At 34.5% G+C, this 57,671-nt stretch carries 50 protein-coding genes, 2 pseudogenes and 3 riboswitches (1 of these 55 running past the window's edge); of the genes and pseudogenes, 16 read left to right on the top strand and 36 right to left on the bottom strand.

Going from position 1 to position 57,671, the window contains the following annotated elements; all coding sequences use genetic code 11:
• Nucleotides 1-1,034 carry the 5' portion of a poly-gamma-glutamate synthase PgsB gene (gene pgsB / locus CD147_RS03545; protein ID WP_103166069.1) on the bottom strand. 124 nt of this gene lie to the left of the window's left edge, so 1,034 of the gene's 1,158 nt are visible here — the first part of the coding sequence; its start codon is at nucleotides 1,032-1,034; its stop codon lies beyond the left edge, outside the window.
• A 457-nt stretch (nucleotides 1,035-1,491) separates the two neighbouring features.
• On the opposite strand from pgsB, the gene CD147_RS03540 reads away from it, so the two are divergent.
• A complete protein-coding gene (locus CD147_RS03540; protein ID WP_103166068.1) occupies nucleotides 1,492-1,821 on the top strand; it encodes a hypothetical protein in 330 nt (109 codons plus the stop codon).
• A 44-nt stretch (nucleotides 1,822-1,865) separates the two neighbouring features.
• Here CD147_RS03540 and CD147_RS03535 read toward each other — a convergent pair whose 3' ends face one another.
• The gene (locus tag CD147_RS03535) at nucleotides 1,866-2,837 is read right to left on the bottom strand and encodes an alpha/beta hydrolase fold domain-containing protein (RefSeq protein WP_103166067.1); all 972 of its coding nucleotides are present in this window, start codon (nucleotides 2,835-2,837) and stop codon (nucleotides 1,866-1,868) included.
• A gap of 163 nt (nucleotides 2,838-3,000) precedes the next feature.
• Between CD147_RS03535 and CD147_RS03530 the strand changes: the two genes are divergently transcribed.
• Nucleotides 3,001-3,960, top strand: a complete 960-nt coding sequence (locus CD147_RS03530; protein ID WP_103166066.1) for an L-lactate dehydrogenase — start codon at nucleotides 3,001-3,003, stop codon at nucleotides 3,958-3,960.
• Nucleotides 3,961-4,065: 105 nt separating this feature from the next.
• Here CD147_RS03530 and CD147_RS03525 read toward each other — a convergent pair whose 3' ends face one another.
• Entirely contained in the window at nucleotides 4,066-4,395 is a 330-nt protein-coding gene (locus CD147_RS03525; RefSeq protein ID WP_103166065.1) for a thioredoxin family protein, read from the bottom strand.
• Between the two features lie 254 nt (nucleotides 4,396-4,649).
• Between CD147_RS03525 and CD147_RS03520 the strand changes: the two genes are divergently transcribed.
• The gene (locus tag CD147_RS03520; protein ID WP_103166064.1) at nucleotides 4,650-5,702 is read left to right on the top strand and encodes a zinc-dependent alcohol dehydrogenase family protein; all 1,053 of its coding nucleotides are present in this window, start codon (nucleotides 4,650-4,652) and stop codon (nucleotides 5,700-5,702) included.
• Between the two features lie 235 nt (nucleotides 5,703-5,937).
• Here CD147_RS03520 and ptsG read toward each other — a convergent pair whose 3' ends face one another.
• The 5 genes from ptsG to cidR all read right to left on the bottom strand — a co-directional run bounded on the left by ptsG (nucleotide 5,938) and on the right by cidR (nucleotide 12,793).
• On the bottom strand, nucleotides 5,938-8,004 hold the full coding sequence (ptsG, locus tag CD147_RS03515; protein ID WP_103166063.1) for a glucose-specific PTS transporter subunit IIBC: 2,067 nt from the start codon (nucleotides 8,002-8,004) through the stop codon (nucleotides 5,938-5,940).
• Between the two features lie 845 nt (nucleotides 8,005-8,849).
• The gene (locus CD147_RS03510; protein WP_103166062.1) at nucleotides 8,850-10,589 is read right to left on the bottom strand and encodes a pyruvate oxidase; all 1,740 of its coding nucleotides are present in this window, start codon (nucleotides 10,587-10,589) and stop codon (nucleotides 8,850-8,852) included.
• A gap of 51 nt (nucleotides 10,590-10,640) precedes the next feature.
• The gene (locus CD147_RS03505; protein WP_103166061.1) at nucleotides 10,641-11,327 is read right to left on the bottom strand and encodes an LrgB family protein; all 687 of its coding nucleotides are present in this window, start codon (nucleotides 11,325-11,327) and stop codon (nucleotides 10,641-10,643) included.
• 1 nt (nucleotide 11,328) lies between these two features.
• Nucleotides 11,329-11,715: a CidA/LrgA family protein gene (locus CD147_RS03500; RefSeq protein WP_103166060.1), complete on the bottom strand. Its 387-nt coding sequence runs from the start codon at nucleotides 11,713-11,715 to the stop codon at nucleotides 11,329-11,331.
• Between the two features lie 193 nt (nucleotides 11,716-11,908).
• Entirely contained in the window at nucleotides 11,909-12,793 is an 885-nt protein-coding gene (gene cidR, locus CD147_RS03495; RefSeq protein ID WP_103166059.1) for a cidABC operon transcriptional activator CidR, read from the bottom strand.
• Nucleotides 12,794-13,151: 358 nt separating this feature from the next.
• Between cidR and CD147_RS03490 the strand changes: the two genes are divergently transcribed.
• Both CD147_RS03490 and CD147_RS03485 read left to right on the top strand, forming a co-directional pair.
• Complete coding sequence (locus CD147_RS03490) at nucleotides 13,152-13,367, top strand: sterile alpha motif-like domain-containing protein (RefSeq protein ID WP_103166058.1); 216 nt, start codon at nucleotides 13,152-13,154, stop codon at nucleotides 13,365-13,367.
• A gap of 462 nt (nucleotides 13,368-13,829) precedes the next feature.
• Nucleotides 13,830-14,264 carry a CHAP domain-containing protein gene (locus CD147_RS03485; RefSeq protein WP_103166057.1) on the top strand — a complete coding sequence of 145 codons (435 nt, stop codon included), beginning with the start codon at nucleotides 13,830-13,832 and terminating at the stop codon, nucleotides 14,262-14,264.
• An 83-nt stretch (nucleotides 14,265-14,347) separates the two neighbouring features.
• Here the strand turns inward: CD147_RS03485 and CD147_RS03480 are convergent, their stop codons facing one another.
• Complete coding sequence (locus CD147_RS03480; protein WP_103166056.1) at nucleotides 14,348-15,628, bottom strand: hydroxymethylglutaryl-CoA reductase, degradative; 1,281 nt, start codon at nucleotides 15,626-15,628, stop codon at nucleotides 14,348-14,350.
• Between the two features lie 4 nt (nucleotides 15,629-15,632).
• Nucleotides 15,633-16,784 (bottom strand): thiolase family protein, encoded by a 1,152-nt coding sequence (locus tag CD147_RS03475; protein WP_103166055.1) that lies wholly within the window; start codon nucleotides 16,782-16,784, stop codon nucleotides 15,633-15,635.
• Nucleotides 16,785-17,067: 283 nt separating this feature from the next.
• Between CD147_RS03475 and CD147_RS03470 the strand changes: the two genes are divergently transcribed.
• Complete coding sequence (locus CD147_RS03470) at nucleotides 17,068-18,234, top strand: hydroxymethylglutaryl-CoA synthase (RefSeq protein WP_103166054.1); 1,167 nt, start codon at nucleotides 17,068-17,070, stop codon at nucleotides 18,232-18,234.
• Nucleotides 18,235-18,458: 224 nt separating this feature from the next.
• On the opposite strand, the gene CD147_RS03465 is transcribed toward CD147_RS03470, so the two are convergent.
• Entirely contained in the window at nucleotides 18,459-18,980 is a 522-nt protein-coding gene (locus CD147_RS03465; RefSeq protein WP_103166053.1) for a methylated-DNA--[protein]-cysteine S-methyltransferase, read from the bottom strand.
• Nucleotides 18,981-19,133: 153 nt separating this feature from the next.
• The gene (locus CD147_RS03460; RefSeq protein WP_103166052.1) at nucleotides 19,134-19,598 is read right to left on the bottom strand and encodes a hypothetical protein; all 465 of its coding nucleotides are present in this window, start codon (nucleotides 19,596-19,598) and stop codon (nucleotides 19,134-19,136) included.
• Between the two features lie 336 nt (nucleotides 19,599-19,934).
• Between CD147_RS03460 and CD147_RS03455 the strand changes: the two genes are divergently transcribed.
• Nucleotides 19,935-20,483: a TetR/AcrR family transcriptional regulator gene (locus CD147_RS03455; RefSeq protein ID WP_103166051.1), complete on the top strand. Its 549-nt coding sequence runs from the start codon at nucleotides 19,935-19,937 to the stop codon at nucleotides 20,481-20,483.
• Nucleotides 20,484-20,648: 165 nt separating this feature from the next.
• Here the strand turns inward: CD147_RS03455 and pruA are convergent, their stop codons facing one another.
• From pruA to CD147_RS03435, 4 genes are all read right to left on the bottom strand, one after another.
• Nucleotides 20,649-22,193, bottom strand: a complete 1,545-nt coding sequence (gene pruA, locus CD147_RS03450; protein WP_103166050.1) for an L-glutamate gamma-semialdehyde dehydrogenase — start codon at nucleotides 22,191-22,193, stop codon at nucleotides 20,649-20,651.
• 180 nt (nucleotides 22,194-22,373) lie between these two features.
• Nucleotides 22,374-22,964: a sugar O-acetyltransferase gene (locus CD147_RS03445; RefSeq protein WP_103166049.1), complete on the bottom strand. Its 591-nt coding sequence runs from the start codon at nucleotides 22,962-22,964 to the stop codon at nucleotides 22,374-22,376.
• Between the two features lie 144 nt (nucleotides 22,965-23,108).
• Entirely contained in the window at nucleotides 23,109-23,246 is a 138-nt protein-coding gene (locus CD147_RS03440; RefSeq protein ID WP_103166048.1) for a KGG domain-containing protein, read from the bottom strand.
• A gap of 226 nt (nucleotides 23,247-23,472) precedes the next feature.
• Nucleotides 23,473-24,342, bottom strand: a complete 870-nt coding sequence (locus CD147_RS03435; protein WP_103166047.1) for an SDR family oxidoreductase — start codon at nucleotides 24,340-24,342, stop codon at nucleotides 23,473-23,475.
• A 254-nt stretch (nucleotides 24,343-24,596) separates the two neighbouring features.
• Here CD147_RS03435 and CD147_RS03430 point away from each other — a divergent pair, with 254 nt between their 5' ends.
• The 3 genes from CD147_RS03430 to copZ all read left to right on the top strand — a co-directional run bounded on the left by CD147_RS03430 (nucleotide 24,597) and on the right by copZ (nucleotide 27,708).
• Complete coding sequence (locus CD147_RS03430; protein WP_103166046.1) at nucleotides 24,597-24,803, top strand: hypothetical protein; 207 nt, start codon at nucleotides 24,597-24,599, stop codon at nucleotides 24,801-24,803.
• Between the two features lie 161 nt (nucleotides 24,804-24,964).
• Complete coding sequence (locus CD147_RS03425) at nucleotides 24,965-27,355, top strand: heavy metal translocating P-type ATPase (RefSeq protein WP_478212435.1); 2,391 nt, start codon at nucleotides 24,965-24,967, stop codon at nucleotides 27,353-27,355.
• Nucleotides 27,356-27,501: 146 nt separating this feature from the next.
• On the top strand, nucleotides 27,502-27,708 hold the full coding sequence (gene copZ / locus CD147_RS03420; RefSeq protein WP_167409740.1) for a copper chaperone CopZ: 207 nt from the start codon (nucleotides 27,502-27,504) through the stop codon (nucleotides 27,706-27,708).
• A 146-nt stretch (nucleotides 27,709-27,854) separates the two neighbouring features.
• On the opposite strand, the gene CD147_RS03415 is transcribed toward copZ, so the two are convergent.
• The 12 genes and pseudogenes from CD147_RS03415 to CD147_RS03360 form a co-directional block, all read right to left on the bottom strand.
• On the bottom strand, nucleotides 27,855-28,853 hold the full coding sequence (locus CD147_RS03415; RefSeq protein WP_103166044.1) for a D-lactate dehydrogenase: 999 nt from the start codon (nucleotides 28,851-28,853) through the stop codon (nucleotides 27,855-27,857).
• Nucleotides 28,854-28,877: 24 nt separating this feature from the next.
• Entirely contained in the window at nucleotides 28,878-30,038 is a 1,161-nt protein-coding gene (locus CD147_RS03410; protein ID WP_103166043.1) for an aminotransferase class I/II-fold pyridoxal phosphate-dependent enzyme, read from the bottom strand.
• A 77-nt stretch (nucleotides 30,039-30,115) separates the two neighbouring features.
• Nucleotides 30,116-30,225, bottom strand: a riboswitch (SAM riboswitch).
• An 83-nt stretch (nucleotides 30,226-30,308) separates the two neighbouring features.
• Nucleotides 30,309-31,814: a phytoene desaturase family protein gene (locus CD147_RS03405; RefSeq protein ID WP_103166042.1), complete on the bottom strand. Its 1,506-nt coding sequence runs from the start codon at nucleotides 31,812-31,814 to the stop codon at nucleotides 30,309-30,311.
• 11 nt (nucleotides 31,815-31,825) lie between these two features.
• Nucleotides 31,826-32,689 (bottom strand): phytoene/squalene synthase family protein, encoded by an 864-nt coding sequence (locus CD147_RS03400; RefSeq protein WP_103166041.1) that lies wholly within the window; start codon nucleotides 32,687-32,689, stop codon nucleotides 31,826-31,828.
• A gap of 20 nt (nucleotides 32,690-32,709) precedes the next feature.
• Complete coding sequence (locus tag CD147_RS03395; RefSeq protein ID WP_103166040.1) at nucleotides 32,710-33,840, bottom strand: glycosyltransferase family 2 protein; 1,131 nt, start codon at nucleotides 33,838-33,840, stop codon at nucleotides 32,710-32,712.
• A gap of 27 nt (nucleotides 33,841-33,867) precedes the next feature.
• On the bottom strand, nucleotides 33,868-35,361 hold the full coding sequence (locus CD147_RS03390; protein ID WP_103166039.1) for a phytoene desaturase family protein: 1,494 nt from the start codon (nucleotides 35,359-35,361) through the stop codon (nucleotides 33,868-33,870).
• Nucleotides 35,354-35,848 carry a glycosyl-4,4'-diaponeurosporenoate acyltransferase CrtO family protein gene (locus CD147_RS03385; RefSeq protein WP_103166038.1) on the bottom strand — a complete coding sequence of 165 codons (495 nt, stop codon included), beginning with the start codon at nucleotides 35,846-35,848 and terminating at the stop codon, nucleotides 35,354-35,356. Before CD147_RS03385 ends, CD147_RS03390 begins: the two co-directional genes overlap by 8 nt.
• A gap of 163 nt (nucleotides 35,849-36,011) precedes the next feature.
• Nucleotides 36,012-36,761, bottom strand: a complete 750-nt coding sequence (locus tag CD147_RS03380) for an aggregation-promoting factor C-terminal-like domain-containing protein (protein ID WP_103166037.1) — start codon at nucleotides 36,759-36,761, stop codon at nucleotides 36,012-36,014.
• A 756-nt stretch (nucleotides 36,762-37,517) separates the two neighbouring features.
• Nucleotides 37,518-38,942: a phosphate--AMP phosphotransferase gene (locus tag CD147_RS03375; protein ID WP_103166036.1), complete on the bottom strand. Its 1,425-nt coding sequence runs from the start codon at nucleotides 38,940-38,942 to the stop codon at nucleotides 37,518-37,520.
• A 157-nt stretch (nucleotides 38,943-39,099) separates the two neighbouring features.
• Nucleotides 39,100-40,158, bottom strand: coding sequence for a PTS sugar transporter subunit IIC (locus tag CD147_RS03370; RefSeq protein WP_103166035.1), 1,059 nt, complete (start codon nucleotides 40,156-40,158; stop codon nucleotides 39,100-39,102).
• A gap of 242 nt (nucleotides 40,159-40,400) precedes the next feature.
• The gene (locus CD147_RS03365; protein WP_103166034.1) at nucleotides 40,401-40,961 is read right to left on the bottom strand and encodes a M23 family metallopeptidase; all 561 of its coding nucleotides are present in this window, start codon (nucleotides 40,959-40,961) and stop codon (nucleotides 40,401-40,403) included.
• A 244-nt stretch (nucleotides 40,962-41,205) separates the two neighbouring features.
• A pseudogene (locus tag CD147_RS03360) lies at nucleotides 41,206-42,060 on the bottom strand (fructosamine kinase family protein).
• Between the two features lie 230 nt (nucleotides 42,061-42,290).
• Between CD147_RS03360 and CD147_RS03355 the strand changes: the two are divergent.
• Complete coding sequence (locus CD147_RS03355) at nucleotides 42,291-43,358, top strand: quinone-dependent dihydroorotate dehydrogenase (RefSeq protein WP_103166033.1); 1,068 nt, start codon at nucleotides 42,291-42,293, stop codon at nucleotides 43,356-43,358.
• A 154-nt stretch (nucleotides 43,359-43,512) separates the two neighbouring features.
• Nucleotides 43,513-43,797, top strand: a complete 285-nt coding sequence (locus CD147_RS03350) for a hypothetical protein (protein WP_103166032.1) — start codon at nucleotides 43,513-43,515, stop codon at nucleotides 43,795-43,797.
• Nucleotides 43,798-44,114: 317 nt separating this feature from the next.
• Here CD147_RS03350 and CD147_RS03345 read toward each other — a convergent pair whose 3' ends face one another.
• The 5 genes from CD147_RS03345 to alsS form a co-directional block, all read right to left on the bottom strand.
• Nucleotides 44,115-44,831 carry an epoxyqueuosine reductase QueH gene (locus CD147_RS03345; protein WP_103166031.1) on the bottom strand — a complete coding sequence of 239 codons (717 nt, stop codon included), beginning with the start codon at nucleotides 44,829-44,831 and terminating at the stop codon, nucleotides 44,115-44,117.
• Nucleotides 44,832-44,909: 78 nt separating this feature from the next.
• Nucleotides 44,910-45,416: a DUF3278 domain-containing protein gene (locus tag CD147_RS03340; RefSeq protein ID WP_103166030.1), complete on the bottom strand. Its 507-nt coding sequence runs from the start codon at nucleotides 45,414-45,416 to the stop codon at nucleotides 44,910-44,912.
• Between the two features lie 107 nt (nucleotides 45,417-45,523).
• Entirely contained in the window at nucleotides 45,524-46,117 is a 594-nt protein-coding gene (locus CD147_RS03335; protein WP_103166029.1) for a TetR/AcrR family transcriptional regulator, read from the bottom strand.
• Between the two features lie 228 nt (nucleotides 46,118-46,345).
• Complete coding sequence (budA, locus tag CD147_RS03330; protein ID WP_103166028.1) at nucleotides 46,346-47,050, bottom strand: acetolactate decarboxylase; 705 nt, start codon at nucleotides 47,048-47,050, stop codon at nucleotides 46,346-46,348.
• 30 nt (nucleotides 47,051-47,080) lie between these two features.
• Nucleotides 47,081-48,745 carry an acetolactate synthase AlsS gene (alsS, locus tag CD147_RS03325; protein ID WP_103166027.1) on the bottom strand — a complete coding sequence of 555 codons (1,665 nt, stop codon included), beginning with the start codon at nucleotides 48,743-48,745 and terminating at the stop codon, nucleotides 47,081-47,083.
• 761 nt (nucleotides 48,746-49,506) lie between these two features.
• On the opposite strand from alsS, the gene CD147_RS03320 reads away from it, so the two are divergent.
• A complete protein-coding gene (locus tag CD147_RS03320) occupies nucleotides 49,507-50,958 on the top strand; it encodes an APC family permease (RefSeq protein WP_103166026.1) in 1,452 nt (483 codons plus the stop codon).
• Between the two features lie 149 nt (nucleotides 50,959-51,107).
• On the opposite strand, the gene CD147_RS03315 is transcribed toward CD147_RS03320, so the two are convergent.
• Complete coding sequence (locus CD147_RS03315; RefSeq protein ID WP_103166025.1) at nucleotides 51,108-52,445, bottom strand: aspartate aminotransferase family protein; 1,338 nt, start codon at nucleotides 52,443-52,445, stop codon at nucleotides 51,108-51,110.
• A gap of 295 nt (nucleotides 52,446-52,740) precedes the next feature.
• Entirely contained in the window at nucleotides 52,741-53,556 is an 816-nt protein-coding gene (locus tag CD147_RS03310; RefSeq protein WP_103166024.1) for a MetQ/NlpA family ABC transporter substrate-binding protein, read from the bottom strand.
• Nucleotides 53,557-53,666: 110 nt separating this feature from the next.
• A riboswitch (SAM riboswitch) is annotated at nucleotides 53,667-53,773 on the bottom strand.
• 146 nt (nucleotides 53,774-53,919) lie between these two features.
• On the opposite strand from CD147_RS03310, the gene CD147_RS03305 reads away from it, so the two are divergent.
• Both CD147_RS03305 and CD147_RS03300 read left to right on the top strand, forming a co-directional pair.
• Entirely contained in the window at nucleotides 53,920-54,345 is a 426-nt protein-coding gene (locus CD147_RS03305) for a hypothetical protein (RefSeq protein ID WP_103166023.1), read from the top strand.
• Nucleotides 54,346-54,523: 178 nt separating this feature from the next.
• The gene (locus CD147_RS03300; protein ID WP_103166022.1) at nucleotides 54,524-55,135 is read left to right on the top strand and encodes a cell surface protein; all 612 of its coding nucleotides are present in this window, start codon (nucleotides 54,524-54,526) and stop codon (nucleotides 55,133-55,135) included.
• 126 nt (nucleotides 55,136-55,261) lie between these two features.
• Here the strand turns inward: CD147_RS03300 and thiC are convergent.
• Nucleotides 55,262-56,999, bottom strand: a pseudogene (gene thiC / locus CD147_RS03295) (phosphomethylpyrimidine synthase ThiC).
• 323 nt (nucleotides 57,000-57,322) lie between these two features.
• Nucleotides 57,323-57,425: riboswitch (TPP riboswitch) on the bottom strand.
• Between the two features lie 171 nt (nucleotides 57,426-57,596).
• On the opposite strand from thiC, the gene CD147_RS12540 reads away from it, so the two are divergent.
• Nucleotides 57,597-57,671: IS3 family transposase (locus CD147_RS12540; RefSeq protein ID WP_142382042.1), on the top strand; the 75-nt coding region annotated here is incomplete at its 3' end.

Genomic DNA, 57,671 nt, shown 5'->3' with positions numbered 1-57,671 from the left:
TTTTCAAAGTTAAGATACTTTTTCTCAGGTAAGTGTTGCATAACCTCTGTCACCTGTTGTGTACTTTTACCAGTACAAATTAATGTGTCATAATCAACATCTGCAATAAAGTTTTCGGCAAATTGACGCGTTCTGTCGACTCTATCTGAACGACAATTTAAAATAACGACTTTCTTAGTATATGGATAGTTATAAGATTCAACTTTATTTAAGATAGCTTTCGTCGATTGTGGTTCATTTGCTGCAAAGGCATTAACAAACACGTTCCGCGAATGATTTGCATTAAAGTATTTGATTTCTACAGCTCCAGGATCAGGTGGTGCATTTAACATCCCTTCTAATGCAGTCTCTTTATCAATACCTACAGCTTGCGCCACACCTAATGTAATAGCTACATTATCTGGAAACACAAGGTAACTAAATTTTCTTAAATAAGATTCAGGTATCGTGTCTTTATCCACCACAATGATTTCTGTTTTACGTTTTTTCGCTTCTTTCGCAAAAAATTTCGTATATTCATCTTTCATAACTACTAACTTACCTTTATAAGGAATCGTAGCAGTAAATGCTTGAGCTACATCTTTTAGCGTTGGACCTAAGACATCCATATGGTCTTCCATCACATTAACAATTACGCCAATATTAGCTTTTACTAAATCTTTTTGAAAAGTAATCTGATAATCTGGATTAACGGCCATACATTCATTAACTAAGGCTTTCGCATCTTGTTTTACTACTTTACGTATAATATCTCGTTGTTCTCCAATATTCGCACCTTGAGGCTTTCTAATGACTGGGTACTCTTTATCTGTAAACCAATACAACATCCGAGCATCTGTACCAGTCGTCTTACCTATCACGCGATAATGATCCTCTCTTAATACGCTATAAATCATTCTTGTTATCGTAGATTTTCCACGAATACCATTAATGTTGATTCTTAAAAGAATCTTGTTAAGTCGATTTGTATGACGGTTTTTCTCCTTTATTCCAAGCCATAAAATCAAGGCGATACAAATTATAATGAGAATCACAATACTGTCCCTCTCTTTGAAAATTTAATATGAAGTTTTTAGTAAAACGCTTTCTAAATAAGTATGTATAATGAATATGTTCAAGTGGAACACTCTATATAGAAGAAATGAATAATATTAAGGACTAGACCAACATATTGGTAGCTTTTTAAATACCAAACGGTTAATCTCCGAACTTTTTATTACTTCTAATAAGGGTATGCTATCATTTATGTGTTGAGTCAGTTTTAACAATGTAAATATAATGTAAAAAAATACTAACAAATATAAATTTTTTAAGAAATTATAAATAATAAACCCGTTAATATAATAAAAACTTTTAGAAATATTTTCCAAAACCTAATATTTAATCAAATACAGTTGTTAAATCATGAAATATTTACTTCTTATTTACATTAACTTAACGTTCTCATGTTACTTTATAGGTAAATAGAGCTACGACTTTAGGAGGGTATTGATGAATAAACCAATGTCTAAACCTGTTAAAATAGCAGTGGGTATTTATCTGGCAATTGTATTACTTATGTGTTCAAGTTATTTAGCACTTATTCTTGTAGGCAGTTTACAAGGCAATGATATGAGTAATTCAGTCTTAGATTCTGATCATCGTCATATTAATAGTGTGACTAAAGATTCAACTGAGAATATAAGTAATACAGAATTAAATAAAGCGTCAGCAGCCACTTCTGAAGTAGCAAAGGACGAGACAACAACAAAAACTGATTATAAAACCTTAAAATCTAATGGCAATACAAAAGGTGCTAACTCCTCCAATGAGGGTCGTTAGCACCTTGTTAATTATATTTCAATTTCTTACCTTGTTATTTTACATTATTGAATAATATTCTTAAGTTGCGCAAAGAATTTCTGTCTTTCTGGTAACGGGAATATTGGATAAATATGGAACAAGTTATATCCCGGCGTAAAGTCATGTTCTATTCCCTTTTCATTTAGCATTTGAGATAGTTTTAAAGCATCCGGATACAATGTTTCTTTTGTGCCAATAAAGATTGAAATACGTCCTAGGCCTTCTAAATTACCGTTGATTGGAGAGATTTTATAATCCTCAATAGGTAAGTCGCCTGCCCATAATTCAATAAAGTATTTACTGCCCTCGATACCAAGCATCGGATCAATTTTTTCATATTCTTTTGCATCAGGGTTACTTAGTGTACCGTCTAGGACTGGCGATAACATGACGATGTGGCCCGGTTGTTGTAGTTGTGTCGCTTCATTTAGATATTCAGCAAAAGATAACGCGATTTGTCCGCCGGCTGAATCACCCATAATAGTAAGTTGGTCTGAACTTTCAACTTCAGTCAATTGTTTTTCATAAATACTTTTTAATAGCTCAAACGTTGTACGGTAATCACGGTGTGGCACTTTAGGGTAAATCGGCATAATGATACGCGCATCTAGTTGTCCTGCAAGTTGATCGATAAATTCAAAGTGCTCATCTAGAGGGTCTTGGAACCATGCGCCACCATGAATGTACAGAATAACTTTTTGTTGACGGTTACGTTGTGCATTCACTACGTATGTTACTGAACCATTCCAACTCTTAGTTTTAACATCATGTTTAAATTCGTAATTTGTGCCTTCATATTTACCAGCAGTAATCTCTTTTGTTTCTTGTAAAGCTTTCTTAGCATCTTCAACATTTTCAAATGGTTTCTTCATTCCAGACATACGGATATAGCTTTCCATTAAGACACTTTTATAGCTGCGTTTTTCTTTTACTTTTACAAACGCTAACGTACCTAATAAAGCTGAAGTTGCAACAGTAAACATTCTCTTTTTCATTTTATATCATGCCCTCCTATACAATAATTAATTATAAACCTAATCGCTCTTAAATTTTAGTAAACCACATTTTAAACCTTTTTCTTTGTTTTTTTATTGAAAATATTAATCTATAATATAATTATCAGAATTTTCAATATTAAGTAGAAAGTAGGTTATGTTTATGTCACGTCATAAGATTGTGTTAATCGGAAGTGGTTATGTCGGCTCTGCGTTTACGCATGCTATTGTAGCGAAAGGACTTGTAGACGAACTGGCAATTATAGATATTGATGAGGATAAAGCTAAAGCAGATGTTTGGGATTTAAATCATGCTACTCCCTTTAGTGATAGTTATACAGATGTTCATGTAGGTAGCTATGAAGATTGTTCTAATGCTGATATTGTCGTTATTTGTGCTAGTGCGATAATGGCTAAGGGAGACACGCGTCTTCAATTATTAGAAGATAATGTAGAGATTTTTGTACCTATGATTCAACAAGTTATAAATCATGGCTTTGACGGGTATTTCGTATTACCTTCCAATCCCGTAGATATTATGAGCTATGTTATTAAACGGGTATCGCATTTTCCAAAAAATAAAATTATCGGCTCAGGAACTTCATTAGATACAGCCCGCTTCGAATTCTTTCTCAGTCGTGCTTTAAATGTCGCACCTCAAAGCGTTTATGCTCCTGTAATTGGAGAGCATGGAGATTCACAGGTGCAAGTATGGTCCCACGCACAAGTTGCTGGTGAACCTGTATTGGACTTATTAACTCCTAATGTTGATAAGGCAACGTTCATGCAATCTATTTCAACTCAAACGACCCAGGTGGGTTATGATATTTATGTTCGAAAAGGCACAACCAATTTTGGGATATCGCTAAGTTTAGTCCGAATTGTTGAAGCCATCCTTTTCAATAAAAATATTATTATGAATGTATCAAGCTACATCGAAGGCGAATATGGTCTTAATGGATTGTATATAGGTACACCAACAGTAATCAATGGGAACGGTGCTGATAGAGTCATCGAGTTGGCATTGGAAGAAGATGAATTAGTACGCTTCAAGCAATCTGCTAATGTCATTAAAGATTACCAACAACGTGCCGATAGAATTATTGAAAAGCTTCTAAGTTAATTGATCAATATGAAAAAGCGGGACAAATATCTTATTAATATTTAAAGATATTATTGTCCCGCATTAGTATAGTTAACTTAACTTTCATTAAACTTATACCTACTTTTATCCTTCTAAGCTTTCATACATACGCTGCAATTGATATTCGAAGCCTTGCATGTCTATAAAACGTGCTTGACGATGCATCTCTTTACCGTTCATATAGATCAAATCTACTGGCACGGTGAAGATAGATAGCTCTCCAGCGATTGCTTCGATTTCAGATTGATTAATCACACCTAATGGTACACGTGGATAATCTTTGAGCATGTCTTCAATTTGGGGTAATACAGCGTGACACACTGAGCAGTTATTGCGCATCACATGTATCACAGCTAATTCATGTGTCTCTAAGAATTGATGAAAATGTTCAATACTTGTTAATTGCTCAGCCATAGTTATAATCTCCTTTAATTTATTGTATAGTCTATTTTACGTCGTTCATCTATATTTTGCATCTTCTTACCTTCTTTGAAAAAGCATTATACCTCCTAATCTAACGTAATACAAAATAGTTAACAGACTCCGAACTTTTTTATAATAAATTTATCGATTTATTTTTATATTTAGTTGCGTTTAAATACACACAAAGTAAAAAAATCGTGGTATACTGTATGTGAAAAAATTCACAAAATTTTGGAGGGCATATTATGAAAGCTTATAATTATGAAAAACCTGGAGTTGCACAATTAATTGAGAAAGAAAAACCAGTCGTTACAGAAAGTACAGATGCAATTATTAGAATGGTTAAAACAACAATTTGTGGTACTGATTTACACATTATTAAAGGAGACACACCAGAAGTTCCTGAAAATACAACACTTGGTCATGAAGGAATTGGTATCGTAGAATCTGTTGGTTCAAACGTAAATAACTTCAAAGTTGGCGACAAAGTTATCGTTTCTGCTGTTTCATCATGTGGTAAATGTTATTACTGTAAAAAAGGTATCTATGCTCACTGCGAAAATGATGGTAGTTGGATTTTAGGTCACTTAATCAATGGTACTCAAGCAGAGTATGTTAAAGTTCCATTCGCGGACAATTCTTTATACCATGCACCTAAATCATTGCCAGACGAAGCCCTTGTTATGTTATCTGATATTTTACCAACTGGTTATGAAATTGGTGTGCTAAAAGGTAAGGTTAAACCTGGTAGCACAGTTGCAATTGTAGGAGCTGGTCCAGTTGGATTAGCTACTTTACTTACTGCACAATTCTTCTCTCCTTCTAAAATCATTATGTTAGATCTAGATGACAACCGTTTAGCAACTGCGAAAGGTTTAGGCGCTACACATACAATTAATTCAAGTAATGTTGAAGAAGCTATCGCAAAAGTTAAAGAGTTAAATCATCGTGGTGTAGATGTTGCTATTGAAGCAGTAGGTATTCCACAAACGTTTGACTTATGTCAAAAACTTATCGGTGTTGACGGTACAATCGCGAACGTTGGAGTACACGGTTTACCTGTTCAATTTGATATCGACAAATTATGGATTAAAAATATCAATGTTACAACTGGTTTAGTATCAGGTAACACAACTGAAGAACTGTTAGAATCACTAAAAAGTAAAACAATTCAACCAGAACAATTAGTTACACACTATAGCAAACTAAGTGAAATTGAAGAAGCATATGATTTATTCAGAAATGCTACTGATCATAAAGCTATTAAAATATTAATTGAAAATGATATCACTAAATAAGAAATAATGACGTAACCTCATTTAATTTCTAATGTTATAACAAGTGTGGAGCATAAATCTAAAAACGATAGTGTAGAGGTGGTTCAATCACGAATCATCTCTACACTTCTTTTTTATTAATACTTCGTGAGTTACATGTAGTTTTATATTAAAATACTAAAAAAAGAGACTAAACCATTATTATAGAAATGGCTTAGTCTCGTTATATTTAGCAGTAGTTATCTATTTCACTCTTTTATTTAATTGTCATAATTACTTTTCCTGGGTCAACAGATGTTACATCTTCTACTGTTAATGTTTTATCTCCTAGGTTTGTAATAATTACTGGTGTAACTGTGCTTGGTGCATGTTCTTTTAAGTATGCTAGATTAATCTTCATTAATGGTTGACCTTGAGTTACTGTTTCATCAGCATTGACTAAACTTTCGAAGCCTTCTCCATTTAATTTAACTGTATCGATACCGATATGAATAAGTACTTCGACGCCACTATTTGATTCTAAACCAATCGCATGTTTCGTTGGGAAAATTGTCTTAACTGTACCATCGAATGGTGCTACAATTTCTCCACCTTCTGGTACAAAGCCTACGCCATCGCCCATCATTTTTTCAGAGAATACTTTATCTGGCACTTCTGATAATGGAATGATATGTCCAGTACCTGGCGCATAAATTTCAGTTCCCTTAATATCTTCAACATGTACTGGTTCATTTGATTCTTCTTCAGTAACAGTTGTTTCGCTCGCTTTTGTGATTTCTCCACTCATAATTTTAGCCATATCGTGTTTAATTTGATCTGACTTAGGTCCAAAGATTGCTTGCATGTTATTACCTACCTCAAGCACGCCTGAAGCACCCAATGCTTTTAATCCTGGGACATCTACTTTAGATTTATCATTCACTTCAACACGTAAGCGTGTAATACAAGCATCTAAGTGTTTGATGTTTTCTTTACCACCCATAGCATCTAATACATCGAATGGCAATTTCGCTACACTAGAGTTACGTACTTCTTGTTCAGTATCTTCACGACCAGGAGTCTTCAAGTTAAATTTCTTAATTGCGAAACTGAATAGGAAGTAGTAAACAACTGCGTATACTAAACCTACTGGAATAACTAATAAGGCATGCGTACGATCCCAGTTTAGTAAGCCATAAAGAATGTAATCAATAAATCCACCTGAGAATGTCATACCGATTTTAACATCTAATAAGTGCATTACTAAGAACGATGTACCTGCTAATAGTACATGAATAACATATAATAATGGTGCTACAAATAAGAATGAGAATTCTAATGGTTCTGTAATTCCTGTTAAGAATGAAGTTAAGGCAGCTGATAACATTAAACCACCAACAACTTTTTTACGTTCAGGACGTGCATTTCTATAAATTGCTAATGCTGCAGCTGGAAGACCAAACATCATAAATGGATATTTACCTGTTGTAAACGTACCAGCTGTAAATTGAACACCGTCTTTTAATTGAGACATCCAAATACGTTGGTCTCCACGAATTAAGTCTCCGGCATGGTTTGTATATTCACCAAATTCAAACCAGAATGGTGCATAGAAAATATGGTGTAAACCAAATGGAATTAATGAACGTTCAATTACACCAAAGATAAATGTCGTTAATGTTAAGTTTTTATTTAATAAGAAGTTAGATAAGCTATTTAACCCGTCTTGAATTGGAGGCCAAATGAAGCTTAGTAAAATCCCTGCAATAATCGCTGCGACTGAAGTTGCGATTGGCACAAAACGTTTACCAGCAAAGAAACCTAAGAAAGCCGGCAATGTAATATTATAATACTTGTTATAACACCATGCGGCGATTGCACCCATGATGATACCACCAAACACCCCAGTTTGTAGGGTTGGTATTCCTAAAATTAAAGCATTGGCTGGTAGTTTATTGGCTTGACTTAGTTCTTTCGCACCATTAGCGTAACTATAAATATCATCAATAGAGATATCCATTACTTTACCCATTGTTGCGTTCATAATTAAGTAACCAACTAATGCGGCTAAAGCTGCTACACCATCGCCACCTGCTAATCCTAATGCTGTACCGACTGCAAATAGTAACGGCAAGTTATCAAATATAATTTGTCCAGATGCTTCCATGACAGATGATATCATGACAAAGACATCCATTTTTAGCCATGGAGCAATACCAACTAATTGTTCATTATGCATGGCATTACCAAATGCGAGTAAAATCCCTGCGGCTGGTAAAATCGCAACTGGTAACATTAAGGCTTTACCGATACGTTGCAATTGACCGAAAAATTTCTTAAACATAATCCTCTTCCCTTCTTTATATATTGAACTTTATGACAATAAAAAAGACATAAGCAAAAAGAGAAAAGTACGTTTTAGGAATTGTTTAGTGTCACTCATTAAATCAATGAGCGTACACCTATCCCAATAATTCCTAGTCTACTTTTAAGAATATAAATTAATATTTGCAAGTATAAATGATTTGCCTACGAGAAATTCATAGACAACGATACCGGTTATAGGTACCTTACTTTTATTTCTTGCCATCCTCATTTAATTTATATTCTAATCAAGACACCTTTAATGCCTTAATCTCTTAATTTGCTTATGCCTAATTTAATAGTAACACGCAGTTCTTTTTAATTAATTCCAATTATATACATTTGTAAAACCGTTTTCAATACCTTTTTTTATGGAAAATAATTATATTTATTTAGAACTCTAAAAATAAAAATCATTTAAAGCGCTGTTTATGAAATTAAATAAAAATAATTTTAATAAAACTTCAATGTTGAATAATGTGAAGTTGCTGTTCCATATTGTTTGATTTATTTTTTAGCATTTTAATATAAAATTATACGTAAAAACGTAGTATTGTTGATGAGACTCCTAGGGGAACATCCTCAATAGCTAAGCTTGGCAGTAGTTGTCTGTGATGAAGATGCGTCCAACCTGGACTTTCTTCATCTCTAGTCAACCTTGCCGGGGCGGGACGACGAAATCTTAGAAATTACATTAGATTTCTGTCCCGCTCCCAAACAATACGGAGTATTAATAAACGAAAAGACGTAGAGATGATTCATAATTGAATCGCCTCTAAGCCTATATTTTAGGATTTATATCCTATATTATTTTTTGAATCTATATTATAAGAAACGTTTAGCTGCAACTGAAAGTGGTGGAATTTCGTCGAAGTCTAATTTTTTATCTTCAGTGATTGATCTGTAAGCCCATTTACCATAGTTAATTGCTTCTTCATTTACAATTTTACCTGGTAATGGCGCAGCGTTAGGATCAACGTGTACGTCAACGATTGTTGGTACATTTTCATTTAATGCTGCTTCTACAACTTCATCAATACGGCTAGGGTCTTTTAAGACATAACCTTTACCGCCAGCAGCTTCTGCGAATTTAGCATGGTCCATATCAGAGAAATCAATGGCATATTCTAATTCACCAGCAGCTTGTTGTTCATATTTAATGAATGATAATTGTTTGTTATTCATAACAAAGATTGTCATTGGTAAGTTATATTGAACAGCAGTTGCAAAGTCTTGCATTACCATTTGGAATGCACCGTCACCAGTGATTGAGATAGCTTGACGTTTAGGGAATGCAATTTTAGAAGCAATAGCTCCTGGAAGACCGCAACCCATAGTACCTAACCATGATGAAATAATGAATTTATTATTAACAGAAAGGTTTAAGTAACGTGTAGACCAAACTGTTGAAGTACCAACGTCAACTGAGAATACAGCGTCGTCGTTACTATATTTGCTAATAGATTTCATTAAACGTTCTGGACGAATTGGTGAACTTTCTTGGTTCATATCTTGTTCCATCCATTTATCCCACACTGCTTTACGTTCTAATGTTTTATCTAAGAACGCACGTTGTGGAACGTGTTTAATGCTGTCAGTTAATTGGTGGAAAGCAAGTTTAGCATCGCCAACTACGCCAACGTTTACATTGAAACGGTGTCCAATAACAGCTGGGTTAGTGTCGATTTGGATTGCTTTAATATTTTTCTTAGGTAGGTAGTCAACGTAAGGATAGTTTGTACCTGCCATAATTAATAAGTCAGCATCTTGAATTGTTTGATAAGATGTTTTCGTACCGATTTTACCTAAGTTACCAATACTATATGGATGATCATCAGGTAAAATAGCTTTTGCTGGTAATGTATGAATTACTGGAATTTTAGCTGCTTCGATAAATTCACGTAATTCATCTTTAGCATTTTGTGCACCTACACCGATAATCATAACTGGTTTTTTACTTTTATCGATTAATTTAGCTGCTTTTTTAATACTACGTAATGTTGGAGTTGGTGCTTTAGGTTTAGTAGTATCAATTGCACGGTTAGTAGTGTCTTTGATTTTATCAGTTAATAAATCGTTTGGACATACTACTACTGCTACACCGCGTTTTTCATATGCAGTACGAATTGCTTCGTTAACTACTTCAAACACGTTGTCGCCTTTTTGGATTTGGTGATTAAACACAGAAACATCTGCTACCATGTCAGTAATATTAGTTTCTTGGAATGCTTTAGTTCCTAATAATGTGCTGTTAGTTTGACCAGCTAAAATTAATTGAGGAACGCGATCCATTTTAGCGTCATACATACCGTTTAATAAGTGGATAATACCAGGACCACCGATACTTAATGCAACACCGATTTTACCTGTCATTTTTGTATATGAAGCAGCTGCTAAACTTGCTACTTCTTCATGACGTACGTGATAGAATTTGAATGAATCTCTCACTGTACGTAAACTATCTACTACTGCATCAATTGAGTCACCTGGAATACCATAAAGATGATCAATGTCCCATGCTTCTAATGCTTTAACTAATGCTTCATTTGCTTTGATCTTCGCCATTATTACAATAGCTCCTTTCTTAACTTAACAAATACTTAATATATACTCCCTTTAGTAAAATAAACTAATCATAATTGGAATGAGAATTGAACTAATTACAGCCGTTAAAATCATTCCAATTGAACTAAATGCGCCAGACTCTATGTCGTGTTCTAACGCTTTCGCCGTACCAAAAGCGTGTGATGCATTACCATACGTTAATCCTCTGGCTATCGAAGTTTGAAAATTACCTACTTTCAACAACAATGAACCCATCATACTACCAATTAACCCTGTCGTAATAATAAATAATACTGTAATCGTATCAGTACCTCCTAATTCGTGAGATACTTCTATTCCTACTGCAGCGGTTATAGATCTTGGTAAGATAGTTACAATTGTTTCTTCAGAGTAACCCAATAACTTTAACGAGGTAAACACTAACACAAAATTAAGTATGACGCCAGCCATCACGCTTGAGAAAATAATACTTAAATTCCCAAAAATTTTATGTCGATTCTTATATAGTGGATATGCCAGACAGACAACGGTAGCGTTTAATAAATGATTAATCCATTTACCGCCAGCCATATAGTCATGGTAATTTTGGTGAGTAAGTAGAAGTACAACGATAACGCCAATTGAGCCAACTAGTGCTGGATTTAAAAATGGGTTATCGTATTTCTGTTGTAATTTTCTAGCTACAATATACATTACGACGGTCAACAATATCATTAAAACTGCTTGTAAAATATTCATATTATTGATGACCTTTCTTTGTATCAGGTTGCTTGACCATCTTTTCAGCAATATAACCTGAAACAAGTGCTACACAACTTGTTCCTACTATTATTAATAGGAAAAAGATAATGTAGCTTCTCGTAATATTAGAAATAACATCCATAATACCTACAACTGAAGGAATAAAGAAGAAGACCATCGTTGCTAATAAGAACTCTGCGCCTTCTGATATCCAGTTCATACGTATAATTTTTAATTCTAATAAGATATAAAGTAATATCATCCCAACAATGCTCCCGGCTAATGGGATGTGTAAACTTTTCTGTATAAAACCACCAATTAAACTAATGACTAAAATAATAGCTATTTGAATGATAATTTTGGCAAATACTAACGCGTGTTCCAAGATGACTGAGCCTCCACTAAATATGTCGAAATTGTTACAGTTATTTAAAAATCTATGTTCATAATTATACGCTTGTATAATAAAATAGAAAAATACTCATTTTAAATACCATCTATAGTTTTTTTCTATGTAACCGTTTCAATATATAAAGTTAGGACTTCTTGTTATTGTTAACAACAATAAAATTTGTTATTTAGTCATAGTTTAAGCGTTCACTCATAAAGTCAATCCATTTAGAAGTAGCATGGCTTAACAATTTATCTTTTTTCCAAATTGCACCTAACTCCCAACTCATCCCTGTGTCTTCGATTTTTATGCTTTTAATATTATCTTTAAGCATATTAGCGATATGTTCAGGAAGTATACTAACGCCTAAATGCGCAAGTAATAAGTACTCAATAAAATTCCATTGAGAAACATTCGATACCGTGTTTGGGATGAAACCGGCATTTTTTGCTGCGGCGATAATTTTATCGTTTAAATAAAAGTCTTCGTTAAATAGTATGAAGTCTTCATTTTTCAAATCAGCCATACTTACGGAATCGCGAGAGGCAAGTTCATGTTCCTCACTCACCACTAATCTTAAATCTTCGCTATATAATGAAAGGTAGTCAAAGGTATTCTCATCAATAGGAATGGTAGTGATTCCGATATCAATTTGGTCATTAATCAACCGCGTTTCAATCGATTTACCCCCACTTTCATTTAAGCTGTACGTTACATTAGGATACAGTTTATGAAATTCTCCAAGAATGTAGATAAATTGTTGCATATCCATAACGGCAGACATCCCAATATTGATGTGCCCAGTTTCTAAACCAAGCAAGCCATTAATTTCGAATGGAATATTATCATATAAAGCGATAATTTCTTCACATTTCTTATAAAAAACTTTACCTGCATCAGTCAATACAAGATAACGCTTTTGACGATCAAATAATGTCATATGCAATTCATTCTCTATATCTTTAATCGCTTTACTAATCGTAGGCTGGGCTATAAATAATGATTTTGAAGCATTTGTCATACCGCCTTGATTGACTACTTCCATAAAATATTTCATATGTTTGATATCCAAATGCTCACCTTCTCTTTTAATTATTACGCTTTCATTATACACGATTTATTTTCGGAAAATAAAAAAAGTATTTTTTAATTAAAGTATGAAATTAAAGAGATTGCACTTATGTTAAATAAAAAAGAAGAAATTTCAAACCAGAGACTGAACAGAAGAGAAGAGACATTAATTGGTAGCGGATTATGAACTCCATAAACGGTGTCTCACTCTCATCTCAATCACTAATTCAGAATTTCTTCAGAAATAAGATGACTTCCATAATTAAATTATTTCGTTATAAAAATAATTCTAGCTATATTTTTATTTTCAAAAAAATGTTATAATCACATAGGGTCAATTTGATTAATGAGGTGAGGCATTGAGCTTTTATGAATTTATGCAAAATTTCGTTGGTGATGACACACCATTAGGTGAATTGGTAAATTGGATGAATCAAGATAGCAATTTTCCTAAAGAAGTGAAGAGCCAAATTGAAATATTGTCATATTTTCGAAATAATCCATGTCCAGAAAACATACCTGTGTCTTTAGTTAAAAGAGCATTGGCTGTTTTTAACCAATTCACAAATGTATGATTTCTAGTAATGTAATTATACATTCATGGAAGTATCATCTCACGGAAAAGGCTGGGTCATTAAAAAATGGCTCAGCTTTTCGTTTAATCTAGGCAGTCGTTGTCTGAAATGAAGATGCGTTCGAATCTCACTTTCTTCATTTCTAGTCAACCTTGCCGGGGCAGGACGACGAAATCTTGGAAATTACATTAGATTTCTGTCTTGCTCCCTAGATTTCTGTCCTGCTCCCTAGATTTCTGTCTTGTTCCCTAGGTTTGTGTCACCACTCCCATTTTACTTTTATCCTTATACCCCTTTATCAGATTAAAATCACTTTTTTGTAAAAATAATTACAAAAATATACAGTTATATTTCATCTATATTACAGTTACTTGTATTATTGGTTTCTTATATTGTATTACACCTTTTTTAAGAATATGATTAATACAGTTTTTAATTCTTGTATATTTTGAGGGGACCAAAATGAAACTAAAAAAATTTATTTCACGTCTTATATTAGCTACTGGAATCATGTTTGCTGGGACATTTACATATCAAAATATTGAACATACACACGTATCAGAAGCCGCTTCATATAATTATTACACGAAGAAACAATGTACTTGGTGGGCTTATCAACGTCGTGCACAATTAGGCAAACCTGTTTCAAACAGATGGGGAAATGCTAAGAATTGGTACTACAATGCACAACGTTCTGGATATAGAACGGGTCATAAACCTAAACGCTACGCAGTGATGCAATCAACTGCAGGTTACTATGGTCACGTTGCTGTTGTGGAACGCGTCTATAATAATGGTAGTATCAAAGTATCTGAATATAACTACAACGTACCAAGAGGTTACGGCGTGCGCTATATAAGTAAATCAGCTGCCCGTCACTATAACTATATTTACTAATATTTTTTAATTAACATAAATGACAAGCCACTAACGATTGAGGGATTATCCCTCTTTCATTAGTGGCTTTTTCTGAATAGTTATTATGCTTTCGAACGTAATTCTTCTAAAATTTGTTGCGCTGTCGCTGTATTAGCCTTAGGTGCTTGCTTCAAGGCATCTGCAACTTGCGCAATTTCTTCACCTTTCGCACCAACTACGATAGCTAAAGATTTATATTGTAAACTCATATGACCTTGTTGAATACCTTCTGATACTAATGCTCTGCAAGCTGAAAAGTTCTGTGCTAATCCCACTGCAGCAACGACTTGTCCTAGCTCTTGAGCAGATTCTACATTTAATAAATCTAACGACGCTTTGGCAATTGGCAATACCTTAGTACCTCCACCTACAATCGCTAAGGTCATAGGCACCTCAATAGTTCCAATTAAACGACCACGTTCTTTGTCGTATTTCCATGTTGCGATACCTCTATATTGACCATCACGACTAGCATACGCATGTGCACTTGCTTCTGCACCACGTGTATCATTTCCAGTTGCTAATACAACTGCATGGATGCCATTCATTACCCCTTTATTATGTGTAGCGGCACGATGGATGTCTACTTGTGCTAATACAGAGGCACGTTCCATACGATAAGCAACGTCTTCACCTGAACGTTCACCTCTATTTAAATTTGCAACATCAATTTCACCTTGCATACGTACAACTGATGCCGTAGCATGATTTGATAAAATGCTCATTAACACGTCGCGATCTGTGAACTCATTTTTCAAATGGGCTGTAATAGCTTCTAAGATAGTATTAAGCATATTCGCACCCATCGCATCTTTCGTATCAACAAAAACTTTTAATGATAATAAATGGTGTTCTGGGAAGGTATCGAGCTCAATACGTCGATAGCCTCCACCGCGTTCAATAATAGATGGGTACGCTTCTGCAGCAATCTGTTTAATTTGTGGTTCTAATTCATTGATACGCTGTGCAAGTGTTTCAGTATCATGCACGTCATCAAATACGATTTGACCAATCATTAAGCGTTCACTTTTAACTGTTCTAAAGCCACCTGTTTGATTAACAAGTTTAGCCCCAAAACTCGCTGCAGCAACGACAGATGGCTCTTCTACCATCATTGGTACAACATATTCTTTGTCATCAACAATAATTTTAGGCAATAAACCTACTGGAAGTGTGCCTTGTCCAATCACATTCTCGATTAAACTATTGGCTACTTCTTCATCAATTAAAGGATGATTTAATAGTATTTCATAGTTATCATTATCTAACCAACCATATTCCACCAACTGTTTCAATTTATCTTCACGTGATAAATGACGAAACGCTTTGTCTAAACTTTTCATCTTATTATTCCCCTTTATCAATCATTAGAGCGATGCCAAGTCCCCCACCGATACAAGCTGTTGCGATACCAGTTTGCTTTTCTTCTTGTTCTAGTGCGTTAACTAATGTAGTGACTAAACGCGCGCCACTAGCCCCAATCGGGTGACCTAAAGCAATTGCACCACCGTAGATATTTAATTTTTCATCAGGAATGTGTAAGTTATCTTTAACAGGAATACTTTGAGCGGCAAATGCTTCTGTCATTTCTACAACATCTACATCATCAATCTTGCTCTCAGTTTTTTCTAATAACTTTTCAACGGCGTAGAATGGTGCATAACCCATAAATTGTGGATCGCAGCCAACTTCTGCATACTCACCGATAATGCCTAGAATATTGAAACCATGTTCTTTAGCATATGTTTCTTCCATAAGGATTAAAGCTGATGAACCGTCATTAATACTTGAAGCATTACCACCAGTAACCGTTCCATCTTTCTTGAAAATGGTCTTTAACGTAGCAAGTTTTTCAACGCTACTATTTGGACGTACACCTTCATCTGAAGTCATCAATTCACCTTCAGCATCTCTCATACCGATAATTTCGTTATCGAATTTACCATCTTGTGTGGCTTGTGCTGCTTTAGTTTGTGAATGGTTTGCAAACTCATCTTGCATCTCACGTGTGATATTATATTTTTCAGCGATATTTTCAGCAGTTACGCCCATTGGTACATAATGGAATGCATCTGTTAGACCATCATGCATAAAACTTTCAACTGGTTCTTCGCCTTCTTTTAAAATGAGTTGAGGTGCGTTTGTCATACTTTCAACGCCACCTACTGCCACTACATTTGCTTCACCTAATTGAATAAGTTGTTTACCTAAGATAATAGCTTTAAGGCCAGAACCACAAACTTCATTAATTGTCATGGCTGGAGTAGCATCAGGTATCCCAGATTTAATAGCAATTTGACGTGCTGGATTTTGACCCACGCCACTTTGAAGTACGTTACCAAAGATAACTTGTTGAATAGTACTAGGGTCAATATCGATAGCATCGATTGTCCCTTTTAATGCAGTTGTTCCTAGTTCAACTGCTGAATAATTTCTTAATTTCCCTTTATATCTGCCGATTGGTGTTCTTTTAGCACTTACAATAGCGATTTTTTTCATTCTTTATCTCCTTGTATCTAGTTTCTATATAATTGTAATTTAGTTATTTATTTTGGTAAAATGATTACTAATATGATTGTTAATAATAGCCCTTAGAAACGTTACATTTTATTGTTTTTTCATGTCTTATAGCATATTTAATAGCATTTAACTATAATTTATTACAAAATACAACACATAAGATGAAAACGCTTTCTATTAGTCTGAATTTTAGATGAAATTTCAAAATAAAGCTACTATTAATATGATTAAAATATTAGAATCTCGAAAGGATGTAATGCCCGTGAGTATAGGTATCGATAAAATTAATTTTTACGTCCCTAAATACTATGTAGATATGGCTAAGCTTGCAGAAGCGCGCCAAGTTGATCCAAATAAATTTTTAATTGGGATTGGACAGACCCAAATGGCTGTAAGTCCAGTATCTCAAGATATTGTATCTATGGGGGCTAATGCTGCTAAAGATATTATAACAGAAGATGATAAAAAACATATTGGAATGGTTATCGTAGCGACTGAATCAGCGATTGATAACGCAAAAGCAGCAGCCGTTCAAATTCACAATTTACTAGGTATTCAGCCTTTCGCACGTTGTTTTGAAATGAAAGAAGCATGTTACGCTGCTACACCAGGTATTCAACTTGCCAAAGATTACCTTGCGCAACGCCCTGAGGAAAAAGTATTAGTTATCGCAAGTGATACTGCACGTTATGGTATCCAATCTGGTGGTGAACCTACTCAAGGTGCTGGCGCTGTAGCCATGGTTATTTCACATAACCCTAGCATTTTAGAATTAAATGACGACGCCGTAGCATATACTGAAGATGTATATGATTTCTGGCGTCCAACTGGCCATAAATACCCACTTGTTGCCGGTGCATTATCTAAAGATGCATATATCAAATCGTTCCAAGAAAGTTGGAATGAATATGCTCGACGCCAAGGTAAATCACTATCTGACTTTGAATCACTTTGTTTCCATGTACCATTCACTAAAATGGGTAAAAAAGCATTAGATTCAATTATTAATGATGCAGACGAAACAACTCAAGACCGTTTAACATCCGGATACGAAGATGCCGTATACTACAATCGCTATGTTGGAAATATCTATACAGGCTCTTTATATTTAAGTTTAATTTCTCTACTTGAAAATAGAAGCCTAAAAGGTGGCCAAACCATTGGATTATTTAGTTATGGCTCTGGATCAGTCGGCGAATTCTTTAGTGCTACTTTAGTCGATGGTTATGAAAGTCATTTAGATATTGAAGGTCATAAAGCATTATTAAACCATCGTACAGAACTATCAGTCGATGAATATGAAACGTTCTTTAAACGTTTTGACGACCTAGAATTCGACCATACTACTGAAAAATCTGACGAAGAGAAAAACGTCTTCTACTTAGAAACAATTGAAGATGATATTCGTCAATATCATAGACCAGAATAATTACAAATGATAGGTATAAATCACGAAATATAGAGCATAGAGATGATTCAATTACGAATCATCTTTATGCTTTTTTTATCAATATTTCATGTCAATATTCCGTATTGTTGATCTCGCGTTCCTAGGGGGGATGGGTCGAGCCTCGGTCTCGACGCTCATCCTCTTCCCTTAGGAGTCTCGTCAACAATATTCCATTTACCATGCAGTTTTATGACGAAATAATTTTAAGGTTTTGTAGTATGGGTGGGTCTGTAGAGTTGGGCCATATTCACTCGTTCTAATTCAAGGAGTTTAATTTTATTATCAATCGTTCCACCATATCCTGTTAAACTACCATCTTTTCCTACAATCCGGTGACATGGAATAATAATTGAGATGGGATTTCTTCCAACTGCTCCACCTACTGCTTGTGCTGACATTTTAGGTTTATTGAGCTGTCGACCGACTTCTTGTGCAAGATGGCCATATGTTTTCAACTCTCCATATTCGATAGTTTGTAATATCTTCCAGACGCTTTTTTGAAAATCAGTTCCTGACGGAGCGAGGGGGAAATCTATTGTAGGGTTATTTCCTAAGAAATAGTCATCTAGCCATCTTGTCACACTTTGAAATACCTTTAAATCAGGTTTTTCAGGATAACTTAACGTTGATGTGTCATGTTTATACAATACATGAGTAATGTTGGAACCATCACTAATAATTTCTAAATTTTTTACCGGTGATTTATAAAGCATAGAATAAGGCATCGACTTCCTCCTAATCCTTAATTTCTTTTTTAAACTATTATAATCCTACTTACCTATAACTGCTTTAGAAATTAAAAATAAGCAGAACAGAAATCTAATGTTATCTCACAGATTTCGTCCCGCCCTGATATAGTCATTTATATGATTACATTCTTAGCTAAAGTTATATAATTCGTAACCTTTATCTTTAGCATATTCTAACGCTAAAATTTCTAAAACGTTGATGAAGGCTGGTTCATCTTTAACATTTACATATTGGAATTTTAAATTATAATCCTCAGCTGTAATTGTTTTAATATCGTCTTCTTTTAAGCCTTTTTCATGAGCTAAAGCTTTTTTAAATTTTGTAGTGCCGACACCAGATTTTAGATTGTACTGACCTAACTTATTAAATAAATCTTTAGAGATAGGTTGATAGCCAGTTGAGTAACCGCCAGTTTGACCTACAAATATTGGTTTCTTTTTATCAAAAATAACATAAACCCCAAATTTATCTTGAACTTTTTCACGGTCTTCTTTACTAAAAGATAACGCGTTGTCTTTTTCATACTTAAATAATTTCTTTAATTGCTTTTTGTTATCTTCTTTAATCTGTTCTAATCTTTTACTACCTTTCATTATTCATCTTCCTCCCCTAATGTTTATCCCTATTTATCTTAGTATTTTATAAACTTACTTTATAAAAACACTGTTATTTTTAAAAATAGTTAACTAATGCTTCTATTTTCAAATATTTATTTTAAATAATATACCCTTTATAGCTTGTTTGAAACTAATATTACGCTATCTTGAACTCAACATTTACTTTACAAAAATAGTTGTTTTAATTTTTATACTTAAAGGCCTTATTAATTGTAATTACATGTTTATTTATGTATTTATCTATTTTATACTTATTTAAAATGTGTTTCTTATTTTATTTCACTATTGCATACATGTGGGGAGAGAAAAGATGTGAATAATGAAGATATAAGAGTCATCAAGACTAAAAAAGCTTTAACAGATAGTTTATACTTTTTGCTTGAGGAAGAAGTGTACTCTACTATAACCGTAAATAAAATTTGCGAGAACGCTAATGTTCATCGCACCACGTTCTATAAACATTTTTATGACAAAAAAGAAATATTGGTATATTTATTTAAGTTAACTGGCGATGACTACTTTTCAACCGATATTAAAGAAAGAATAAACAATCCTTTTCAAGTGCTTGCCAAGTCTTTTAACAAAGAAGAGTTATTTCTTATTGAAATGAAACAACAAGACGATAAAGAATTTAAAAAGATATATAATGACTATTTAATTGAGATTGTTCAAAACGACTTTAAAAACAATATGCATTGTTTAGAAGTAGATCACACTGTCCCTAAAAGTTTAATTTCTTATGTTTTCGGTTCAGTATTAGCAGCATTTATAGAATGGAAAATGAATGAGCACGCAACCATTAATTCTCAACATATGGATCAAATATTCCATAAACTTTTAAATGTTAAAGCACGCGAATAGTTTTATTTAACTTAAAATTCGCCAGTTAATCCCCAATCTATTTCAACTATACATTTAAATAATATATAGAAAACGACAATTCCTGGTATATTGAACAGAAATTGTCGTTTAATTTTAGTCTAAGATATTTTTACCTCACACTATATTTTATTTGCAAGTCATGCCTTAGAACATTTCTGATACAACTTTTTGTTCTAAGAAGTTTAATAAATAGTCAGGGCTACCTGTTTTTGCGTCAGTACCTGACATTTTGAAACCACCAAATGGATGATAACCTACAACTGCTGCAGTACATCCACGGTTAAGGTATAAGTTACCTACATCGAATTCGTTTACTGCTTTAATCCAATGTTCACGGTTATTTGTAATTACAGCGCCTGTTAAGCCATAATCTGTATCATTGGCAATATCAATTGCTTCGTCAAAGTTATCGAATTTAGTGAATCCAACAACTGGGCCGAAGATTTCTTCTTTCATAACTTGGTCAGAAGATTTTAAGCCTGAAATGATAGTAGGGTTGATGAAGTAACCTGTTGAATCATCAGCGTCGCCACCAATTTCAATTTTACCTTCTTTACCACCGATTTCGATATATTTTTTTATTTTATCGAATTGTTTTTTATTAATAACTGGACCCATGTAAGTATTATTTACAGTGTCACCTACTGTTAATTCTTTAGTTAGTTCGACTGCTTTTTCTAATACTTCGTCATATACTGAACTGTGGACGATGGCACGAGAACAAGCTGAACATTTTTGACCAGAGAAACCAAACGCTGAATTAACGATTGATTCTGCTGCTAAGTCAGTATCTGTATTTTCATCTACAACAATCGCATCTTTACCGCCCATTTCAGCAATTACACGTTTCAAGAATGTTTGACCTTCTTGAACTACGGCACTACGTTCATAAATACGTGTACCTGTTGCACGTGAACCTGTAAATGTTACGAAGTGAGTATGAACAGAGTCAACTAAGTAGTCACCAATTTCTTTTGGATCACCCGGTACGAAGTTAACTACACCTTTAGGAAGACCTGCTTCTTCTAAGATTTCGATTAATTTATAGGCAGTTAATACAGTGTCTTCGGCTGGTTTTAATAATACTGTGTTACCAGCTACGACTGGCGCTAATGTTGTACCAGCCATAATTGCGAATGGGAAGTTCCAAGGTGGAATTGTTACGCCAGTACCAATTGATTTATAGAAGTATCTATTGTGTTCACCTTCACGGTCTAACACAGGTTTACCGTCTGATAATTCCATCATTGAACGTGCATAGTATTCAATAAAGTCGATACCTTCAGCAGCATCGCCAACCGCTTCATCCCATGGTTTACCCGCTTCATAAACCATCACTGCAGAAATTTCTTCTTTACGACGACGAATAATTGCCGCTACACGAAGTAAGAGTTCAGCACGGTCTCTGTGTGACCATCTGCTCCATTCTTTATATGCTTTATTTGAAGATTCAAATGCTTTTTCTACATCTTCTTTTGTTGCTTTAGATACTTTCGCAACGACTTCAGATGTATTAGCTGGATTAATTGAATCAAATGTATCATCTTTAGTAATGTGTTCGCCGTCAATCACAATCGGAAGTGTTTGACCAAGCTCACTTTTTACTTGTTCTAATGTTTTTTGAAATCTTTCCACATTTTCTTGTACTGAAAAATCAATCCCAGGTTCATTTTTGAAAGGTACTACCATTCTTAATTACCCCCTATTTATTTTTAAATATTTTAAAATCAGTAAAATATTGTCTTACATAAAAATGATAATTCGTATCATTAACTTCATTCTACTATGTAATCCCTATGTTTTGCAATCGCTTACACTATATTGTCTGAAAAGTTTTAAAATAGTATTATACTAAAAACGCTTATCTGTCTATTTATTTTCCTTAAAATTTGGTGCATCATTCTCATCAATAGTTCTAACGACTTTCGCAGGAACACCAGCTATTAAACTATTAGGTGGGACGTCTTTAGTTACTACGCTACCGGCAGCGATTACTGAACCATCGCCTATTGTTACGCCTGGTGTGACGACCACATTACCTCCAAACCAAATATTATTTCCAATAATAATCGGTTGAGCTAATTCTAATCCTTTATTACGTTCTTGATACGTCAGTGGATGATGCGCCGTATAGAAGCCACAGGATGGTCCTATAAATACATCGTTACCGATAGTAATACCGCCTCCGTCTATAAAATAACAATTACTATTTACAAATACATTATGACCTAATTTAACATTCCAACCGTAATCCGTGTCGAATGGGCTATTAATAGCCACATTTTCTAAAGGATAACCAAATAAATCGGTTAAAATTTCAAGGCGTTTGTTAGTATGACTAGGACGCGTCTGATTAAATTCAAAGCACAAATCTTTTGCGCGCTTTCGATCATCGCTTAACTCTTCATCAAAGTTAGCATCATACCATTTATGGGCTAACATCTTTTCTTTTTCCGTCATATGCTTCACCTATTTCTTTTAATCTTCTCATTGAATTTTAACCTCTATATATGAAAAATACACATAAAAATAGCTATAAAAAAATCTGTCACATCATACATCGATTTCTTCATAGCTACTTTTGTGCGTTTTTAATGATTGATTTTACTTATTATTACTTGATTGTGACTTACCGCCTTTTTCGCCAATTTCTTTATAAAATTCTTTATTATGATTTGACGATGTGGCTTCTCCACCTTTTTGGCCTGCTTCCTCGTGCGTCATTTTTTTCTCTTCAGACATTAAAAATTCCTCCTTAAAATGTTTTTAAAACTATCATAAGGTGTCATAATTACCACGAATCTCTAGGTGTAGTTTATTTATTCCCATTCAATTCACAAGTAAACCATATTTTACAAATTATTTTAATTGTTTGAAAAGAGTAGAATAAAATATAAATTATCTAATTAAAAAAGTCTAAGACATCAATAAAGTAATAATGCCTTAGACCATAAGTAGTGTTGCTATATTATGAAGTAATAAAATCTCCACCGTTAACGTGAATGATTTGACCAGTTATATAAGAACTATCTGCATTTGTAGCTAGGAAGACATAGGCAGGTGCAAGTTCAGCTGGTTGGCCACGTCTACCCATCGGAGTATCGCCACCTTGATTTTCCACTTTATCTTCATCAAATGTAGCAGGGATTAATGGAGTATAAATTGGTCCTGGCGCTACACCGTTAACGCGAATATTTTTCTCCATTAATGTAGTTGCTAATGAACGTGTGAATGACACAATCGCACCTTTAGTTGCAGAGTAATCGATTAAGTGTCCTGAACCACGATATGCCGTTATGCTTGTACTATTTATAATCGCATCATTTTCTCCTAAATGAGGAACGGCAGCTTGCGTTAAGAAGAACATACCAAAGATATTTGTATCGAATGTTTCTTTAAATTGAGCGGGTGTAATATCTAAGAAATTATCTTGTGGAAATTGAACTGCCCCATTATTTACTAAAATATTTAAGCCACCGAAATCTTTAACTACATTGTCCACAAGTTGTTTAGATTGTTCAGCGTCTTTTAAATCATGTGCATAAGCTTTAGCTTCAACGCCAATTTCTTTAAGACGGTTCACTGTTTCTTCTGCATCTTCGTGTTCATTATAGTAACCAATCGCAACATTAGCTCCCTCTTTGGCAAATAAAATAGCTACTGAACGACCGATACCTGAATCTCCTCCAGTAATTAATGCTACTTTACCTTTTAACTTGCCTGCTGCTTTATATTCATCTAATTCCGCTACTGGTTTAGGGTCCATATCTTTTTCAATACCAGGTTGTTGATCTTGAGTATAGCCTTTAATTTGTTTATGAAAATCTAATAAATTCATTTAAACACACTCCTTTTCCATTTACTTACTCGTTCCCATTTAATGGTTTTTCAAAACAACAAATTAATTTATAATTAAATTGAATCATACACCAGTTAAATTCTTTAGATAAGCTATTTCCGACTTTAGCACCACTTAACATCAATACTATAGACGCATGAAACTAAGATGTTAGGGCTTTATAATTAAAATAAGTTTTCAAATTGACCATCTATCAATCACAGTGTATATAAATAAAAGGAGTGCGATTATAAATGAGAGTATTATTAAAAGGAGTCGTTACGCTGCTTGTCATTTTAGGTATAGTTAAAACATTTCAAGACCATGACGTCGTGAGCGATGTGAACAAATACTATGACGAAGCTAAAAATGGCGAATTAGTTCAAACCATTTCCAACTATAATTTTAACAACTTTAAAGACCTAAACTTAGAAGATTTTAAACCATCCGACTTTTTTTAATTGATTAGTAGAATAACTTTATTTCATTTTAATGCCTTACGATAGAAGCCCAGAACACGTTTAACAAAGTGTTCTAGGCTTTTAAATTATTAAAATAAATGGAATGATTGACTACAATACCCTTAGGGGGTATATTGGTAATGAAATGAATTGGAGGTAAAATGATGAGCCAAACTAGTAACGTGACCTTAGATGTGACGGGTATGACTTGTGCCGCTTGCTCAAATCGCATCGAGAAACGCTTAAATAAAATGGACCGTGTTAATGCACAAGTGAACTTAACAACTGAAAAAGCAAATATTGAATATGATCCCAACACCTATACCGTAAGTGACTTCGTTTCTAACATTCAAAAGCTTGGTTACGATGTCGCAACCGATAAAACTGAGCTAGATATTACTGGTATGACATGTGCTGCTTGTTCTAATCGTATTGAGAAAGTGTTAAACAAAGCCTCTGGTGTTAAACAAGCAACCGTAAACTTAACTACCGAACAAGCTATGATTAGTTACTATCCAGGGCAGACTGATGTTGATGCCCTAATTGAACGTATTCAAAATTTAGGATATGATGCTCAACCTAAACAAACAGAAGAACAGCAAGCATCTCGAAAGGAAAAAGAATTAAAGCATAAACGTAACAAATTAATTATTTCATCAGTTTTAGCTTTACCTTTACTGATGACGATGTTTGTTCATTTATTTAATATGAATTTACCTGATCTTTTAATGAATCCTTGGTTTCAGCTCGTGTTAGCTACACCTATTCAATTTATTATTGGTTGGCAATTCTATGTGGGTGCCTATAAGAATATACGCAATGGGGGCGCTAATATGGATGTTCTCGTTGTACTAGGTACAAGTGCAGCCTACTTCTTTAGTATTTATGAAATGATTAAATGGCTAATTGGTACACCTTCTATACCTCATCTTTATTTTGAAACAAGCGCCGTTTTAATTACGTTAATCCTTTTTGGAAAATATTTAGAAGCACGTGCTAAATCTCAAACTACTAACGCATTAAGTGAACTATTAAATCTACAAGCGAAAGAAGCACGTATTATTACAGAGAATGGCACTGAACAAATGGTCCCTCTGAATCAAGTTAATGTAGACGATATATTATTAATTAAGCCTGGTGAAAAAATTCCAGTTGATGGTCAAATCATTAAAGGTGAGACGGCTGTCGACGAATCTATGTTGACTGGTGAATCTATGCCTGTAGATAAGAAAGTTGATGATAACGTAATCGGTTCTACAATGAATTCAAATGGTGTCATCACTATTAAAGCAACCAACGTTGGTAAAGATACAGCGTTATCTAACATCATTAAAGTTGTAGAGGAAGCTCAAAGCTCTAAAGCCCCTATTCAACGCCTTGCGGATATCATTTCGGGTTATTTCGTACCTATCGTTATTGGAATCGCTATACTTACATTCTTAATTTGGATAACACTTGTTCATCCAGGTCAATTTGAAGACGCACTAGTCGCAATGATTTCAGTATTAGTTATTGCTTGCCCTTGTGCGCTAGGTCTCGCTACACCTACTTCAATTATGGTAGGTACAGGACGAGCTGCTGAAAACGGCATTTTATTTAAAGGTGGCGAATATGTGGAACGTACACACCAAGTCGACACGATAGTGTTTGATAAGACAGGTACACTTACACATGGCAAACCTGAGGTAACTCATTTTCAAGGTAAAAAAGAGACACTAGCACTAGTTGCATCAGCTGAAAGTAATTCAGAACATCCGTTGGCTACTGCGATAGTACAATATGCTAATGAGCAAAATGTCACTCAAATAGATGTAGAAGACTATAAAACCTTGCCAGGACATGGCATCCAAGCATTTATTGATGGCCGATATTTACTAGTAGGTAATCGAAAGTTAATGCAAGATAATAATATTGATATTACAGATTATCGACAAAAAATGGAAAATATGGAAGCGAATGGTCATACAGTGATGTTAATTGCTTATGATGGCGAATTACAAGGTATGGTTGCTGTAGCAGATACTGTGAAAGCTTCTGCAAAAGAAGCGGTACAACAGTTAACTAATATGGATATTCATACTGTCATGTTAACTGGTGACAATCAACGTACCGCTCAAGCGATTGCTTCAGAAGTAGGCATCGACCAAGTTATTGCTGGTGTTCTACCTGAAGATAAAGCCCAACATATAGCGCAATTACAAGACAAAGGACATAAAGTAGCGATGGTGGGTGATGGAATTAATGATGCCCCTGCACTTGTGAAAGCAGATATTGGTATTGCGATGGGCACAGGTACAGAAGTAGCGATTGAAGCGGCCGATATAACAATTTTAGGTGGCGATATTCACTTAGTTCCTAAAGCTATTCATGCCAGTGATCAAACCATCCGTAATATTAAACAGAATTTATTCTGGGCCTTTGGCTATAATGTAGCTGGTATTCCAATTGCTGCTATGGGATTATTGGCGCCATGGATTGCCGGTGCTGCAATGGCTTTAAGTTCAGTCAGTGTAGTAAGTAATGCTCTACGCCTAAAACGTATGAAATTATAATAAACATTTAATTATATGCTAAAATTATACGCACTTTCCTAAAAATTAACTTTAATTTATGATTTCGTCACGTTTTCTTTTCTTTGATATATATAAAGGAGTAGAATAAGGGTATATACTAATGTGATTCTTTGGAGGTGACACAGATGATTAATGAAACAATTAAAGTAGACGGCATGAGCTGTGATCATTGCAGAAATGCTATCGAATCTGCCTTAGCTAAATTAAACGGCGTTACAACAGCTGAAGTTAATTTAGAAAAAAGTGAAGTTAGAGTCGATTATGATGAAAACAGAGTCTCAGTTGATCAAATGAAACAAGCCATTGAAGACCAAGGTTACGATGTAAAATAACCTTGAATACATGATTTTAAAAACGTAGGATATCAACCCTAATATTATAGGCGTAAAGGTGATTTAGTCATCTTTACGCCTTTTTTATGAGCCGAAACTATGAAATTTTAAAAATTATAGTAAGGTATTAGTACGACTCTTCTTATTTAGTTAACTCTTAATTTCGTAGTTCCAGTGTTACGAAATTCAATAATAGCATCTAATGCATCTACTACTAAATTATTAACAGCCGCTTCCGTATAAAAAGCAATATGTGGTGTTAACAGAATATCCTCTCGTTCAATGAGTGTATCCAATAGTCCGTCGTTAATGTCTTTACCTCGATAGTCTCCTGGGAATAAGCCACGTTCATATTCATAAGTATCTAAAGCTGCGCCTTTAAGATGACCACTATCTAGCGCAGCAAGTAAAGCTTTAGTATCCACCATTGAACCTCTTGCTGCATTGACAAATACTGCGCCCTTTTTAAATTTTGAAAATATTGCTTCGTTAAATAGGTGTCCATTATATTGTGTAGCCGGAATATGTACCGTCACAATATCCGCTTCTGCTACTGCTTCTTCTAACGTATTTTTATATTCGACATATTTCGCTACATGTTCATTTGGAAAAGGATCATACGCAATAACATTACTATTATAGCCGTTCGCAAAGATCTTAGCTGCTACAGAACCAATACGTCCTGTACCAATAACAGCTACCGTTAAATCACTAATCGAACGTGATAATATAGAAGGCTCCCAACGGAAATCATAGTCACGTACTTTACGTTGAATATCATTTTGATTTCTCACAATATTAATCGCTTGTGTTACAGCGAATTCTGCAATGGAACTTGGTGAATATGAAGGAACATTGGAAATAACAATATCATACTTTGTCGCTAAGTCTAAGTCGTACATATCGAATCCTGCACTGCGTTGTGCGATATGCTTAATACCAAAGTCATGTAATTTGGCAAATACATATTCTGAAAGAGGATGTTGTTGAGATAATGATACACCGTCGAATCCTTTCACGCTGTCCACGTTATCATCGGTTAATAGTTCTTTATTCATCTCTATTTCAACTTGATTATCTTGTGCCCATTGTTCGATAAAAGGTACATCTTCATCTCTGACGCTCATCATTTTAATTTTTAACATTATTTATCATCCTTTATTGTGTTCTTAGTTGTCGTATAAATGTGCTAATGAGGCTAACCGTTCGGCTGCTTCCTCTAAATCACTGTCGTTTAATGCTAAGGAGATTCTGACGTAATGACGGCCATTTTCTCCAAATGGAATACCTGGGGCGACTAAAATGGATTGTTCTTTTAATAAATACTGTTCAAACGCTTCACTGTCATACCCTGGCGGCGTTTGTAACCATGAATAAATGCCTCCTTTTGAATGTACGAAAGGTAATTGTGCTTCAGCTAGACGTGCTTCAAAAGTATCACGACGACGTTTAAACGTAGCGTTTTGTTCTTCTAAAAAATCATCATAGTTATTTAGCGCATATGTGGCAGCATCCTGTAAGGCCCCAAACATACCTGCATTGGTATGGGTTTGATATTTCTTCAATGCTTGAATCATTTCTTTATTCCCTACTGCAAATCCGACTCGGAAACCTGACATATTATAACCTTTTGATAATGAGAAAATTTCGATTGCGACGTCTTTCCCATGTTCAGAGGCTAGAATGCTCGGGTTCTTTGCATCGAAACCAAATGCGCTATAGGCAAAGTCGTGAACAATCTTCGTCTGTGTTCCTCTAAAACGCTTAATCGTTTTATCAAACACTTCTGACGTAGCAGTAGAGCCAGTCGGATTGTTTGGATAAGTAAGGTAAATCAATGATGTATGTGCCAAAGTCGCTTTATCTACACGCTCCCAATCTGGTAAATAGCCAGGAGGCGATAAATTGAGTGGTACGGGATTCGCGTCGGCTAGCATCACACCTGCCAGATAATCTGTATAACCGGGGTCAGGCAACAGTACATTCTCCCCTGGGTTAACGACACACGTCGGTAAAGCAACTAGTCCGTTCTTGGTACCGTATAGAATACATACTTCATCATCTTTATGTAATTCCACGTTATATTGACGTTGATAGAAATTCACAATGGCTTCTTTAAATGATTCTTTACCATGAAAAGCTCCATACTTTTGATTCTCAGGTAGACGCACTGCTTCTGCAAAATGATCCACAATACCTTTAGGCGTTTCGCCATCTGGAATACCTACTGCCATATTTATCAGTGGCAAAGGTCCATGTTCAACTTTTCGCCCCATCGTTTTACCAAAGTAACTTTCTGGTATTGCGGCTAATCTCTTTGAAATGACCATCTTGATCCCCCTTTAGATATAGTAATAACGCTATACACCACTTTCCCAAGTGGCATATAGCGTTATTTTGTACATGACACTTATCTGTGAGGCGTTACCTCTTTGGAATTAGCACAGTACTATTTATATGTTAAGCCTGTTGCTGAAGTTTCATCGGGCCAAATCCCTTCACTTCTCTGGATAAGTTCTTTTGAATTACTATTTATTTTATCAGGTCGTAAAATATTGTCAATATTTATAATTTTCAGATTTAATCTAACTATTTAGTATTTAAATTCCTTTATTAATATCTTCTAACATTGCTTCTGCCGTGATTTTAGCGCTCGTTAAGACAATTGGCACGCCTGCACCAGGATGTGTACTTGCGCCTGCGAAGTATAAATCCTTATAATCTTTCGACACGTTAGCTGGACGATAATAGTTACTTTGTGTAAGAGTAGGCATTAAACCAAATGCCGTACCAAATTTAGCGTTATAACGACTTTCAAAGTCTAGCGGTGTAAAGATTGTTTCTGAAACTACATCTTTACGCACATCTTTAAGTTCTTCAATTGTTTCTATTTTGCTATAAACCACTTCTTTGGCGCGTTCAATCTCATTTGGGTCATTCCAATCAATTTCACCTGTTTTCAATTCTGGGACAGGCATAAGCACGTACATTCCAGTTTGACCTTTTGGCGCTAACTCGTCGTCTTCTACTGCTGGAAAATAAAGATATAAAGAAGGGTCATCTGGCATTTTACCACTAAAGATATCATCAATATTGCCTCTAAAGTCTTTAGCGAATACAACATTATGCACATGTACTTTATCACGTAACTCTCTATTTATACCGGCATAGATAAGAAAAGCTGAACATGAGTAGTCCATGTTGTCTACCTTTTCAGGAGAATATTTCTTCAATGGTGCATGAGATGGCATCAAATGTTGCGCGACATACGGGAAATCTGCAGTACATAACACTTTATCAAAGCGATGGATTTCATCATTCACACGTAAACCATCTGCACGTTTAAATTTAGGGTCGATAATAATTTCTTGTACATCTGCGTTTAATCGAACTTCAACACCTAAATCTTGGCCAAGTTTTAATAAACCTTGTGCTAATCCATACATTCCACCTTTAATATAGTGCACGCCATGGACCATTTCAATCATTGGAATAATTGAATAAATAGATGGCCCTTGTTTAGGATCGATACCTATATATAACGTTTGGAACGCGAGTAATTTACGAATCTTTTCATTAGAAACGTAATCGTCAATAAGTTGATTCGCTTTGCTAAACGTTCTTAGTTTAAGACCACGATATAACGTCAGTGGATTGTAAAACTCACTCGGCTTACGGAAGGTACGTTCTAAGAAATATTTACGTGCAACTTCATAACGTCTATACACGTCGGTTAAGAACTGCATAAACCCTGGCGTTGAACCAGGTTCGATAGCTTCTAGCGCTTGGCTTAACTGCGCTAAATCAGTCGACACACTTACTTTATCTTTATCCGAGAAATAGATATCAAAGATATGCGTCAGTTGTCTCATATCTATGTAATCTTCAAAACGTTTACCACTTTCCTCAAATACAGCTCTATACACATCTGGAACCATTACAATGGTCGGTCCCATATCAAATGTAAAGCCATCCTTTTTAAATTGGCTCATACGTCCGCCTACTTGTTCGTTCTTCTCGAAGATTGTCACTTGATGTCCATGTGCAGCTAATCTAGCGGCTGCTGCTAACCCGGTTACCCCTGCGCCTACTACGGCTATCTTCATATCTTTCCCACCTATACTTTATATTTTTTCTTTAATTGACGGTAGATTTTGTTTTTCTTCCATGTTGATACATAGACACGGTTTTTTAGCGTGTAATCTGCTTTTCTTGCTTCAGTTAAAATGCCTCGATATACTTCTGCGGCTAACTCAATAATCATACGTGCTTCTTCGTTGTATACTTCTAGATGGTTTAAAACTTCGTTATAATTATCATCTGCGAGTTTAGCATAGCTTTCCCATAATTTTTTATAGGCTTCTGATGGCTTAGAACGCTCTACCTCTTCCGCGATTGAAACGTCATACGCTTTTAAACGTTTCACACTAAAGTAGATGCGTCCATTTTCAAAATCTTCACCTACATCGCGTAAGATATTAGTTAACTGCAAAGCTTCACCTAGTTGCTTACCATATTCATAAGCTTCATCAGTTGGTGGCGTTGCTAAAATTGGAATCAACAATACGCCTACCGTGCCTGCAACTCCATAGCAATAATCTAGTAACCCTTGATCTGTCTCGAACATTTCGAAATCTTGGTCTGCTTCTACTGCATCAATCAGGTCATAAAGGGCTTGGTAATTCATTTGAAAATGTGTTGCAGTATCGGCAAATGCCGTCATAATAGCCTCATCACTTTCAAACGTTTCAGGTATTGTTGCGTGTTGTTCAACTAATTGAACGTCACGTCGGATTTTATGTAAATAGTCCACATCTTGATGTATATCGATACTATCATCAACAATTCGACATACGGCATAAATCGCCCAGATAGCTTGTCGTTGTTGTTCTGGCAACATATCAAATGCATATGAAAAACTTTTAGAATAATCTTTCATAATTTGATGACAATATTGATAACTTTCTTCTAATGTTCTCATGGAGAACCCCCTGTTATGCATTAATCATTAATATTAAAAGTACGTCCCTTCCATTTTACCGTTTTCGTAAAATAAATGTGACGATATGAATTCATAAAAATCAAAATAAATATCCAAAATAAAAGTGGATTCAGTATTAAAAATAAGAGTGAAAAGCTACCTACTCTTTTATGTAATTTCACAAATTGTATTGTGTATATTCCATATGATACACATATACGCTTAAATGACAATGATTTCACTACTAATCCCAAAATTAAAGCTAAATTTGAAGTCATCGTGCCTATCATCCAAATAATAATCATTGCCATGATATGTCCTTGTGTTGCCGAGGCGCCTACTGCTAAATGCTTTGTCCAACCTTCGACTAACGATTTAGGGCCTTCTTCATACATTCTAAAGCCGATATGCCCTTGTCCTTCGTAAGCCGTCACGGGTAGATGATGTTGTTGAAAGGCTTGACCTAAAGCGAAACCCTCAATGATATGTGTTTGCGCACTTTTATGACCTTCCGTTAAAGCATAATCTGTTTGATTCATGACTGTAACTGGACCAAATGCCAAAGATTGAGTTTGAGAGTTAGCCAAGGTTGATGATTGGTTCATACCTACTACCGTCATTAAATTAAATAAAGCTGATGCTTGTTCATACGGTCGTTGTACAATGTGATAAGGTTGAACACTTAATAAACCGCGATACGATTGTTGAGCATAAGTTTGCATTATCGCTTCTAACACATGTTCATTCATTAATACGACATCTGCATCTATAAATATTATCGTCTTAGAGGTTGCATGTTTCACACCTTCATAACACGCATAGGATTTACCATACCAACGTTTATTATCAGTATTCTCCCCAACTCGATATACACATGCCCCAAATTCATTAGCCACTTCAACCGTATTATCTTTGGAGCCATCATCCATTACAATGACTTCAGCTTTTATCGATTGTCGGGCTATACTTTTCAATAATTTGGGCAGCCGTTTCGCTTCATCGCGCGCTGGGATAATAATACTTACAGTCAGGTCTTTATCAACAACTTTTGACTTTTGAAAATGTAGCAAATGCCGTTTATTATACATGAAGTGACCACACAAGGATGAAATGCCTATAAAGCTATGAAGTAATATCTCTAAACCTTTCATTTATCATTCACCTCATTATATTTACACTTAATGACGATCTTGTTCAAGTTGATTAATTTTATCAGCGACTTGTTGACCACTTAACGTTACCATTGGCATACCGCCACCTGGATTAACAGAACCACCAACAAAGAACAAGTTATCGAAGTGTTGACTTTGTTTAGGAAACTTAAAGCCTTTATTTTTCTTTCTATCAGCAACCACACCATATATCGCACCTTTATTAGAAGCATAATGTCGCTCTATATCATGAGGCGTCCACACATCTTCATATACAATATGTTGGCGTAAGTCTGTTAGACCCATGCGTTCTAATTTATCTAAGACACGTTCACGAAACTGAGCATATTGTGCTTCAGTAAACGGTTCATTTTGAATATATGGAATATGTGGCAAGACCTTCAAATTCTCATAGCCTGTAGGTGCTTGCGCCGCATCAGTTTTATTAGAATTGACTAAATAGATAGTTGGATCTTGTGGTAAAACCTTGTCGTGAAAGACTTCATGATAATTGCGTTTAGAATCGCTTGAGAATAAGAAATTGTGATGCGCCAGTTGTGGGTACTGCTTGTCTACGCCTAAGTGCATCACATACCCAGAACTAGCTGGCTCATACGTTTTTTCTAATTTAGCCAACTTTTCCTCTGAAAAATGAAGCAAATCACGGTAGGTTGGAACCACTTCTCTATTCGCTACAATGTAGTCAGCCTCAACATGCGTGCCATCATCTAACCTTACACCTGACACGCGATGGAAATAAGTATCAATACTTTTAATGTCTACGCCAGTATGAATATCTACACCTTCTTCACGTGCTAAACGTTCTAGTGCTTGCGCAAGAAGATGAATGCCACCTTTAACGTACCATAACCCTTGTTCATATTGCATATGTATTAATAACGTTAATACAGCTGGCGCATCATATGAAGAAGAACCTACATATTTAATGAAGTAACCCAACATATCTCTTAATTCTTGTTTCTTAACATAGCGATTAATAGCTTGTTGCATCGTTGAAAAGTAATCGACGCCTTTTAACGCAGTGAAAGGACCTTGATATTTAATGATTTCAGATACCGTATCAAGCCCTAACGCAAAATAACCTTCCTCTGTAAAGCGGTGTACTTTCTCTGCATAGTTAAGAAAATCATGTACTTGTTGAATATCTTCTTCATTTAAATTGTCGTTAGCTTTCAACATTTGATTTAAATCTTCATATAGATCAATAGTTTCACCATTTGTAAAGAAACTGCGCCATTGCAATGGCAAACGTTCAATCGTGACATAATCTGCCATATTTTTATGACTATAACGGAATAAATTTTCAAATATGTAAGGCATCGTTAAAATAGATGGGCCCAAGTCAAAGCCAAAGCCTTGCGTTTCAAGACGATTCACCTTACCACCGATATGATTATTTTTCTCATATAATGTGACATCGTAGCCACTTTGAGCTAGTCGGATGGCTGCTGAGATGCCGCCTAAACCTCCGCCAATCACTATAATACTTTTTTTAGACATCGTGTTCGCCTCGTTTCCTTTTCAATTGATAATAGCGTTCTAATCTCGGACGATTATAGCGTTGTGCCACAATAATTGGGATGTTGGCTAATAACGCATAGCAAAAATTAATTATTTTAATATATCGAGGTGCTTTTACAAACACTATTACGGGTAAAATCGATAACCAGTGTACCAACTCTGCACGTCGCATTTCTAATATCATTCTGTATATATTGGATGTTTTAAATGATGTTAATTGTTTCTTATTGTATATATTTGGAATTAGCTTGTTACCTTCTGGTATATATTTCTTCCATCTATTAATTTGAACCAACGTATTCCATAAATTACCATTTTCTTCCCATGATAAAGACTTAAATACATGTCCGTACTTTTCAAAAAAAGTAAGTGGTAACTTCGCGAAAAGGTAAGAAATGGTCATTTGAATAGAAAACCAATACATACTATGGAATATTCCAAGTGTTACAACCTTTTTTAATGTCATATATCGTCAACACTTTCTAATTATTAGTCCTTAATATTTCCTATAACGCGTATCGATAAACTTTAAACTACAGTGTATATTAAATAACTAAAAAAAAGAGGCCGACATATGTCTACCTCTCTCTTCAATAACTCGATATGCTATCCAGTTATTTCTGTAAATCTTACCACCAGTTATGGCTAGAACGGAAAGCAATAGCGTTGCTTAATGAACCGTAACGGCTGTTAGCGTAGTTGATTAAACCTTTAGTTTGTGAAGCTACTGAACCTGAACCCCAAGATTCTTTAGTTTGACCTAAACCTCTGTAACCTAATGGGTTAACTGCGTTAGGGTTACCACCTGATTCTGGCATTACGATAGCGTTCCAAGCTGCTTCAGTACCACCGTTAGCTAAGAATTGAGCTTTAACTGAACCACCAGTTGAAGCTGATGAAGTTGATGCTGCAGGTGCTGAGTATGAAGTTGTTTGTGCACTGTAGCTAGTTGTTCTGCTTGTAGATGGTGCAGATACAGTTTTTACGTTAGCGTGGCTAGCTTGTTGGTTTGAGCTTACTGATTGAGTTGAAGCTTGGTTGTTGTATGAAGCTGAGTAATCAGTTGCTGGAGCTGCTTGAGTAACTTGTGTAGTTGTTGAAGCTGTGTCAGCGCCACCAACGTAAGTGTAGTTCCAAGACCAAGTTTTACCATTTGAAGTGAAGTTGTATTGGAAACCGTCTTTAACGAATGTGATGTTGTATGCACCAGCTTGTACTGGGTGAGCGTTTAATTCTGATGGGTTGTTTTGAGCTAAGTTAGCTAATTGATCATAGTTAGATGTTGACTCAGATGCGTGTGCACTGTTGTCTGAAGTTAATGCATAACCTGTTACTCCTAATGCTACTGCTAATGATGAAGCGATAACTGTCTTTTTCATAATAAATAATTCCTCCAAAAATGTAATTTATATTTTTCGTATTGTTAATTTTTTAGTTATAGTGTTTTGCTCTGTTGTTTAACTTTTGACAATAAGTACTATATCATAAAAAAACGCCAATAGTATTACGCTTATCTTACAAAAAATTACAATGAGGAATTGATTTTGTAACATTGAAATATTGTTGTTGTCTTCTGTAACAATGATTTCCTGGGTATTTTGTTTAAAATTTCATCATGAACCATGATTTTACATTATTTTCTTGGGAAATTTACAATCGTTTTACAACGCTCGTAATATTACAAATTTCCGTTTTGTTACAATACCGTAATATTTCTTATAATTTGGACGTTATTTATTTTCTTTATAGTTTGGTTAAAATTTATGAAATCATTCTATAAAATATGGATGAAAATACTATCTTGCCAGACTTGAATAACTTTATAATACTTCGTATAGATATATATTTCATTTTAGAATGTTTAAAAAAATTCTTAATATAGTTGCAGATTATATTCAATCAATGTTAACGATGTGGTAGTTATTTAAAATTCACTTATTCTATCTATTATAATGCAAAAACTTAAGACTTGTTTAATCGTCTATATTTAGTGTTTATAATCGCCAAAAAATGACAGGATGTTTCAAAAAAAATAAAGCATCGGCTAAATTTTAATAATTCAATCGATGCTTTATTGATGTATTTCTAAATATTTAATTTCTTATTTGAATCGTCTTTCTTCTATATTAATAGTATTAATAATCTTTTACGCCCCAAAGGACTTTTTCACATTCACGAATAATGTATTTTAATATTTCAATGCGTGAGGTTTTCTTATGATCGGCAGGCACAACGAGCCAAGGTGCGTAGTCTGTATGTGTTTTTTCAATCATATCGTGGCTTGCTTCGACATATAAATCCCATTTTTCACGGTTACGCCAGTCTTCATCCGTAATCTTCCATTGTTTGTGGACGTTAACTTGGCGTTCTTTAAAGCGTTTTAACTGTTGTTCTTTATCTAATGTAAGGAAGAATTTTAATATTATTGCGCCTTCATCTGTCCACATTTTTTCAAAAGCATTAATCTCTTCATACGCACGTTGCCATTCTTTAACTGTCGCAAACCCTTCGATACGTTCTACAAGTACACGACCGTACCAACTTCTATCAAACATTTCGATATGACCGCTTCGAGGCATATCTTTCGCAAAGCGCCATAAGTAATGATGGTTTAACTCTACGTCTGTTGGCGCACTGATACCATTGACTTCATAACCTGTAGGGTCAAGTTTCTCTCTAATACGTTTGATATTACCACCCTTACCTGCTGCATCCATGCCTTCAAATACTAAGATTAATGGAATTTTTCTTTCATATAATGCGAATTGTATTTCTCGCATACGATTTTGTAAGTCAGTGATTAATGATTTGTATTGACCTTTGGAAACTTTTTCTACATTAATATCAAATAAATTAGTAGTAAAGTTTGGCGTGAATTTACCATCACGTTTGTTTTTAGTTTTATTATGCTGTTCAATGGCTTTTTCTAAACGTTTAATAATATGTTCGTACATCTTTTCAGTTGCACTTTGGCGCTCTGTGTAGTCGATAATTTGCCATGTTTTATCATTTTTAATAAATCCATGCATATCATCTAAATAAGTTTGAGTCGATAATACATTGGTATATTCTTGAACTTTCCAACGTGTTAACGGATTAGCCTTTGTTTGTTTAATATGTTCTTGACGTTTTTCTTCATTAATATCTATGAAAAACTTGATAATTTCATAATTATCTTGTTCTAACATACCTTCAAACGAATCAATTTGTTCTTTTAATACATCATAGTTTTTATATTTATCATGCTTGATTTCATTTTCACGATAATCTAAATAGTGAGAGTACCAACTTCTAAAGTAGATATTAATATCACCTTTTTTAGGTAGTGTATTCCAATATTTTTGTAAAAATTGATATCTCAAATCATCGCCTTGTGATGATTGTGTCGCAATAAAGTGAGTATACTTCGCATCAAAATTTAACAATAATTCATTTGCTAAGCGTGTTTTACCTGATGTTGGGACCCCTTCAAATAAGATCATAACCGGAATACCTAAGTCATGTGTTTGTCTTGTAAGCTCTGCAGTTTTTAATGCTAATTTTTCAATTTTAGTCGTCATATACGATTCACCCTTTATTTATCATATTACTCATTTATATTGTAACATTATTTATTGATACACAATTATATAATTTAGTTTACTTTTGATTTTTATAAAAAAAGAGTTGATAAACTGCTTATGAATTGCAGTCTATCAACTCGATATATAAAGGTGGTTAACCCATAAATTTAAAGATATTGTTTGTATATAGACGTAAAACTTTACGGAAAATGATATCTAGTATATAAGCTGTTAATAATGGCACCACGAAGAAGCCTAAAACAATTAATACAATGCTAAGGACTGTAGAATCAACATGTAAAAACTTGAACGCACTGATAGGTCCAATCATTCCGATAAAACCAAATCCTGCTGATTCTTTTGTACCAGTAATACCGATGAAACTTCCGACAATACCTGAGATACCCGCTGTAACTAAAATCGGCAACATAATAATTGGATATCTAACCATATTCGGCATCATCATCATCACGCCACCGAAGAAGATTGAAATTGGTACAGCGACCCGATTCACTTTACTCGTATCAATTAACAATACTGCCTCAGTAGCAGATATTCCAATCGATGCTGAACCGGCAGCAAGACCTGCAATCCCTATCGCAATCGCAATAGCTACCGTTGAAAGTGGCGAAATAATAATGAAGCTAAAGACCATTGAAATTAACATACACATTAAGACTGGTTGTAATTCAGTAAAGCTATTAACCATGTTACCAATACCTGTAGTAATCATATGTACATAAGGTAAAATTAATACACCAATTGTAGCAGCTGCGCCACCTACGATTGTAGGATAAACTATAAGCGCCATGTTTCCTACACGCTTTTCAATTAATAAGATAAATAATACTGCGATAGTGGCTGTAATCATGGTATTGATTAAATCCCCAATACCAGCAATAACCCAAGCTCCGTCTTTAAATTGAGCGGCGCCACTACCCACATACGACGCACTAGCCACCACGGCTATAGCGAGCGGTGTCATTTCAAATTTCAAAGCAATCAATGTTCCGATTAAGGCTGGTACGGTAAATTGCATTGCTTGTACCACATGTAATAATGTTCCAAAAACTGGGTGATGATGCATAAGCGCTTTAAAAATTTCCCCTAAGATCGCATTAGGTACTAAACCTACGACGATACCAATCGCTACCCCGGATAGTACTCTAAAAGTAAACTCTTTAACGCCTATATTTCTAAGTTCTGTTGTCATTCTAAAACCTCCCACGGTGTTACATTCAAACTTAAGATGAACATGTTCTTAATTGATGATAGAATTTACTATATCATAAATTCTAAATTTTCAGAATATTATTTTTAATATTTCCTAAAATAATTATAAACACGAAGGTTGGAGCAAAAATGTTTAGGATTTGAGCAGAACCGAGCGATGAACAAAAAATAGCTTGAAGTGGTCTAATGTTAAATTAGAATCAAGCCCGCTTCAAGCTTCTTTTATATATTAAATAAACTATTCTCGCCTTCTGGTAAGTTATCTATAAAATCTTGTGGGTCTTCCGCAAATTGATTTCCAATACTACCTTTCATTCTTTGAAAATGAAGATGTGGTCCTGTGGTTTGCTCGCCTGTATTACCTGATAATGCGATAACGTCACCCGCTTTTATTTGTTCCCCTTGTTCTACTTTAATCTCATTCAAATGCATATACCATTGATAATATTGACCATTGGTTTCTGAGATTTGTAAAACTTTTCCACCTAATTTATCTTTAAAAATACGTGTGACCGTACCATCTGTAGCTGCTAATACTTCAGTATCTTCTGGCAAGTCATAATCGTTACCGTAATGGGCATTCTTCCCGTTAAATTCTAAATCATGATTATAAGTCCCGAAACCATGTGTAAGCCGACTATGGTCTTCCCAATCAAACGTCGACTCGTTCGTGCTCTGATTATCTATATCGCTAAAATCAATGCGATTAATTAAGTTAAAGGCCAATACTCCCAAGCCTATCACTATAGCTAACGTAATTAGATTAATTATAATCTTCTTCAAACATCGCCCTCCCAAAACAGTAAAATGATACTCACATATTAACAAAATACTAAATCCGAAAAATGAATTTAGCTCATAATCAGACTAAAAGAGTAGACAATATAAACTGATTTAAAAAGGGCTAAGACATTAAACTAAACAATGTCTTAACCCTTAATATAACTACATTTTTCGAAGTATCTGTATTATTTTTAAACCAAGCTATTTATTTCTCAGGTTCTTCTTATATTATATAATTCGGTATTTATGCTAGGATTTCATTCATTGAACGGTTGACGCTGCTTGCGTACATTCCACCAAATTTAAGTAAGTGAACCATGAAGAGATATAATCTATAAAATTCTAAGCGTTTACGTAATCCTTTTCCAAAAGGATAATGTTTCTCATATTCGTCATAGAATTCTTGAGTAAAGCCACCAAATACTGTCGTAATACCTAAATCAAATTCTCTATCGCCATAGAATGGTGCTGGGTCGAATAGCGCCGGAGTGCCATCTGTTAAGAACATATAGTTGCCACCCCATAAGTCACCGTGCAACAGTGATGGTTTACTCTTATGATCTTCTAAACTGTTAACCATGACCGTACGTACTTGTTGATACACTTTATTATCTTCTTCGTTCCACAAACCTTTGCGCATTAGTTCATCTCTTAAATGATCCATTCGACGTTCAACAAACATTTCTACCCATGAATCTGACTACGAATTATCAAATGAAATATCACTACCTTCATGTGGTAACTCAAACCCAAATTTACCTTCAGGTTGTTGTTGGCTATGCATTTTAGCTACTAATTGTCCTAATTCACGTTGGCTACCACTCGTACCTTCATCTAAATAGCTTAAGATTAGGAAGGCATCATCTTTAATTTCCCCGTTAGCAATCACGCGCGGTGCCGTAACGCCCGCTTCTTCAAACGCTTCTAGCCCGGCAATTTCATTGGCATAGAATGATTTATCACGATGACGTTGCACTAATAAGAAATAGACATCGTCTTTTGTGGTTACTTTGAACGCTTCGTTCACATCGCCCCCACTTACCGGTGTAATCTCTTGTATATTATCCAATGGTAACTGGTCTTGCCATTCTTGATTCATAAAGGTATCCTCCTTTAATTGATAATCCTTATTATTATATTTCCTGAAAATGTGTACTTTAATCTTTATCATAAATTTACTTCATCTTCCAAATTTGAGGCAAAATTTCAAACACTAAATAAATAGACTATGAAATTAGTAATGAAAATGCTAGTCTAATATAGAAATGTTTTTCAATGATATTAAATGAGGATAGTAAGCCTCAAATACAATGAAATAGGAGCATTATTATGTACAAATTAATCAAACCTCTATTATTTAAATTCGACCCAGAAAAAGCACATGGTATGACAATTGATGCGTTAAAAGTCGCACAAAAACGTCCTTTCTTATTACCTATTATCCACAAATTATTTACTTACGAAGATCCTTCACTATCTCAAACAATTAAAGGCATTCAATTTAATAACCCAGTCGGTTTAGCAGCAGGCTTCGATAAATCTTGTGAAGTCCCTAAAGCACTTGAAAATGCTGGTTTCGGCGCCCTTGAGTTAGGCGGGATTACACCTAAACCTCAAGATGGAAACCCTAAACCACGTATGTATCGTTTAATTGAAGATAATGCGTTAATCAATCGCATGGGCTTTAATAATAGCGGAATGAACAAAGCGTTAAGTAATTTACATCGCCATGCCTATCATATTCCAGTTGGCTTAAATGTAGGTGTTAATAAAACAACGGCTTATAATGAGCGTTATCAAGATTACATTAAAGTCATCGATACGTTTAAATCAGATGTATCATTCTTTACCGTTAATATTAGTTCACCCAACACTGAGAATTTACAAAGTTTCCATGATAAAGATGAATTTTCAATGTTATGCCAGGCATTAAAAGATTTCAAAGCTTCTACAGAAATCAATGTTCCTATTTTCTTAAAATTAACATCTGACTTAGAGTTAGAAGGCTTTAAAAATATCTTGCCGGCAATTACTGAAACATTCGATGGTATGATTCTGGCCAACACAACACGTAAACGTGATGGTTTAACATCACCGAATAAAGTAGAAGACGGCGGATTAAGTGGGCAACCCCTTTTCAAAAGAAACTTAGAATTAGTGAAATGGGCTTATCAACAAACTAATGGTGAATTCTTAATTATTGGAACTGGTGGTATCTTTAGTGCTCAAGATACTATTCAAATGATGAGAAACGGTGCTTCACTCGTTCAAATTTATTCATCTTTAGTTATTGAGGGTCCAGGCCTAACTAAAAAAATCAACAAAGATATTGCTAAATATTTAAAACAACATAACTATAACAATGTAAGCGAGATTATCGGTTTAGATGCTAAGTAGTTTCCCGGTATAATTAAGCTTAACAATGTCGTTATATTGGTTGCGAATTTCAAAAAGACTTTGTCTACAATTTAATAATAAAATACTTTACTTAATGGAATATTGTACTATACTAAAAACCAAAGATATGCAAGTTTATCGGAGGATTATTTCTATGACGGTAGAGAACAAAACTAAAGAGACAAATCAAGCGTCAACAAATGAAGAGCAATCTGCGACATCTCAACAAAAACAAACCGAGGACGATAATAGCATCGGTTATAATGGCGAGAAAAAAACAGAATTAGATCTTGAAATCGAACGTGAATTGTTAGAAATGATGGAGAATAAAGACCCAGAACCTGAAAAACAGAAAAAAGGTTGGAAAATAGCAGGTCTCCTTTCAACCCTAGTCATAGCGGTTCTAGCAATTATACGTTTTATCAATCGCACGTTATAAATAGATTATCCCAACTTGATGAATAGCCATTTAAGTTGGGATTTTATCTACTAAAAATTATTCTATAATTAATTAACTTACATTTGGAGGATGATTAAATGAGTTCAGGAATCACTGTGGGTTTAATATTAGCTGCCATAGCTTTGATTATAGGTATATTTAAAAAAAGAAAATAACTTTTTCTTTTAAACGCTAGTAAAATAAACTATTAATAAAGAATATATGTTAAACAAATCCCCCATTACATTCAGTAGTAAGGGGGATTATTGTAATCTTTAATTATCTTTTATAAGGTAAAATTAGCTGACAATATTATTCTACTGTTGTTCTAAAAAAGCTTTGGCTTCTTGATTAATCTTTTTAAAATCAATACCTTGAGCCATTGCTGCAAATACGCAACCACAATAACATTGTCTAAAAATATTGTAGTCATTACACATTTCAATTGAACGTTCGTAACCTTTATTTTTCTTGAAATCACTAGGTAAATAGCTGACGTCATATAGATTTTGAACTTCCATGCCAAGTTCATTGATTAACTGTGCATTTTTCTTTGGAGATAACGTGAGTGCACTACCAAAGTAATCATAGTCATACTCAACTGCTGCTTTAGCAACTATTTCTAATCGCATCTCGAAACATGCAGTACAGCGTAATCCCCCTTCTGGTTCTTCAGTTAAACCACGTGATTTAGCCATTTTCATAAATTCATGTGGTTGATACGGTGCCTCAATATATTTAACATTCTGCCCTGTACGTTCATTAAAATCTTTCACAAATTGTTCTTGAACTTTAGCACGTCGCAAATATTCATTTTTCGGATGAATATTAGGATTTGCAAAGTATATAGCAATATCTGCATATTGAGTTAAATACTCTAAAGTATATGTACTACAAGGCGCACAACAACTATGAAGTAAGATTTTAGGGCGAATATCTTCTCGCTCCCACTGATTAATTAATTTTTTTAGCACTTTGTCATAATTAATCTTTTGATTCTTCATTTTCGCAATAATTGGATCTGCTTTTAACATAAAAACGCTCCTCAAATATTATATGTATTAATTATATAATATTTAAGGAGTATTAGGTTCATGAATTATAATTTTATGCTATTCGATTTTATATTCCTTTACTATTCTTCTTTTAGATACAAAATAAATCATCACACCGAAGAAAACTCCAGCCAATCCATCTTTAATAAGTATAAAGGCTAAGTTTAAAGATTCTTTCCACATATAAAGCCAAACTAAATCAAATAAAAGCATTACTATAGAAAAGAAAAGCGTAGCACCTAGACAATTCATTTTATTTTTTCTCAATAAGTCTTCATATTCTTCTTTGGTATATACGCGTTCTGTGTCTAACTTATTTTTTCTAATAGTAATCATTAGGGTTATATTCACTGCTAGAAAAACCACAAAGATACCTATTGTTGGTATCTTGACTTGTCGGGTAACATAATCATTAATTAAACTGATTGTCGCTATAATAAATATTCCTAAATAAGCTACTAAGAAAGCGGTAGTAATTTTTGAATAAAGTTCACTTTTTTCTCTTTCGTCCCGTTCGCCTCTTACGCCAATGATACGATTGATGATTTTATCTCTAGTGCTCATTATCGCCACTCACCTCATAAATTTGATAGCTACGTTATCTTCACTATAAAAAACATCAAAGGATATGTCAAATATAAGCGACACTTTTATACTAGAACATTAACTATTTATTTTTCTATTTCTCTTTGCAAAATGGTAGCAGGACCATGGTTAACTATATCATAGAAGTATTGAATTAAATCTTCTTTAGGAACGCGTTGGTCGTCTTCTACCCAATGACGTAAAAATGATAATCCAGCTCCAGATACATAACTCATAAAATATGAGAATGGAATACCACTGATCTTACCTTCTTCACTTATAAAGCTATTAAGATAACTATTTAATAAGCTATATAATTTTTCATGTAGCATTGATTCTTTACCAACTTTAAACATCAAACGGTAAAATCCTATATTTTCTTCAATATGAGATATAAGAAATTCCATAATTTGGCGTAAATCTTCAGTTGTGAACTGACCTCCACTGCTCGTTTTACTTTCATTAATAAAAGCACGCACAATATTAACATGTTCGTCTTCTAATTTTTCCAATAAATCGTATTTATCTAAATAATGGGTATAAAACGTTCCACGATTAATATCAGCTAAGTCTGTAATTTGTTGCACGGTAATATCATTAAAAGTCTGTTGTTGTAGTAATTCAAGAAATGCGCTTTTAATGGCACTTTGTGATTTTCTAATTCTTCTATCTTGAACCATTGTTTAAACCTCTCTTTAAACTACATGTTATTACACAATTATATCTATTTTGTTGGTTTTCGTACAATTGACAATGCATTGATTGTTGTAGATAAAGTCATTATCTCTTACTATGAAAAGGTAATGAAATTGATAAAAAATAGCGTAGAGATGATTCTTATTTAATCACCTCTACGCTATCATTTTTAGATTTATGTCTAAGACTGTTCGAGTCTTTTATTTTAAAAATTATTCCGCTTCTCTGATTTCATCGGCTACGTCTGCGTAGTCAATTTCAGTTTCAGTAAATGTTTTATTATTTACTGGGAAATGTTGTTGGAATGTTTCAAAGTTTTGAATTTCAACTGTCACATCATCTACTTCAAAGTCTAAGACGTGGCCACCATAATTACGATCATCATTAGCAAAGTGAATATGGAAACCTGATGAGCCAATACCATGGAACAATTCTGGTGTGAAGAAACCAATTACTGTACCTTTAATATCTTCACGTGTTTCCTCAGGTTGTCTACGTGCAGAATCAATTAATCGAGTATAAGGTGGTTCTTGTTTAGGCATCATACGTACATGCATTTTTTTGAAAGTACCACTGATTTTCACTGCAGAGAATAAATTATCACTCAACATATGTTCTTTCACTTCATTTAGAACCTTTTCAGAATCTTTATCAGTAGTTTGATATGACTCATCCGCTTCAAATTTAGTAATCGTCGCGTATGGTGTCATTTCATCACCTTTTAGCTTAGTAAATTCCTTATGCTCATTCGCATGAAATGCTTCACCGTTAAGGAAGATAACTTCCCCATTAGAACCAGTTAATGTTGCTAGTCCTGAATCACCGTGTTCTAATAATTCATCGATTGTTGCAGTACCTTCTAATAATCCTGCCATTAATGTACCTAATGTACCGTGTTGATATAATACGTGACTCATTTTAATATTCACTCCTATAATTATTGAAAATTAGTTTAAAGAATCTGGTAACATATTTGTTGATAATTTAATATTATCTTTATAGTTAACTGGGATATCGATAACAACTGGTCCTTCAGTTTCGTATCCTTCTTTAATAGCAGCTTCAAGCTCTTCTTGGCTAGTGACGCGAAGACCTTTAGCGCCAAATGCTTCAGCATATTTAACGTAATCTACTGGTCCAAAGTCAACACCAGATGAACGTTTATATTTCATTTCTTCTTGGAATTCTACCATATTATATTTACCATCGTTCCAGATTAATTGGATGATGTTTAATTTTTTACGAACTGCAGTTTCAAGATCTTGTGCTGAGAATAAGAAACCACCGTCACCTGCTACTGACACAACTTGTGTATTTGGGCGAACTAATGCCGCAGCAATGGCCCATGGTAATGCTACACCTAATGTTTGCATACCATTACTAAATAATAAGTGTCTTGGGTTATAGCTTCTAAATTTACGCGCCATCCAAATGTAGTGACTACCGACATCGACAGTAACAGTTGTATCGTCAGTTAAATTATTTTGCATTGTTTCAATAATTTCTAGTGGGTGCATCACACCATCTTCATGAGTATATTTAATACCAGTTGCTTCTATAATATCTGCTCTTAGTTGTTCTAAATCATTCAAACGTTCTTCATTAATGATAGGTTCAGTCACATTTTCAGATAATAGTTGAATTGTACCTGCAATGTTACCTACGATTTCTTTTTTAGGACGTAGGAAGTTTGTAATTTCTGCTTGTACTTCATCAATCGCGATAATTTCAGTATCTAGTTCTTTATTCCAGTTACTTGCTTCGTATTCGATTGGATCATAACCAATAGTAACTACTAAATCAGCTTTTCTTAATAATTCGTCACCAACTTGGTTACGGAATAAACCGACACGACCGAAGAAATGATTTTCTAATTCGCGGTTAAGTACGCCAGCACCTTGGAATGTTTCGACTACTGGCAAGTTTGTTTTAGCGACTAATTGGCGAATCGCTTCTGTTTCTTTTTCACTTGAACTTCTCATACCTGCAAGAAGTACTGGGAATTTAGCTTGTTGAATTTCATGAATTACTTCTTTAATTTCATCAACTGATGGTACACCTAATTGAGGGCGTTCGCATAGATTGATTGCTTTAGATTGAACAGGTGCTGAAATAACGTCTTGTGGGATACTGATAAAACTTGCTCCATTTTTACCTGAAGTAGCTGTACGTATTGCATTTGTCATAACTTCAGATAATGATTCTGGGTCTTGGACTTCAGCACTATATTTTGTAGATGATCTTAAAAGAGAGGCATTATCTACAGCTTGGTGTGTAAGACGTAATAAGTCGTTACGTTTAACTTGGCCACCAATGGCTAGAACCGGGTCACCTTCTGATGTGGCAGTTAATAAACCTGTTGTTAAGTTACTAACCCCTGGGCCACTTGTAACTAAAGCTACACCTGGGTTACCAGTTAAACGTCCAACGCCTTGTGCCATCATAGCAGCGTTTTGTTCGTGACGTGTGACTATTAATTCAGGACCATCATCTTCTAACGCATCAAATAGATAGTCTATTTTCGCTCCAGGAATACCAAACACGTAATCCACATTATTATTTTTCAAAGTATCAATGACCATATCTGCTGCAGAATAATTTTCTTTAGCCATCTAAATTCATATCCTTTCAAATCAAATATTAGTTTATATTTTTTTATTATTATTAGTAATTTTAGTATTAAAAAGAAGCCACATACATGCCTATTTTTTAAGGGAAAAAGAGGGAAAGACTTTGTTACATGTTTGTCGTGGCTTCTTATATTTAAAGTTGATTCATTTATCATTGTTGCATTGTAATCTTAGTTAATGAAGCATATTCAAATGTGAGATGGGAGTCTTCTATTTATGTCAAGATGTGCAATAAATCATAATTGTGCAGTGCATATGTTCTGCTACAATTTAAGGGGAATGATCAAGCACACACTTAATAAAATTCATTTGAATATGTTGTAACTTTATTACGTGTTTTATTATAGTATGCGTTGAACTATTAATAAAATACATATTTTCGATAGAACCCATTCCATTTTGGAATAGGTCAACTTTGTTTCATTTTTTATCAAAATCTTCGTTTAAATAGGTATTATTACTTGACTTATCTCCTATTTTTATAGTGCGATTCGCGACGTTAAGTCTACTTTTTTATATTTTTACCCTTTTTAGTTGTTTTTATTTTCTTTATATCTGCTATAATCATTTCTATCATTTAAAATTTCTTGTGTGATATATTTGTTTTATTAAAAGTGAGAAAACTTAAAATTTTCAGAAATTTTAGACAAAAATCTACAGATTTATGCTATGATAATAAATATTAAATTAATGACAAGCTAATCTTATAGAAGTTTTAAAAACAACAGTGGAGGTTCAACATTATGTCCAGTTTTTTCAATAATTTTACGAGAAAAGAAGATCCCACTATCTATCAAAATAAAGACGGACATTTAAAACGCACGTTGCGTGTCCGAGACTTTCTTGCATTAGGTGTAGGGACAATTGTATCAACTTCAATCTTTACATTACCCGGAGTAGTAGCCGCCGAGCATGCGGGACCAGCAGTAGCTTTATCTTTCTTATTAGCTGCTATCGTAGCCGGGCTAGTCGCTTTCTCATATGCAGAGATGGCGTCAACTATGCCATTTGCCGGTTCAGCTTATTCCTGGATAAACGTATTATTTGGTGAATTCTTTGGTTGGGTAGCCGGTTGGGCGCTCTTGGCCGAATACTTCATTGCCGTAGCCTTTGTGGCTTCCGGTTTCTCCGCCAATTTACGTGGATTAGTGTCACCATTAGGCATCGCATTACCTAAAGCTTTATCCAATCCTTTTGGCGCAGATGGTGGTATTATCGATATCATTGCTGCCGTCGTAATCATTCTTACCGCTTTGTTACTATCTCGCGGTATGACTGAAGCGGCACGTATTGAGAATATTTTAGTTATTTTAAAAGTTTTGGCTATTATCTTATTCGTTATCGTAGGTTTAACTGCGATTCAAGCATCAAATTATGTACCTTTTATTCCAGAACATAAAGTGACAGCTAGTGGTGACTTTGGTGGTTGGCAAGGTATCTATGCTGGGGTATCAATGATCTTCTTAGCTTATATTGGTTTCGACTCTATCGCAGCTAACTCAGCTGAAGCAATCAATCCGCAAAAGACAATGCCACGCGGTATCTTAGGTTCTTTAGTCGTCGCTATCGTATTGTTCGTAGCCGTAGCCTTAGTATTAGTAGGTATGTTCCACTATTCTAAGTATGCTGGAAATGCAGAACCTGTAGGTTGGGCATTACGTCAAAGTGGTCATGGTGTAGTTGCCGCTGTCGTACAAGCTATTTCAGTCGTTGGTATGTTTACTGCATTAATCGGTATGATGTTAGCAGGCTCACGTCTACTATATTCATTTGGTCGTGACGGTTTATTACCATCTTGGTTGGCACACTTAAATAACAAGCACTTACCTAATAGAGCGCTTGTCATTCTTACTATTATTGGTGTGTTAATTGGGTCAATGTTCCCGTTCGCATTCTTAGCACAACTTATCTCAGCCGGAACATTAGTAGCATTTATGTTCGTATCATTAGCAATGTATCGTTTAAGAAAACGTGAAGGTAAAGACTTACCAATACCAGCATTTAAAGTACCATTCTTCCCAGTATTACCAATCGTTACTTTCGTTCTAGTATTATTAGTATTCTGGGGCTTGAGCTTTGAAGCGAAACTTTATACTTTAATTTGGTTCGTAGTCGGTATCTTCATCTATATCTTCTATGGTATTAGACATTCTAAGAAGAATGAAGAGAAAGACTATATCGTTCCTAAAGATTAATATACAATTCTAAAAGCGTAACAAACTAAAAAGGAGTAGAGGTGATTCAATGAGAATCATCTCTACTCCTTTTTTATTAATACTTCGTTGATTTCAGTTATTTTAATAAACATCCCTAAACTGAATTAATGAGATATCTGTTTTGTTATTTACCAGCCTTGGCCGTTAATGTCATATTGATCTAATCGTCCTTCTTGTAAGGCTTGTAATGCATCTTCTAACGTGTCTAGTGCATAATCAAGTTGTTCATAAGTAATGACTAGTGGTGGTTGGAAACGTAAGACATTTCCAGCTACCGCAATAATTACCAAACCATGTTCAAAACAATAGTTACAAATTTTTAATGCTTCTTGAGATGCTCTAGTCTTAGTTTCTTTATCAGACACTATATCTATGCCAATCGATAAACCGATGCCTCGCACGTCACCGACATAGTCATATTTATTTATCCATTGATCCATTCGTTGGCGTACGTAGTTCCCCTTTTCAGAGCTAGCAGTTAATAAATCTTCTTCTTCAATCATTTTTATTGTTGCAAGAGCCGCTTCACAACCTACTGGATTCGCTCCTGTAGTAAAAAGGTGGGCAGGCGCTTCTAAACTCTCAATAATTTCTTTACGACCTACAATTGCTGACATGGGTAAACCGCCAGCTAATGATTTACCAAATGTAATTAAATCTGGAGTAAAGTTGAAATGGTCGATTGAACTCCATGTGCCGGTACGACCAAGACCTTGTTGAATATCATCTACCGCAATTAAAATGCCATGTTCATGACATAACGCTTCTAACGCTTCAAAGTAACCTTTTACCGGTTCTAATAAGCCCCCATCTCCTTGAATCGTTTCAACCACGATACAGGCCACTTCTTCAGCGGGTACATATTTTGCGAACATCTCTTTAAGCGGTGCTAAGTATTCTTCTACTATATTTGGTGTCGGTTGTTCATACATTCCTCTATATTTATCAGGGAATGGAATATGATAGAACCCACTTAACAAGGGACCGTAATGTTTACGCATATTTAAACTGATTGCTGACATGGACAGTGAACCAAATGTTGATCCATGATACGCATTTGTAAAGCTAATAATGTACGGTCGCCCTGTATATGCTCTCGCAAATTTAATTACACCATCATTGGCATCTGAACCACTTAGCCCAAAGGTTACACGCTTTTCAAAATCCCCTGGCGCAATGTCGCAAAGTTTTTTAGATAGTTTTACAGCTGGTTCATGGTACATATAAGCTGGAGTATAATGAATAAATTTATCAACCTGTGCTTTAATTGCCTCGGTGACGCGTTTCGGTGCATGGCCTACGTTCTGTGAGCTTGCACTTGATAGTAAGTCAATATATTCCCTTCCATCTACATCAACCAACGTTGCTCCATAGCCGTGATCAATCGCTAATGGATAGTATTTAATTCTTCCTGACGCTGCAAAATATTTCCCATCTTCATTTATAAGTTGCTCTGACTTAGTCATTCGTATCTATCCTCCCAAAAGAGAGACACCTGGACATGTAAATGAATAAGCTGATAGAGACTGAGATATTAATAATTTGTACTCTGAAAATCCGATATATAGTGTCTCAACCTCCATCTGTCCAGGTTTCTCTCGGCTTTCACCCTAAACATTGTTAAGTAATATTTACCAATATACTAATAATTGTCAGATTTGTAAATATTTTCAGAAAAATTAAAAAATATAAATTCTTAAATAATATAAATAAAGGTAAGGTTGAAACCTTTGAACATGATTTCTTCCTTACCTTTATTTATTATTTACTTTCGTATGGGATCACATCATCCCCATATTCTTTCTTAATGTAATCTTTAATTTCTTTTGATTGCATGACTTTTAATAGTTCTTGGAATTTTTTATCATTTTTATGTCCTTCTTGAACTGCAAGAATATTCGCGAATGGTGATGATTTACCTTCCATCACAATCGCGTCTCTTGATGGTTTCAAACCGTTATCGATGGCATAGTTAGAATTCATAATAACCGCAGCGCCTTCTCCATTTTTATAAGTTTTAGGTAAAAATTCAGCCCCTTGTTGATGGTTAAATTTCAAATTCTTTTTATTTTCCACTACATCTTCAAATTTGGCATCTTCTATTTTTACACCTTTTTTCAATTTAACTAAACCTTCATTAACGAAGAATGATAAGAAACGTCCTTCTTCAGCAGGGTTATTTGATACGTATATCGTTGAGCCTTCTGGGATATCTTTAAGATGCTTATATTTTTTACTATACACACCCATTGGCGTTGTAAATACTTTACCAAGTTCTTCTATTTTATAGCCATGACTCTTCTTCTCCGCTTTCAAATAAGGTACATGTTGGAAGAAGTTCGCATCGACATCGCCTTTATCTAATAATTTATTAGGCACTTTATAGTCATTTACTTCTTTTACTTCTAAGTCATAGCCTTTCTTTTTCAATTGTGCTTTTGCTTTCTTCAATACGTCTCCATGTGGTGCGGGAGATGCAGCTACCGTAATCTTCTTACTCTCTTCTTTACCTTTACCACATGCTGATAATACTAAGATTAAGACTAAAACACTTATAATACTTATCCACTTTTTCATATGTATCGACACCTTTATTTATATTTTCCAATAAAATGAGCACTCTTAAATGATTAGAAGACACAAAAAAATACTTTCTATCTATTTAAGAGAAAGTATCGATACACTCTCTCTCATCTCTTAAAGTACTGTCTACTTTATGTGAATTAGCACCATTTCGTTAAACGACGGTTGCTGGGCTTCATAGGGCACATCCCTCCACCACTCTCGATAAGAGTTCACACGTTTTATTGAATTGATATTATCTTAGCATTCACTCTATAGACGGTCAATATGTTTTTTAAATATTCCGAAAAGTTAATACGTGTTATTCTTTGTTACCAAGGGAATAGTACTATAATCAGGAATGAAGGAGGACAAACAATGTTACGTTACGGCTATCACCTACTAAGCGCCTTGATTATAAGTATCATATTGCTTGTTACTATGGCTATGATGGATGTCTTTATGCAATCAACCCATCTTACTTTACTGCTTATCAATATTGATTTTTTAGCTGATCCAAATAAAGTACCATTATTAGTAGAATTACTAATTCATGTATTGATAGGTTTTATTATATATATTGTTTTCTTGTTAATTTACCGTATATCTAAACCACTTTATAACTTAAGTTATGTGTTACTTATGTTTATATTCATCGTATTCTATCCACTCTTAATTATGTTAGCACAACGCGAGCTATTCCAATTTAGTTGGCTTGAGTATGGTTTATGGATAATTGCGCATATTATCTTCATTTGTTTAATGGCATGGGCTATACCCTACTTTTCAAAAAAGAAATACTAAATTCACAGAAATTATAAACTTTAAATAACCTTTAATATTGTTAAGCTAAATTTACAAATGATGAGTTCTTTAAGCTAGATTAAAGTTTCGATATCGTTTGTTTTAAAGCCCTATTTTATTCAATTTTGAGTGGTACACTAAGGTTGTAATCGATAATAAATGAAATGGGGTTTGCATTGTGAAGAAGGTTTCTCTATTGGTATTAACTGTTCTAATAGGCACAGTAATATTATGTTTAAACTCAAACCATGCATTAGCTGCAGAAATGGTTACGAAGGACAATGCACAACAAGTTGCACAAGAAGCAATGTCTAATAGTGGAGGCAACCCTGATTTACAAAACTTCGGCAAAGTCATAGATAAAGGCAACTATTTCGAAATCGAAAGTCATAATAAAGCAAATTCTGGTGTAGGCGTCTACAGAGTTTATAAAACGGGAGAAGTAGAATATAAGAATGATAAATTTAGTGATTTTAATCAATTAGCAAGTGAAGATACACATGCAGAACATGGCATCGCAAAGGCTGCTGAATTAGACGACTCATCTTCAACTACTTCAGACGCTTCTTCCGTAGATAATGCTCGTGAATTGAATACGTATTATGTAGGAAATGTAGCTTCTACAGAAATCCCATCATCTAAAACTAATACACATCAATCTACTTCAAACAAAACATTGCCTCAAACTGGTGGTACCGATTATCATCAACCTATTCAAGCTTTAGGTAGTTCATTATTTCTACTAGGTAGTTTAATTTTAATCAATCGCACAACTCGAAAAACTGCATAATATCTTGAATGTTTTTAATGATATAAAAACAAAATTACACCCCTAGAAGTAGGATTGTTTAGTCCAACTTTTAAGGGTGCATTTTATATGATGCTTTATAATTTGATTGTGTAACAGTATCTTATATTAATGATAAATTTTACTACCTTGTTCTTTGAATTCTTCAGCTTTTTCTTTCATTCCTTCTAATTTTTCTCGATGTTCTTCTCTGATATTATGCGAAATTTTCATTGAACAGAATTTAGGACCACACATACTACAGAAGTGTGCAACTTTAGCCGCTTCAGTCGGTAACGTTTGATCATGATACTCACGTGCTCTATCTGGGTCTAACGACAAGTTAAATTGATCAATACATCTAAACTCGAAACGGGCTTTACTTATCGCATTGTCACGTTCTTCTGCGTTTTTTTAAACCTTTCGCTAAATCGGCAGCATGAGCCGCAATCTTATACGTAACCACGCCTTCACGTACGTCATCTTTATCTGGTAAACCAAGATGTTCTTTAGGCGTTACGTAACATAACATTGCTGTGCCATAGCTTGCAATATTAGCCGCCCCGATAGCTGAAGTAATATGGTCGTAAGCTGGCGCAATATCAGTTGTTAGTGGTCCAAGTGTGTAGAACGGCGCTTCTTTACAATAGAAATCTGCTAACTCTTGGTTTTCTTTAATTTTATGCATTGGAATATGTCCAGGGCCTTCGATCATAACTTGTACATCATGTTTCCAAGCGATATCAGTTAGTTCTCCAAGTGTTTTTAATTCTGCAATTTGACTCTCATCATTTGCATCATAAATTGAGCCTGGTCGTAAGCCATCACCTAATGAGACAGCAATATCATATTGCGCTAATATCTCACAAATATCATCGAAATGTTCATATAAAAAGCTTTCTTCATGATGTGCTAAACACCATTGCGCCATAATTGAGCCACCTCGAGAAACAATGCCAGTGAGGCGATCTACAGTAAGTGGTACATAATGTAGACGCACACCCGCATGAATTGTGAAATAATCTACCCCTTGTTCCGCTTGTTCGATAAGCGTATCTCGATAAATTTCCCAAGTAAGATCTTCTGCTACACCGCCAACCTTTTCCAAGGCTTGATAGATAGGCACGGTACCCACTGGCACTGGAGAATTACGCAATAAATATTCTCGAGTAGAATGGATATTCTTGCCTGTCGATAAATCCATGATTGTATCTGCACCCCAATGGATGGCCCACACAAGCTTTTCTATTTCAGCTTCAATTGATGATGAGACAATAGAGTTACCGATATTAGCATTAATTTTAACTTGGAAGTTTTTACCAATAATCATTGGCTCAGATTCTGGGTGGTTCACATTGTTGGGAATAATGGCCCGTCCTCTAGCAATTTCTTCACGAACAAATTCAGGGTCCACGTCTTCTCGGCATGACACATACTTCATTTCTTTAGTAATTATGCCTTGTTTAGCATAATACATTTGTGTAATGGCATGAGCTTTACTTGCTTTTCGTGGTTGGTAGTCAAAAGAATGTTCAACAAGATTTTTATGGCCTTCTTTTTTAAAACCATTATCAATAGATTGTATACGACGTCCAATATAAGCCTCAGTATCATCTCGCTCCTCAATCCAATGATGACGTGTTTTAGGAATTCCTTTGAAAATGTCTACTTCATAATCATCTTCATGGTAAGGGCCCGCTGTGTCATATACAAACAAAGGGTCATTGTGACGCTTTTCATTATCGAATATTGTATCAGATAACTCAATCTTTCTAAATGGAACCTGAATATCTTCGTCTAAACCTTGTTTAAATACACGTTTACTTGCTGGAAAACCTTTTTTCAATTCAATGTTTTCTTGTTTCATAAAATCCTCCTATAATCATGACGCTAAGAGAATTTTAAGCACAAAAAAGGAATATATTTGTTAGAAAAAAGCGATCATTAATAATAAAATACGTTATTAAACAGAATAAAATGGTGAGGTTGGGACAAAAGTGTTTAGGATTTGAGCAGAACCGAGCGATGAGCAAAATTGCTTTTCAAATTTTGTCGAATTGTAACGGTATCTGCCGAGAATCCTGCTTTTGGGACACCGTTTATCAGTTTCCAAATCACAAATAATTTATATCTCAGGCTCCTCATCGTATCCTGTCGTTTTATATGTATTGAAATATTTTATTTTAATTTTACTTTATCCATTTGCTTCCTTACGCTAGTATTATCTAGTTCAAGTCCAAAGGGTTGAGAAATATTCCTCTCTCAGCACTTAAAAGCACCCCTAGCAAATATTAATTGAAATGCGATGATATTCAATTATGGCTTTAGTATATCAATTAAGATAAAAAGTTACAAATTAAGTTTTAATTCACCATGTTAAGAGTGGAAGTTAGATAGAGGAAATGATTATTTAGAAGTTTTCTTTTATAAATATTGATTGTTTATTTTAATCATAAAATAAGAAATGTATTACGAACATCCGTTTGAAACATTCCAACAACCGGAAAAAGCTATTCATATGTATATTAATTTTTATAAC

Origin of the sequence: Staphylococcus devriesei (genome assembly GCF_002902625.1) — a bacterium.
In the GTDB taxonomy this organism is placed as follows: Bacteria; Bacillota; Bacilli; order Staphylococcales; family Staphylococcaceae; genus Staphylococcus; species Staphylococcus devriesei.
This window is presented reverse-complemented; position numbering and strand designations above follow the sequence as displayed.

What these genes read in the sequence shown, in the direction of transcription:
- CD147_RS03340 (WP_103166030.1), bottom strand. Translation starts at nt 45,416, where the DNA reads ATGAGCACTAGAGATAAAATCATCAATCGTATCATTGGCGTAAGAGGC.
- CD147_RS03335 (WP_103166029.1), bottom strand. Translation starts at nt 46,117, where the DNA reads ATGGTTCAAGATAGAAGAATTAGAAAATCACAAAGTGCCATTAAAAGC.
- CD147_RS03305 (WP_103166023.1), top strand. Translation starts at nt 53,920, where the DNA reads ATGTTACGTTACGGCTATCACCTACTAAGCGCCTTGATTATAAGTATC.
- CD147_RS03400 (WP_103166041.1), bottom strand. Translation starts at nt 32,689, where the DNA reads ATGAGAACATTAGAAGAAAGTTATCAATATTGTCATCAAATTATGAAA.
- CD147_RS03480 (WP_103166056.1), bottom strand. Translation starts at nt 15,628, where the DNA reads ATGAAAAGTTTAGACAAAGCGTTTCGTCATTTATCACGTGAAGATAAA.
- CD147_RS03350 (WP_103166032.1), top strand. Translation starts at nt 43,513, where the DNA reads ATGACGGTAGAGAACAAAACTAAAGAGACAAATCAAGCGTCAACAAAT.
- pruA (WP_103166050.1), bottom strand. Translation starts at nt 22,193, where the DNA reads ATGGTAGTACCTTTCAAAAATGAACCTGGGATTGATTTTTCAGTACAA.
- CD147_RS03385 (WP_103166038.1), bottom strand. Translation starts at nt 35,848, where the DNA reads ATGACATTAAAAAAGGTTGTAACACTTGGAATATTCCATAGTATGTAT.
- CD147_RS03395 (WP_103166040.1), bottom strand. Translation starts at nt 33,840, where the DNA reads ATGAAAGGTTTAGAGATATTACTTCATAGCTTTATAGGCATTTCATCC.
- CD147_RS03315 (WP_103166025.1), bottom strand. Translation starts at nt 52,445, where the DNA reads ATGACTAAGTCAGAGCAACTTATAAATGAAGATGGGAAATATTTTGCA.
- CD147_RS03345 (WP_103166031.1), bottom strand. Translation starts at nt 44,831, where the DNA reads ATGTTAAAAGCAGATCCAATTATTGCGAAAATGAAGAATCAAAAGATT.
- CD147_RS03415 (WP_103166044.1), bottom strand. Translation starts at nt 28,853, where the DNA reads ATGTTAAAAATTAAAATGATGAGCGTCAGAGATGAAGATGTACCTTTT.
- CD147_RS03310 (WP_103166024.1), bottom strand. Translation starts at nt 53,556, where the DNA reads ATGAAAAAGTGGATAAGTATTATAAGTGTTTTAGTCTTAATCTTAGTA.
- CD147_RS03505 (WP_103166061.1), bottom strand. Translation starts at nt 11,327, where the DNA reads ATGAATATTTTACAAGCAGTTTTAATGATATTGTTGACCGTCGTAATG.
- CD147_RS03425 (WP_478212435.1), top strand. Translation starts at nt 24,965, where the DNA reads ATGATGAGCCAAACTAGTAACGTGACCTTAGATGTGACGGGTATGACT.
- CD147_RS03530 (WP_103166066.1), top strand. Translation starts at nt 3,001, where the DNA reads ATGTCACGTCATAAGATTGTGTTAATCGGAAGTGGTTATGTCGGCTCT.
- CD147_RS03370 (WP_103166035.1), bottom strand. Translation starts at nt 40,158, where the DNA reads ATGACAACAGAACTTAGAAATATAGGCGTTAAAGAGTTTACTTTTAGA.
- CD147_RS03485 (WP_103166057.1), top strand. Translation starts at nt 13,830, where the DNA reads ATGAAACTAAAAAAATTTATTTCACGTCTTATATTAGCTACTGGAATC.
- copZ (WP_167409740.1), top strand. Translation starts at nt 27,502, where the DNA reads ATGATTAATGAAACAATTAAAGTAGACGGCATGAGCTGTGATCATTGC.
- CD147_RS03375 (WP_103166036.1), bottom strand. Translation starts at nt 38,942, where the DNA reads ATGACGACTAAAATTGAAAAATTAGCATTAAAAACTGCAGAGCTTACA.
- CD147_RS03320 (WP_103166026.1), top strand. Translation starts at nt 49,507, where the DNA reads ATGTCCAGTTTTTTCAATAATTTTACGAGAAAAGAAGATCCCACTATC.
- ptsG (WP_103166063.1), bottom strand. Translation starts at nt 8,004, where the DNA reads ATGTTTAAGAAATTTTTCGGTCAATTGCAACGTATCGGTAAAGCCTTA.
- CD147_RS03430 (WP_103166046.1), top strand. Translation starts at nt 24,597, where the DNA reads ATGAGAGTATTATTAAAAGGAGTCGTTACGCTGCTTGTCATTTTAGGT.
- alsS (WP_103166027.1), bottom strand. Translation starts at nt 48,745, where the DNA reads ATGGCTAAAGAAAATTATTCTGCAGCAGATATGGTCATTGATACTTTG.
- CD147_RS03465 (WP_103166053.1), bottom strand. Translation starts at nt 18,980, where the DNA reads ATGCCTTATTCTATGCTTTATAAATCACCGGTAAAAAATTTAGAAATT.
- CD147_RS03535 (WP_103166067.1), bottom strand. Translation starts at nt 2,837, where the DNA reads ATGAAAAAGAGAATGTTTACTGTTGCAACTTCAGCTTTATTAGGTACG.
- CD147_RS03475 (WP_103166055.1), bottom strand. Translation starts at nt 16,784, where the DNA reads ATGAAAAAAATCGCTATTGTAAGTGCTAAAAGAACACCAATCGGCAGA.
- CD147_RS03410 (WP_103166043.1), bottom strand. Translation starts at nt 30,038, where the DNA reads ATGGTCATTTCAAAGAGATTAGCCGCAATACCAGAAAGTTACTTTGGT.
- budA (WP_103166028.1), bottom strand. Translation starts at nt 47,050, where the DNA reads ATGAGTCACGTATTATATCAACACGGTACATTAGGTACATTAATGGCA.
- CD147_RS03525 (WP_103166065.1), bottom strand. Translation starts at nt 4,395, where the DNA reads ATGGCTGAGCAATTAACAAGTATTGAACATTTTCATCAATTCTTAGAG.
- CD147_RS03510 (WP_103166062.1), bottom strand. Translation starts at nt 10,589, where the DNA reads ATGGCGAAGATCAAAGCAAATGAAGCATTAGTTAAAGCATTAGAAGCA.
- CD147_RS03435 (WP_103166047.1), bottom strand. Translation starts at nt 24,342, where the DNA reads ATGAATTTATTAGATTTTCATAAACAAATTAAAGGCTATACTCAAGAT.
- CD147_RS03445 (WP_103166049.1), bottom strand. Translation starts at nt 22,964, where the DNA reads ATGACGGAAAAAGAAAAGATGTTAGCCCATAAATGGTATGATGCTAAC.
- CD147_RS03355 (WP_103166033.1), top strand. Translation starts at nt 42,291, where the DNA reads ATGTACAAATTAATCAAACCTCTATTATTTAAATTCGACCCAGAAAAA.
- CD147_RS03405 (WP_103166042.1), bottom strand. Translation starts at nt 31,814, where the DNA reads ATGAAGATAGCCGTAGTAGGCGCAGGGGTAACCGGGTTAGCAGCAGCC.
- CD147_RS03440 (WP_103166048.1), bottom strand. Translation starts at nt 23,246, where the DNA reads ATGTCTGAAGAGAAAAAAATGACGCACGAGGAAGCAGGCCAAAAAGGT.
- CD147_RS03380 (WP_103166037.1), bottom strand. Translation starts at nt 36,761, where the DNA reads ATGAAAAAGACAGTTATCGCTTCATCATTAGCAGTAGCATTAGGAGTA.
- CD147_RS03390 (WP_103166039.1), bottom strand. Translation starts at nt 35,361, where the DNA reads ATGTCTAAAAAAAGTATTATAGTGATTGGCGGAGGTTTAGGCGGCATC.
- CD147_RS03460 (WP_103166052.1), bottom strand. Translation starts at nt 19,598, where the DNA reads ATGAAAGGTAGTAAAAGATTAGAACAGATTAAAGAAGATAACAAAAAG.
- CD147_RS03520 (WP_103166064.1), top strand. Translation starts at nt 4,650, where the DNA reads ATGAAAGCTTATAATTATGAAAAACCTGGAGTTGCACAATTAATTGAG.
- CD147_RS03540 (WP_103166068.1), top strand. Translation starts at nt 1,492, where the DNA reads ATGAATAAACCAATGTCTAAACCTGTTAAAATAGCAGTGGGTATTTAT.